This window comes from Ciceribacter sp. L1K23 (assembly GCF_018122705.1).
Taxonomy (GTDB): domain Bacteria; phylum Pseudomonadota; class Alphaproteobacteria; order Rhizobiales; family Rhizobiaceae; genus Allorhizobium.
In genome coordinates this window covers 1826702-1882701 of the sequence record NZ_JAGRRC010000001.1, presented here as the reverse complement: position 1 = coordinate 1882701, position 56000 = coordinate 1826702, and the positions used below count along the sequence as shown (strand labels likewise).

General features: G+C 62.9%; 53 protein-coding genes and 4 tRNA genes (2 of these 57 running past the window's edge). 31 read left to right on the top strand and 26 right to left on the bottom strand.

Going from position 1 to position 56000, the window contains the following annotated elements; all coding sequences use genetic code 11:
- A protein-coding gene (locus tag J5J10_RS08850) for a heavy metal translocating P-type ATPase (RefSeq protein ID WP_211929627.1) crosses the window boundary here: on the top strand, positions 1-1135 show its 3' end. Its footprint begins 1151 nt before the window's first position; 1135 of the gene's 2286 nt are visible here — the last part of the coding sequence; its start codon lies beyond the left edge, outside the window; it ends in the stop codon at positions 1133-1135.
- Between the two features lie 1474 nt (positions 1136-2609).
- On the opposite strand, the gene J5J10_RS08845 is transcribed toward J5J10_RS08850, so the two are convergent.
- Positions 2610-3740 carry a helix-turn-helix transcriptional regulator gene (locus tag J5J10_RS08845; protein ID WP_211929626.1) on the bottom strand — a complete coding sequence of 377 codons (1131 nt, stop codon included), beginning with the start codon at positions 3738-3740 and terminating at the stop codon, positions 2610-2612.
- Between the two features lie 627 nt (positions 3741-4367).
- On the opposite strand from J5J10_RS08845, the gene J5J10_RS08840 reads away from it, so the two are divergent.
- Both J5J10_RS08840 and J5J10_RS08835 read left to right on the top strand, forming a co-directional pair.
- Entirely contained in the window at positions 4368-4640 is a 273-nt protein-coding gene (locus J5J10_RS08840; protein WP_211929625.1) for a DUF4242 domain-containing protein, read from the top strand.
- Between the two features lie 417 nt (positions 4641-5057).
- Positions 5058-5588, top strand: coding sequence for a dihydrofolate reductase family protein (locus tag J5J10_RS08835; RefSeq protein WP_211929624.1), 531 nt, complete (start codon positions 5058-5060; stop codon positions 5586-5588).
- Positions 5589-5635: 47 nt separating this feature from the next.
- Here J5J10_RS08835 and J5J10_RS08830 read toward each other — a convergent pair whose 3' ends face one another.
- Positions 5636-6280, bottom strand: coding sequence for a VOC family protein (locus J5J10_RS08830; protein ID WP_211929623.1), 645 nt, complete (start codon positions 6278-6280; stop codon positions 5636-5638).
- Between the two features lie 71 nt (positions 6281-6351).
- Positions 6352-7755 (bottom strand): Si-specific NAD(P)(+) transhydrogenase, encoded by a 1404-nt coding sequence (gene sthA / locus J5J10_RS08825; RefSeq protein WP_208549757.1) that lies wholly within the window; start codon positions 7753-7755, stop codon positions 6352-6354.
- Positions 7756-8047: 292 nt separating this feature from the next.
- Here sthA and J5J10_RS08820 point away from each other — a divergent pair, with 292 nt between their 5' ends.
- On the top strand, positions 8048-9811 hold the full coding sequence (locus tag J5J10_RS08820) for a type I secretion system permease/ATPase (RefSeq protein WP_211929622.1): 1764 nt from the start codon (positions 8048-8050) through the stop codon (positions 9809-9811).
- A gap of 9 nt (positions 9812-9820) precedes the next feature.
- Entirely contained in the window at positions 9821-11143 is a 1323-nt protein-coding gene (locus J5J10_RS08815; protein WP_211929621.1) for an HlyD family type I secretion periplasmic adaptor subunit, read from the top strand.
- Positions 11144-11217: 74 nt separating this feature from the next.
- On the opposite strand, the gene J5J10_RS08810 is transcribed toward J5J10_RS08815, so the two are convergent.
- Complete coding sequence (locus J5J10_RS08810; protein ID WP_211931187.1) at positions 11218-11850, bottom strand: outer membrane protein; 633 nt, start codon at positions 11848-11850, stop codon at positions 11218-11220.
- 186 nt (positions 11851-12036) lie between these two features.
- Between J5J10_RS08810 and J5J10_RS08805 the strand changes: the two genes are divergently transcribed.
- Together J5J10_RS08805 and recQ are read left to right on the top strand one after the other, a co-directional pair.
- Positions 12037-13020, top strand: coding sequence for a hypothetical protein (locus tag J5J10_RS08805; RefSeq protein WP_211929620.1), 984 nt, complete (start codon positions 12037-12039; stop codon positions 13018-13020).
- Positions 13021-13067: 47 nt separating this feature from the next.
- The gene (recQ, locus tag J5J10_RS08800) at positions 13068-14930 is read left to right on the top strand and encodes a DNA helicase RecQ (protein WP_211929619.1); all 1863 of its coding nucleotides are present in this window, start codon (positions 13068-13070) and stop codon (positions 14928-14930) included.
- Between the two features lie 25 nt (positions 14931-14955).
- On the opposite strand, the gene J5J10_RS08795 is transcribed toward recQ, so the two are convergent.
- Positions 14956-15849, bottom strand: coding sequence for an SMP-30/gluconolactonase/LRE family protein (locus tag J5J10_RS08795; protein ID WP_211929618.1), 894 nt, complete (start codon positions 15847-15849; stop codon positions 14956-14958).
- Positions 15850-15952: 103 nt separating this feature from the next.
- Here J5J10_RS08795 and J5J10_RS22700 point away from each other — a divergent pair, with 103 nt between their 5' ends.
- Complete coding sequence (locus J5J10_RS22700; protein ID WP_211929617.1) at positions 15953-16861, top strand: helix-turn-helix domain-containing protein; 909 nt, start codon at positions 15953-15955, stop codon at positions 16859-16861.
- A gap of 37 nt (positions 16862-16898) precedes the next feature.
- On the opposite strand, the gene phnE is transcribed toward J5J10_RS22700, so the two are convergent.
- From phnE to J5J10_RS08775, 3 genes are all read right to left on the bottom strand, one after another.
- Complete coding sequence (gene phnE, locus J5J10_RS08785; protein ID WP_211929616.1) at positions 16899-17690, bottom strand: phosphonate ABC transporter, permease protein PhnE; 792 nt, start codon at positions 17688-17690, stop codon at positions 16899-16901.
- Positions 17683-18429 (bottom strand): ATP-binding cassette domain-containing protein, encoded by a 747-nt coding sequence (locus J5J10_RS08780; protein WP_211929615.1) that lies wholly within the window; start codon positions 18427-18429, stop codon positions 17683-17685. Before J5J10_RS08780 ends, phnE begins: the two co-directional genes overlap by 8 nt.
- Positions 18430-18507: 78 nt before the next feature.
- Positions 18508-19365, bottom strand: coding sequence for a PhnD/SsuA/transferrin family substrate-binding protein (locus J5J10_RS08775; RefSeq protein WP_211929614.1), 858 nt, complete (start codon positions 19363-19365; stop codon positions 18508-18510).
- A 120-nt stretch (positions 19366-19485) separates the two neighbouring features.
- Here J5J10_RS08775 and J5J10_RS08770 point away from each other — a divergent pair, with 120 nt between their 5' ends.
- Positions 19486-20652: an alpha-D-ribose 1-methylphosphonate 5-triphosphate diphosphatase gene (locus J5J10_RS08770; RefSeq protein ID WP_211929613.1), complete on the top strand. Its 1167-nt coding sequence runs from the start codon at positions 19486-19488 to the stop codon at positions 20650-20652.
- 13 nt (positions 20653-20665) lie between these two features.
- Positions 20666-21439, top strand: coding sequence for a phosphonate metabolism transcriptional regulator PhnF (gene phnF / locus J5J10_RS08765; protein ID WP_211929612.1), 774 nt, complete (start codon positions 20666-20668; stop codon positions 21437-21439).
- Positions 21440-21443: 4 nt separating this feature from the next.
- Here phnF and radC read toward each other — a convergent pair whose 3' ends face one another.
- The 5 genes from radC to J5J10_RS08740 all read right to left on the bottom strand — a co-directional run bounded on the left by radC (position 21444) and on the right by J5J10_RS08740 (position 25170).
- On the bottom strand, positions 21444-22271 hold the full coding sequence (gene radC, locus J5J10_RS08760; RefSeq protein WP_211929611.1) for a DNA repair protein RadC: 828 nt from the start codon (positions 22269-22271) through the stop codon (positions 21444-21446).
- 4 nt (positions 22272-22275) lie between these two features.
- Entirely contained in the window at positions 22276-23112 is an 837-nt protein-coding gene (gene map / locus J5J10_RS08755; protein ID WP_211929610.1) for a type I methionyl aminopeptidase, read from the bottom strand.
- A 20-nt stretch (positions 23113-23132) separates the two neighbouring features.
- Positions 23133-23867 carry a DNA/RNA nuclease SfsA gene (gene sfsA / locus J5J10_RS08750; protein WP_211929609.1) on the bottom strand — a complete coding sequence of 245 codons (735 nt, stop codon included), beginning with the start codon at positions 23865-23867 and terminating at the stop codon, positions 23133-23135.
- A 104-nt stretch (positions 23868-23971) separates the two neighbouring features.
- Positions 23972-24880 (bottom strand): pentapeptide repeat-containing protein, encoded by a 909-nt coding sequence (locus J5J10_RS08745; RefSeq protein WP_211929608.1) that lies wholly within the window; start codon positions 24878-24880, stop codon positions 23972-23974.
- Positions 24881-24954: 74 nt separating this feature from the next.
- Complete coding sequence (locus tag J5J10_RS08740; RefSeq protein WP_211929607.1) at positions 24955-25170, bottom strand: hypothetical protein; 216 nt, start codon at positions 25168-25170, stop codon at positions 24955-24957.
- Between the two features lie 158 nt (positions 25171-25328).
- On the opposite strand from J5J10_RS08740, the gene J5J10_RS08735 reads away from it, so the two are divergent.
- Complete coding sequence (locus J5J10_RS08735; protein ID WP_211929606.1) at positions 25329-26501, top strand: hypothetical protein; 1173 nt, start codon at positions 25329-25331, stop codon at positions 26499-26501.
- Between the two features lie 65 nt (positions 26502-26566).
- Positions 26567-27451 carry a DUF4231 domain-containing protein gene (locus tag J5J10_RS08730; protein ID WP_211929605.1) on the top strand — a complete coding sequence of 295 codons (885 nt, stop codon included), beginning with the start codon at positions 26567-26569 and terminating at the stop codon, positions 27449-27451.
- Between the two features lie 84 nt (positions 27452-27535).
- Here J5J10_RS08730 and phaC read toward each other — a convergent pair whose 3' ends face one another.
- Positions 27536-29329 (bottom strand): class I poly(R)-hydroxyalkanoic acid synthase, encoded by a 1794-nt coding sequence (gene phaC / locus J5J10_RS08725; protein WP_349252088.1) that lies wholly within the window; start codon positions 29327-29329, stop codon positions 27536-27538.
- A 203-nt stretch (positions 29330-29532) separates the two neighbouring features.
- Here phaC and J5J10_RS08720 point away from each other — a divergent pair, with 203 nt between their 5' ends.
- The 7 genes from J5J10_RS08720 to J5J10_RS08690 all read left to right on the top strand — a co-directional run bounded on the left by J5J10_RS08720 (position 29533) and on the right by J5J10_RS08690 (position 37726).
- Positions 29533-29946 carry an SHOCT domain-containing protein gene (locus J5J10_RS08720; protein ID WP_211929603.1) on the top strand — a complete coding sequence of 138 codons (414 nt, stop codon included), beginning with the start codon at positions 29533-29535 and terminating at the stop codon, positions 29944-29946.
- A 212-nt stretch (positions 29947-30158) separates the two neighbouring features.
- A complete protein-coding gene (locus tag J5J10_RS08715) occupies positions 30159-31376 on the top strand; it encodes an LL-diaminopimelate aminotransferase (RefSeq protein ID WP_208549805.1) in 1218 nt (405 codons plus the stop codon).
- Positions 31377-31442: 66 nt separating this feature from the next.
- Positions 31443-32765, top strand: a complete 1323-nt coding sequence (locus J5J10_RS08710) for a homoserine dehydrogenase (protein WP_211929602.1) — start codon at positions 31443-31445, stop codon at positions 32763-32765.
- A 173-nt stretch (positions 32766-32938) separates the two neighbouring features.
- On the top strand, positions 32939-33139 hold the full coding sequence (locus J5J10_RS08705; RefSeq protein ID WP_211929601.1) for a hypothetical protein: 201 nt from the start codon (positions 32939-32941) through the stop codon (positions 33137-33139).
- A gap of 128 nt (positions 33140-33267) precedes the next feature.
- Positions 33268-35070 (top strand): single-stranded-DNA-specific exonuclease RecJ, encoded by a 1803-nt coding sequence (gene recJ, locus J5J10_RS08700; protein ID WP_211929600.1) that lies wholly within the window; start codon positions 33268-33270, stop codon positions 35068-35070.
- A 284-nt stretch (positions 35071-35354) separates the two neighbouring features.
- Positions 35355-36491, top strand: coding sequence for a glycosyltransferase family 29 protein (locus tag J5J10_RS08695; RefSeq protein ID WP_211929599.1), 1137 nt, complete (start codon positions 35355-35357; stop codon positions 36489-36491).
- A complete protein-coding gene (locus tag J5J10_RS08690) occupies positions 36488-37726 on the top strand; it encodes a glycosyltransferase family 4 protein (RefSeq protein ID WP_211929598.1) in 1239 nt (412 codons plus the stop codon). The genes J5J10_RS08695 and J5J10_RS08690 overlap by 4 nt, the downstream gene beginning before the upstream one ends.
- Before the next feature lie 36 nt (positions 37727-37762).
- Here J5J10_RS08690 and J5J10_RS08685 read toward each other — a convergent pair.
- Positions 37763-37837 (bottom strand) — tRNA-Glu (locus J5J10_RS08685).
- Positions 37838-38128: 291 nt separating this feature from the next.
- Here J5J10_RS08685 and J5J10_RS08680 point away from each other — a divergent pair.
- From J5J10_RS08680 to J5J10_RS08665, 4 genes are all read left to right on the top strand, one after another.
- Positions 38129-38866: a GntR family transcriptional regulator gene (locus tag J5J10_RS08680; protein ID WP_211929597.1), complete on the top strand. Its 738-nt coding sequence runs from the start codon at positions 38129-38131 to the stop codon at positions 38864-38866.
- 113 nt (positions 38867-38979) lie between these two features.
- Positions 38980-40389 (top strand): aminomethyltransferase family protein, encoded by a 1410-nt coding sequence (locus J5J10_RS08675; protein WP_211929596.1) that lies wholly within the window; start codon positions 38980-38982, stop codon positions 40387-40389.
- A gap of 222 nt (positions 40390-40611) precedes the next feature.
- Entirely contained in the window at positions 40612-41460 is an 849-nt protein-coding gene (gene purU / locus J5J10_RS08670; RefSeq protein WP_211929595.1) for a formyltetrahydrofolate deformylase, read from the top strand.
- A gap of 55 nt (positions 41461-41515) precedes the next feature.
- The gene (locus J5J10_RS08665) at positions 41516-42436 is read left to right on the top strand and encodes a methylenetetrahydrofolate reductase (RefSeq protein ID WP_349252056.1); all 921 of its coding nucleotides are present in this window, start codon (positions 41516-41518) and stop codon (positions 42434-42436) included.
- A 90-nt stretch (positions 42437-42526) separates the two neighbouring features.
- On the opposite strand, the gene J5J10_RS22695 is transcribed toward J5J10_RS08665, so the two are convergent.
- The 5 genes from J5J10_RS22695 to gloA form a co-directional block, all read right to left on the bottom strand.
- Complete coding sequence (locus J5J10_RS22695; protein ID WP_349252055.1) at positions 42527-43336, bottom strand: hypothetical protein; 810 nt, start codon at positions 43334-43336, stop codon at positions 42527-42529.
- Positions 43337-43459: 123 nt separating this feature from the next.
- Positions 43460-44278, bottom strand: a complete 819-nt coding sequence (locus J5J10_RS08655) for a sugar phosphate isomerase/epimerase family protein (RefSeq protein WP_211929594.1) — start codon at positions 44276-44278, stop codon at positions 43460-43462.
- A gap of 228 nt (positions 44279-44506) precedes the next feature.
- Positions 44507-44581: transfer RNA gene (locus tag J5J10_RS08650), tRNA-Glu, on the bottom strand.
- A 172-nt stretch (positions 44582-44753) separates the two neighbouring features.
- Positions 44754-45287, bottom strand: a complete 534-nt coding sequence (locus J5J10_RS08645) for a hypothetical protein (RefSeq protein WP_211929593.1) — start codon at positions 45285-45287, stop codon at positions 44754-44756.
- 91 nt (positions 45288-45378) lie between these two features.
- Entirely contained in the window at positions 45379-45819 is a 441-nt protein-coding gene (gloA, locus tag J5J10_RS08640; protein WP_211929592.1) for a lactoylglutathione lyase, read from the bottom strand.
- Between the two features lie 187 nt (positions 45820-46006).
- Between gloA and J5J10_RS08635 the strand changes: the two genes are divergently transcribed.
- The 5 genes from J5J10_RS08635 to J5J10_RS08615 all read left to right on the top strand — a co-directional run bounded on the left by J5J10_RS08635 (position 46007) and on the right by J5J10_RS08615 (position 47756).
- A complete protein-coding gene (locus J5J10_RS08635; RefSeq protein WP_208549825.1) occupies positions 46007-46585 on the top strand; it encodes a cold-shock protein in 579 nt (192 codons plus the stop codon).
- A gap of 8 nt (positions 46586-46593) precedes the next feature.
- Entirely contained in the window at positions 46594-47073 is a 480-nt protein-coding gene (locus tag J5J10_RS08630) for a DUF192 domain-containing protein (protein ID WP_246745824.1), read from the top strand.
- Between the two features lie 91 nt (positions 47074-47164).
- Positions 47165-47241 (top strand) — tRNA-Pro (locus J5J10_RS08625).
- A 93-nt stretch (positions 47242-47334) separates the two neighbouring features.
- Complete coding sequence (locus J5J10_RS08620) at positions 47335-47640, top strand: ETC complex I subunit (protein ID WP_211929591.1); 306 nt, start codon at positions 47335-47337, stop codon at positions 47638-47640.
- A 39-nt stretch (positions 47641-47679) separates the two neighbouring features.
- Positions 47680-47756 (top strand) — tRNA-Arg (locus tag J5J10_RS08615).
- A gap of 39 nt (positions 47757-47795) precedes the next feature.
- Here J5J10_RS08615 and J5J10_RS08610 read toward each other — a convergent pair.
- Positions 47796-48008, bottom strand: a complete 213-nt coding sequence (locus J5J10_RS08610) for a hypothetical protein (protein ID WP_211929590.1) — start codon at positions 48006-48008, stop codon at positions 47796-47798.
- Between the two features lie 154 nt (positions 48009-48162).
- Between J5J10_RS08610 and J5J10_RS08605 the strand changes: the two genes are divergently transcribed.
- Both J5J10_RS08605 and J5J10_RS08600 read left to right on the top strand, forming a co-directional pair.
- A complete protein-coding gene (locus tag J5J10_RS08605; RefSeq protein ID WP_211929589.1) occupies positions 48163-48471 on the top strand; it encodes a DUF2934 domain-containing protein in 309 nt (102 codons plus the stop codon).
- 178 nt (positions 48472-48649) lie between these two features.
- Positions 48650-49426: a nuclease gene (locus tag J5J10_RS08600; protein ID WP_211929588.1), complete on the top strand. Its 777-nt coding sequence runs from the start codon at positions 48650-48652 to the stop codon at positions 49424-49426.
- A gap of 73 nt (positions 49427-49499) precedes the next feature.
- Here the strand turns inward: J5J10_RS08600 and J5J10_RS08595 are convergent, their stop codons facing one another.
- The 4 genes from J5J10_RS08595 to J5J10_RS08580 all read right to left on the bottom strand — a co-directional run bounded on the left by J5J10_RS08595 (position 49500) and on the right by J5J10_RS08580 (position 53768).
- Positions 49500-50273, bottom strand: a complete 774-nt coding sequence (locus tag J5J10_RS08595) for an amino acid ABC transporter ATP-binding protein (RefSeq protein WP_211929587.1) — start codon at positions 50271-50273, stop codon at positions 49500-49502.
- 23 nt (positions 50274-50296) lie between these two features.
- Positions 50297-51415 (bottom strand): amino acid ABC transporter permease, encoded by a 1119-nt coding sequence (locus tag J5J10_RS08590; protein WP_249116867.1) that lies wholly within the window; start codon positions 51413-51415, stop codon positions 50297-50299.
- Positions 51416-51451: 36 nt separating this feature from the next.
- Positions 51452-52645 carry an amino acid ABC transporter permease gene (locus J5J10_RS08585; protein ID WP_211929585.1) on the bottom strand — a complete coding sequence of 398 codons (1194 nt, stop codon included), beginning with the start codon at positions 52643-52645 and terminating at the stop codon, positions 51452-51454.
- A 94-nt stretch (positions 52646-52739) separates the two neighbouring features.
- Positions 52740-53768: an amino acid ABC transporter substrate-binding protein gene (locus tag J5J10_RS08580; protein WP_208549892.1), complete on the bottom strand. Its 1029-nt coding sequence runs from the start codon at positions 53766-53768 to the stop codon at positions 52740-52742.
- 356 nt (positions 53769-54124) lie between these two features.
- Between J5J10_RS08580 and J5J10_RS08575 the strand changes: the two genes are divergently transcribed.
- Positions 54125-55315, top strand: a complete 1191-nt coding sequence (locus J5J10_RS08575) for a cystathionine beta-lyase (protein WP_211929584.1) — start codon at positions 54125-54127, stop codon at positions 55313-55315.
- Positions 55316-55317: 2 nt separating this feature from the next.
- Here the strand turns inward: J5J10_RS08575 and J5J10_RS08570 are convergent, their stop codons facing one another.
- Positions 55318-56000, bottom strand: the 3' portion of a protein-coding gene (locus J5J10_RS08570; protein WP_211929583.1) for an FAD-dependent monooxygenase. It continues 481 nt past the right edge of the window; only the last 683 of its 1164 coding nucleotides appear in the window; its start codon lies off the right edge, out of view; it ends in the stop codon at positions 55318-55320.

Here is a 56000-nt window from a genome sequence, read left to right as displayed (position 1 = left end):
CGTCGGCGCATTGGTCGCGGTTCTGCCGCCGCTCGTCTTCGGGGCGGAGTGGGGCGAATGGGTCTACAAGGGCCTCGCCATCCTCTTGATCGGCTGCCCCTGCGCGCTCGTCATCTCGACGCCTGCAGCGATTGCCGCCTCGCTCTCCGCCGGTGCCCGGCGCGGCCTGCTTCTGAAGGGCGGCGCGGTGCTGGAGGGTTTTGGCAAGCTCACGGCGGTCGCCTTCGATAAGACAGGCACGCTGACCGAGGGCCGTCCGAAGGTCACCGATGTCCTGGCGTTCGAGTCGACCGAAGCCGAAACGTTGAGGCTGGCGGCGTCGCTCGAGGTCGGCTCCAGCCATCCGCTGGCGACCGCGATCCTCGCGAAGGCCGCGGCCGACGGCATCGATATCCCGGCGGCGAAGGATGCCCGCGCGATCGGCGGCAAGGGTGTCGAGGGTCTGGTCGACGGTCATGCGCTTTTTCTCGGCTCGCCGACGGCGGCGGGCGAGCGGGCAGCACTTTCGGAAGCGGCGCTGGCCGCGTTCGAGGGGCTGCACGGCGAGGGCAAGACCGTCTCCGTGCTGGTGGTCGACGGCCGTCCGGCGGGCGCGATTGCGATGCGCGACGAACCGCGCACCGATGCCGCGAGCGGCCTGCGCGCGCTGGAGGCGACCGGTATCCGCACGGTGATGCTGACCGGCGACAACGCTGTGACGGCCAAGGCCATCGGCGAAAAACTCGGCATCGAGGTCCGCGCCGGGCTGATGCCCGACGACAAGCAGCGCATCGTCGGCGAGCTGAAGCGGGACGGCTTCATCGTCGGCAAGGTCGGCGACGGCATCAATGACGCGCCGGCGCTCGCCGCCGCCGATATCGGCATTGCGATGGGCGGCGGCACCGATGTGGCGCTGGAGACGGCCGATGCCGCGAGCCTGCATGGTCGGGTCGGGGATATCGCCGCGATGATCGCGCTCTCGCGCCGCACCATGCGCAACATCACCGAGAACATCGCGATCGCGCTGGGGCTGAAGGCTGTCTTCCTGGTGACCACGATCGCCGGCATTACCGGCCTCTGGCCCGCCATCCTGGCCGACACCGGCGCCACGGTTCTGGTGACGCTGAACGCGCTGCGGCTGCTGAAGGCGAGGTGAGGGGACCGCCGGTGTCGTGCCCCGCATGATCCTTCGAGGCCCTCGCGTTCGCGAGGGCGCCTCAGGATGAGGGCGTGCCGGGTGGCGCTCCGCCAGCTTGGTCATCGCCCAGTGCCCCTCATCCGGCTGCCGGCACCCGGCCGGCCTTTCGCTAGGGCTCAAGGCGTTCGTTGCTGCAATCGATTCGCCGGATCGATTGCTCCGCTGCGCGGACCGCGCCTCACCCCCGCTCCCGGGGAGAAGGGACTCGTGGTACCGCCGGCGCTCCATCCTCCTTCTCCCCGCGAGCGGGGAGAAGGTGCCGGCAGGCGGATGAGGGGCAAGTCCCGGCATTTCTTCAGCGGTAACGTCATCCATCTCCTCAATCCATCCTCTCCCAAAAATTCCGCGCACCCGAAAACCCCGCAGAGGCTCTCCCCCTCCGGTTTGGCATCACCTGTAATGTCTTCCCCGCAACTCCAGACAAAGGGGAAGCGGACGGGGTACCGGGGGCACCTCGTTAGTTTAGTATAGTGGTACCTTCCGGTACCCCGTTCGGCGGTTTTTATCCGCGACTTCGGTCTCTCTGCGGGAGCGTCGGGTTTCCGGTGGAGGCAAACCCCCACCCCGCATGCGCCGCCGGGACTTGTCAGGTCCGTTGGCCCGCGCCGCATGCATACCCCGCGCTCCCTTCCGTGCCCCACAGGCACACCCGGCGCCCGGTTAGGGCTGGATGACGGACCTGGCTGCAAACCCGTCCTCCCCCATGTCGCCGGAGGGAGACCATTTTCCGCGGACCCCGGTGGCAGGCTCTTGCGTCCTTCCCCCACCACCAGCGCCGGCCCCGCCTCGCCACAACGCCTTGTGGTGTATCCGCGACGGAACGGGAACAAGGATACGGGCGACGGGAAAAAGGGGGACGCGGCGGGTGTGAGATTTTTTTGAGGGTGGGCGTGTTTTTCTGATAAGCCGCTGATTTTGTTGGGAGATAATTTCGATGTCGCGCCTTGTAGGACCCCCTCACCGGCAATTTCTAGCACTTAGCTGCGCTAAGATCTGAAATTGCTTCCTCTCCCACCAGGGTAGAGGAGGGGTTTTGTTCCGAGCTTTGGGGACAGCGGGCGGTGGACCGTGAATGGATCCTCGGGTCGAGCCCGAGGATGACGGCGTGTGGGGTTGGCGTTGGTGCCAAAAGAGAGGTCATCGGATTTCGGCATTGCTTGGGGCACCGTTGTGCCCCTCCCGGTCGTCATCGTCGGGCTTGACCCGAGGATGACCCGAGGATCCAAAGCCAGGCCAACCAACGTCGCTCAGGGCCAAACCTAAGGTTTCGCAAGAGTAGGCTCGGTGAGGCTGGCACACACAGAACTGTGTCCTTCCGCACTCTCCCGCAGGTGGGGAGGAGGGCGGCGGCGTACCGCGAGGCCGACAAATCGATGTCGCCTTGCGTTGACTTGAGATTGCTCCTCCGCCGACCTTGGATCGTCGACGCGACCTAGCGCCGGACCGGTGGTGTCAGTTCCTTGACCAGTTGCTGGAGCGCGCGCTGGTCGCTGGTATTGGTTTTGTCGTAGATCGCGCCGAGCTGCGATTTTACCGTTCCGTCGGAGACGCCCTGCGCCTCGGATATCTCCGAGCGCGTCAGCCCCTCCGAGACGTAGGCGACGACCCGGCGTTCCGCCGGTGTGAGGCCGAACAGCGCGGCCACGGCCTCGATGGCCGTCTGCACCACGGCACCCGCGGAGGCAACGAAGATCGCAGCCGACGCACGGCTTTCGAAGCGGCCGGCCTTGGTGCGTCTGCGCAAGGGCAGCACATGCGCGACGGCCGGGCGGTCGCTTGAACCGAGGGGCAGATCGATGCCCTCGGCGCCGAGGCCGATTTCGTCTCGCGACCCCAGAAGCACGGCCTTCTTCAAGGCGAGGTTCGCATGGGGAAATTGCGCCACGAGCTTTCCCGACCGCTGCTGCACCACCGTCTGGTCGCGTAGTCTCTCCTCGGCGGCAGCATTGGCGAAGAGGATCTCCATGTCGTCGCCGACAATGAAGACGGCATGATGCAGGACTTCGATGACTTCGCGCAAAACCGCCGATTCGGTCCGCTCCATCTCCAGCATGTCATGGATCGTCACGGCCCGCCGGATATGCGGACCGAGCATCGCGACGAGCTCGAAAAGCCGTCGATCCGTCGGCTGGTATTTGACGGAGATATTGAGCGTTCCCACGCGCGTCGGACGTTTCAGCACGGCCATGTCGATCGAATCCAGCACGCCATAGCGGGCATGGAAATTCTGATAGAGCGCGCCGTTTCTCCACACGCTTTCGCCATCGTGCCCGTAGAGACGGAACATCCGCGCCAGCGTATCGGGTTCGTCGATGTTCATCTGCTGCAGAAGATGGAAGAAGGGCACGTCCTTGGCATGGGCGGCAAGGACCTGAATCGCTTCCTGATCGTCGCAGGCCACCTGCGCGAGACTGGCGGCGCGCGTGCCGGTATCGAAGATCGCGAGCGTCGTCAGGAAGCCGTTGGTCTTGCGATTGATCAACGACAGCGCCTGGCCCCAGGCATGTTCGCGCGCCACGCAATCATAGATGCTGCCGATCAGTTCCGAAAAATCTCTGTCCATGGGACGTCCTACCTTCAGGCCCAATATCACGGCCTCTTGATCGCAATGCGGAAGCACTACAGGGGACGGGACCGCGCCCCATCTCCCGCGCGGGGGATGCCGATCCCCGCCAAATCGATAAAACACCCACGTCGGCCGCAACCAAGACCTGCCGCCGATCACGACAACAACAGAAGGCAGACCAAAACATGACTTCGAGGTGCAAACGGCCGGCAGCCGAGATACCGCCGGCAATACGCAGTTCAGAGCCTCCGGTGACGCTTCTTCACAGTGCCGCGCGCCAAACGACCGCGGCCGCACGATGGCAAAAGGTCACGCTTTTGGCCTGACAGGGCAGCAAGTCCAAACCTGTGACACCCGGCGGTGACATCCGAATGCCGGATGGGCCAGCCAAACGGGCGACGGCCTTCATCAAGCACTGCACGGCCGCGAACCGGCAAGGGCGACCGCAGCCTCTCACCCCGAGATCCGGGACGAGGCGCTTCGCCACACGGTGACAGACGTCCGGCTCTCTATCCGCTCATGTCCGGGTCACAAGGAAGGCCGAACGGCCCCTTTGTTGAAATGAAAACAACTGCCGTGACGCTCACGGCTCGATACTCACACCAAAATCTTATGGAGTTCAAAGTGCCCAAATTTCTGATCGAACGCAATATCCCCAACGCCAGCGCGCTCAGCGCGTCGCAACTTCGCGACATTTCCGTCAAGTCCAATGCCGTCGTTGCAGGGTTGGACGTGCCCTATGTCTGGCACAATTCCTACGTGGCCGGCGACAAGGTCTATTGCGTGCATGAGGCTCCCGATGCCGACACCATCTATCTGCACGCGAAGGAAGGCGGTTTCCCCGCCGATCTGGTGACGGAAATCGTCGCAGAAATCGGCCCCTCCACGGGCGCCTGACGGGGAAAGTGGCAGGAGGCATCCCCCGCGCCTCCTGCCACGAACAGCTCCCATCGACGGATTGGACACACCATGGCACGGTTAGACTGCGACCTCCGGCCGCCAGCGATAGCGACCCAAATAAAGACGCGACGATATCTACCAGGGTGGACAAAGGCCCTGTTCGACCGGATCGTTGCCCACATGGCCGAACGGCGTGAAAGGCGCCAGGCCCTGAATGCCCTCGACAGCCTGCCGCTCGAATTGCGCAAGGATCTCGGCTGGCCGGACATGGAGCGGCCGCGCAGGCGAGAGTGACCGATCCGGACCGGTCTCCCACTAGGAGGTTTCCGGCAGCGCGATGCTGACAGGTTTTGGCATTTGTTGATTGCAGATTGCAACCGGATGCCCGAAGATGTCGCGCGAACGGAGAGGATCATGGCAAGGCTCGTATTCGGAATGAACCAGTCGCTGGACGGCTATGTCGATCACATGAAGTTCCGGCCTGACGCGACGCTGTTTCGTCATTTCGTGAAGGAAACGCAGGAGCAGGCCGGCAGTCTCTATGGCCGGAAGATCTATGACATCATGCGCTACTGGGACGATGAGCAGCCGGACTGGGACGCCGATCACCGGGAATTCGCCGCCGCCTGGTGCCGCCAGACGAAATGGGTGGTGTCGCGCACGCTGACCGAGGTCGGTCCGAACGCGGTTCTCGTCGGCAGCGATCTGGAGGGTGAGGTGCGGCGGCTGAAGGCCGCGGTCGACGGCGAGATCGAGGTCGCCGGGCCCGATCTCGCGAAGACGCTGACGGAACTCGGCCTGATCGACGAATATCGCATCTACCTGCACCCGGTGGTGCTCGGCTCCGGCAGACCCTATTTCGCCGGACCGCGACCGCCGCTGACGCTCATCGGGCATGACCGGATCGGGGAGGATGTTGTGCGGTTAAGATATGTGCCTGGGTGAGGGCAGGCGCGTTTGGGATGTGGTGCCGATATTGCAGGAACACGTTCCTATGAAAAGTCGATGATCATGTCCTCTGCCCTCCCAGGAGCAGCGACCCGCAACCGCATGCCATAGCTCTCGCCCGGACAGAGTGTCAGGCTCGGACTGCCGTGCCGGGCGATTGTGTTCAAGGCCGCGCTTGGCGGTGTGGTGGTGGGCAAGGTCAGCGTGATGTCGAGGATGGTCGTCAAGCCTGCGCCGTGCTGCAGCGCCCCCCGTTTCTCCGGCGGCCATTCTGCCGGTGCCGTTGAACCGGGTGATTCAAACATCATCGGCTGTCGTGGATCGTCGCTGTCGGTCGCGACCGCGATCGACATGCCCTCCGGAAGGTAGGGAGGGCTGAAAGCCCATGTCGCTACATCGATGACGGGGCCGGGCAGGGTGCGCCGCCAGGCAATGCCGAACGGACAGGCATCCGTCTGTCGCCACAACGACCTTTCATAGAGACCAGTGCGTACGATGCGGCTGCTTCTGGCTTCGGCCGCATCCTCGATCCAGAGAAGTTCGAGGAACATGTTGTCGAAGCAGAAGCAGACATTCGCGGTCCCCTGACCCGGATGCCTGCGCCGATAGGTCTCGACAAGACCCATCGCCGTCAGACGGGCAATCTCCGGCCCATCTGGCTCGATAAAGAGAAACACGTGGTCGATCATCCGCGCTCCCGCTACGTCGTCGGGGATGGTAGCCGACTTGGCTCTCGACAGAAAGGCCGGCGGACGCCCCCTCAATCCCGCTTCAATTCCCCCATGCGGTTCCAGGCGTCGAGCCCGGCGATCTTGTAGGCTTCGGCGAGCGTCGGGTAGTTGAAGGTATTTTCGACGAAGTATTCGACGGTACCCTTGAGGTTCAGCACCGCCTGGCCGATGTGGACGAGTTCAGTGGCGCCTTCGCCGACGATGTGGACGCCGAGCAGGCGGCGGGTTTTCAGCGAGAAGATCATCTTCAGCATGCCGCTGTCGAGGCCCATGATGTGGCCGCGCGAGGTCTCGCGGAAATGCGCGATGCCGCATTCATAGGGGATGCCGCGCTGCTGGACTTCTTCTTCCGTCAGGCCGCAGGTGGAAATCTCAGGCACGGCGTAGATGCCGTATGGGAAGAATTGCGGCGGTTCCTGCGCCGGCGCGCCGACGGCATGGCGGGCAGCGATGCGGCCCTGTTCCATCGAGGTCGAGGCGAGCGAGGGAAAGCCGACCACGTCGCCGGCGGCATAGATGCCGGGCACGGATGTCTGAAAGGTGTCGGGATCGACCTTGATGCGGCCGCGATTGTCGGCCTCGAGCCCGATGGCCGGCAGGTTGAGCGTATCGGTGGCGCCGGTGCGGCCGGCGGCGAACAGCACCATTTCGGAATGCAGGATGCGGCCGTTCTTCAGCGTGACCGTGCACTTGCCGGTCTCGTCCTTCTCCACCGTCTCGACCGTCTGGCCGAAGATCAGCTTCATGTTGCGATCGCGCAGCTGGTAGGTGAAGTCCTCGACGATCTCCTTGTCGATGAAGTCGAGCATGGTGTCGCGCGGCTCGACGACGGTGACGGCGGTATCCAGCGCGGAGAAGATGGTGGCGTATTCGATGCCAATGACGCCGGCGCCGATCACCACCATCGAGCGCGGCAGCTCGGTGATCTCGAGGATCTCGTCGCTGTCGATGATCGCCTTGCCGTCGAAGGGGATGTTGGACGGACGGTGCGGGCGGGTGCCGACGGCAAGCAGCACGGCGCTGGCGCCGACATGGACGATCTCGCCGTCCTCCTTGACGATCTCCAGCGTGTCGCGGTCGACGAAGCTCGCCCGGCCGCGCAGCTGGCTGACGCGGTTGCGGGAAAACTGGTGTTCCAAGACGTCGACCTCGTGGTCGAGGGTGATCAGCAGGCGCCGGCGCAGGTCTTCGGCGGAAACGTCCTGCTTGACGCGGTAGGCGCGACCGTAGAAGCCGCGTTCGCGCCAGCCGGTGAGGTTGAGCGCGGTTTCGCGCAGCGTCTTCGACGGGATCGTGCCGGTATGGACGGAGACGCCGCCGACGCGCCGGCCCTGTTCGATCACCAGCACCTTCTTGCCGAGCTTGGCCGCCTGGATTGCCGCGCGGCGTCCGGCCGGTCCGCTGCCGATCACCACGAAATCGTACTGGTTCATGTAAAGCTGTCCTGTCGAAAGGTCGTCTTGAGGGGGCGAGAATCGCCGCACTGCAGCAAGACTAGCGCGGCAATCTAACCGTTTCGTTATCGTTGCATGAAATGCGGCTTGAAAGGTGCGCGTCGGCTGCGGACAGAATCGACAAGTATAACCGTCCAATTCTGATCAGGGTGTGATGCGCGCTATTTCTAAAGATCGCCACTTTTGCTAGAGATGCGCCAAACCGGACGCGCGGGGGCGCCCGTCCTCTCAATTCTCCGGGGTGTGCCCGGTCACCAAGGGAATCGACGCGATGACGTCGCCGCGTGCAAAACAACAATCGCCGGTGTCGCTTGCCGGCATCTTATCCGCCTACAAGGGCCTTCTCTTCACCATCGCCTGGATCAGCGGTGTCGTGAACGTGCTGGCGCTGACCGGCTCCTTCTTCATGTTGCAGGTCTACGACCGGGTGATCCCGAGCGGCAGCCTGCCGACGCTGCTCGGTCTCGTCATCGTCGTGACGGTGCTGTTCGTCTTCTACGGCCTGCTCGAATATCTGCGCTCGGTCATGCTGATCCGCTTCGGCTGGTCGGCCGACCGGCGGCTGAGCGCACCGGTTTACGACGCCGCCATGCGCCTGCCGCTGAAGACCGGCCAGCAGAACGACGGCATGCAGTCGCTGCGCGATCTCGACCAGGTCCGCGCCTTCATGTCCGGCATGGGCCCGTCGGCCTTCTTCGACCTGCCGTGGATGCCGTTCTACATTCTGATCTGCTTCTTCTTCCATGTCTGGATCGGCGTCTTCGCGCTCGTCAGCGCGACGCTGCTGGTCTTTTTGGCCCTCGTCACGGACGTTCGCTCCCGCAAGCCGGTCGAAGAGGCGAACGAGAAGGCCTCGCAGCGCAGCCAGCTCGCCCAGGCGGCCAAGCAGAACTTCGAGGTCCTCTGGGCCATGGGCTTCCACAACCGCATGGCCGAGCGCTGGCTCGCCGCCAACGAGGCCTTCCTCGAAGCGCAGGCTCGCGCCAGCGACACCTCCGGCGGTCTCGGCTCGATTACCAAGATCATCCGCCTCGGCGCCCAGTCGGGCATTCTCGCGGTCGGCGCCATCCTGGTCGTGAACCAGCAGGCGACCGGCGGCATCATCATCGCCAGCTCGATCCTCCTCAGCCGCTCGCTGGCACCCGTGGAACTCGCGATCAGCCAGTGGAAGGGTTTCGTCTCCGCCCGCCAGGGCTGGCACCGGCTGGTGCGGCTGATGGACGTGATGCGCGACGCTCCGCCGACGGTGAAGCTGCCGGCACCCGCAAAAACGCTCTCCGTTTCCGGCCTGACCGTGGCCGCGCCCGGCGGCGCCCGCGCGATCGTCATGGACGCCACCTTTCAGCTGCAGGCGGGCGACGGCCTCGGCATCATCGGACCGAGCGGGTCCGGCAAGTCGACCCTGCTGCGCGCGCTGACCGGCGTGTGGACGCCGGCCCGCGGCGAGGTGCGCCTCGACGGCGCCACGCTCAACCAGTGGGACGCGGCCGAACTCGGACGCCATATCGGCTTCCTGCCTCAGCAGGTCTCGCTGTTTTCCGGCACCATCGCGGAAAACATTGCCCGTTTCGATCCGGATGCGAAGTCCGAAGACATCCTGAAGGCGGCGCAGGCTGCCGGCTGTCACCAGATGATCGTCCAGATGCCCGACGGTTTCGACACGCCGATCGGCGAGCAGGGCGGTATCCTGTCGGCCGGCCAGCGCCAGCGCATCGGCCTTGCCCGGGCGCTCTACGGCGATCCCTTCCTCGTCGTCCTCGACGAACCCAACTCCAACCTCGACGCCGAGGGCGAACTGGCGCTCAACGAGGCCATCCTGAGCGTGCGCCGGCGCGGCGGCATCGCCATCGTCGTCGCCCACCGGCCGAGCGCGCTCGCGCCGCTCGACAAGGTGATGATGGTTGCGGCCGGCCGCATCCAGGCCTTCGGTCCGCGCGACGAGGTGCTGCAGAAGGTGACGGCGCCGCTGCCACCGCAGCCGCAGCCGCCGACATCGCCGCAACGGCCGGTGCGGCTGGTTACGGACAAGGAATAGGAGGCGAACATGGCTGTCATCACCCACGGACCGATCGCCACCCCCGGCAAGAGCGTTCGCCTGCAGATGGGCCTCGCCTACGGCGCGCTCTTCCTCCTCGTCGTCGTCATGGGCGGGCTCGCCGCCATGGTCAATCTCTCCGGTGCCGTCGTCACCGGCGGACATCTGGTGGTCGCCACCTATCCGAAGGCGGTCCAGCACCTGAAGGGCGGCATCGTCGCCGAGATCGAGGTCGCCAATGGCGACCGCGTGCATCAGGGCGACCTGCTGATCCGTCTCGACGATACGCAGACAAGGGCGATGCTCGGCATCGTCAGCAACCGCCTGGACGAGATGCATTCCCGCGAGGCGCGGCTGTCGGCCGAAATCGCCGGTTCGGCTTCGGTCGCCTTTCCGCAGGACTTGCTCGACCGCGCCGAGCGCGAACCCGAGGTGGCGCTGCTGATTAGCGCCGAACGCAACCTGTTCGAGGCGCGCCGGTCCTCGCTGACCCGCAAGCGCGAACAGCTCGGCCAGCGGATCGAGCAGCTGCGCCGCGAGATCGAGGGGCTTAAAGCGCAGAGCGCCGGCAAGGCGACCGAGATGGAGCTGATCCGCAAGGAAGCGTCGGGCGTGCGCGAGCTCGTCGGCAAGGAGCTCCTGTCGGTCACGCGATTGAACGCTCTGGAGCGCGAAGAGGCCCGTCTCGTCGGCGAAACCGGCGTGCTTGTCTCATCGATCGCCCAGACCGAGGGCCGGATCGTCGAAACCGATCTGCAGATCCTGCAGCTCGACGACGACCTGCGCAGCGAGGCGGCCGCCGATATCCGCCAGGTACAGGCCGAGATCGCCGAGTTTTCCGAACGGCGCATCGCGGCGGAAGACGATCTGAAGAAGATGGACATCATGGCCCCGCAGGACGGCGTCGTGCATCAGCTGAGCGTGCATGCCCCAGGCGCCGTCGTGACACCGGGAACGCCGATCCTGACGGTCGTGCCTGTCAGCGACAGCCTGATCGCCGAAGTGCGGATCCTGCCGCAGGACATCGACCAGCTGAGCCCGGGCCAGGAGGCGACGCTGCGCTTCAGCGCCTTCCACCACGCCACGACGCCGGAGATCAAGGGCAGGATCGAGCAGGTCTCCGCCGACCTCACCGTCGACCAGCGCAGCGGCATGGGCTACTACGTCGCCCGTATCGGGCTGGAGCCGGAAGAAGTCGCCAAGCTCGGCGCGGTGACGCTGGTGCCCGGCATGCCGGTCGAGGCCTTCATCAGGACCACCGACCGCACGATCCTGTCCTACCTCCTGAAGCCCGCCAGCGACCAGTTCGCACGGGCGTTCCGGGAGGAATAAGGGAAGCGAAAACAAGTGGATAGACATGAAAAAGGCCCCGAGCGGGGCCTTTTTTATTGCGTGGCGAGTTGGTCCTAGAACTTCACGCCGACGCCGGCATTGATGACGTGCTGGCGGAAGTCGACGTCGACGCCGTCGACCTTGGTCTCAAGGTAATCGTTGTAGCGGTATTCCACCCGTCCGAAAACGCGGTCGGTGAAGGCGTAGTCGACGCCGGCGCCGATCGTCCAGCCGTTCAGCATCTTGGTTTCGTCAACAGCCGCGCCCTCGACGTCGAACCGGGTCGCCGTCCAGCCGCCGGCGGCGTAGATGAGCGCCCGGTCCATGGCATAACCGACGCGCCCGCGCACGCCGCCCGTGATCGACGTGTTGCCGGTGTCGCCGGCATAGGTTTCCTCGTTGGCGTCGTAGCTCAGATCGGCTTCGATGCCGAGGATGGTGGAGGGGGCGACCGTCCAGTTGTAGCCGGCGAAACCGCCGAAGCGGGCGCCGTCGAAGTCGAAGGTCTCAGATGCGCCGCCGGCAGAGATCTTGCCGTCGGCCCAGCCGTAACCGGCGTGCAGGCCGACATAGAAACCGTCCCAGGCGAAGGTCGGCATGCTGGGCGCGGCGGCCGGGGCCTGCGGAACATAGTCTACGGCATCGGCCGACATGGCCGAGGTGGCAGCGAGGAGCCCGACAACGGACGCGAGCAGGATGGACTTGATCATGGAAACCCCCGGAAGAAAATTGCAGTTCAGTAGAATTGACGTTTGTCATAACAAAACGACTGGCGGACACGGAGTCCAAGCTTCGCATGGATCGGCGTCGCCAGGATCTTTGCCGTCGGATTTCCAATACATGCCGACAGCCGGATAGCCGTGGATTTGCGGAAACACGTGTCCAAAAACTGCATGCTTTCCGGGACGCAGCGCGTCGTTGGCGCTGGACAGGTCGATCACGAACCGTCAGCATGCGGCGATTATTTCCTGACGATTTTCAATTCCGGCGTGCCGGAAGAGTGCGGGAGGAGACCGATGGAGGCCGGACGGTTCGGATCGAACGAAGCCGCCTACGAGGCCGCCATCCGCCATTGCGCCGGCAGTATTTTGCCGATGCATCTCGGCGAAAAGCTCGTCAACAAGATCTTCGGTCGCTCTATCCAGTCGCATGCCGCAGGCCTGCTTGCCGCGATGCATTGCGAGGCCCAGATCGGCATGGGCGATCCGCCCACACTTGCCGTCCTGCAGCAGAAGATCGGCAGCCCGAGAACGCTTGCCTCCTTTTTCGCGCTCCTGAAGCTGGCAGGGTATATCCGCGCCGTTCCGGTCGAGGGCGATCGCCGGCAGAAGGTGCTGGAGCCGACCCATCTCTTGCTCGACGGGCTGAAGACCTGGCTCGCCCATCACCTGCGCTGCGCCGAGATCGCCGCTGTCGGACTGCCGGCGCCCGGTCTTGCCGACAGGCTGCTGTCTAACGCGGACTATGGTGTCCGCTACGTCGCGGGAACGCGCATGCTGGTCGCGCGGACGCGGGAAGAAATGGCCCGCGACCATGCCTGGGCCTGGTTCGATCGCTACGACTGCGGCGACCGCATCGCGCTGGCGCTCGCCCGTTCGCATTACGATCCTGTGGCGCGGGACGCGCGCGAGGACTGGTTTCCGTTCGAGGCCCGTTCGCTTGCCTCCGCCCTCGGCATCTCGCATTCCCATATCCGCAATGTGCTGAATGGGGCCGAGGCACGCGGCTATCTCAGCCAGGACCGGGGCAGGGGGCGGCTTAGGCTTGAACAGCCTTTTCTCGACGACATGCGAACCTGGCACCTGACCTTCTGGGGCTGGCTGGCCGAGGTGGCGCACGGCGCGGAGCAAGACCCTGAAGCCGAAGGGTCGCGATAGGGGCTAAAGCTGTGCCATAGTGCGGCCGACCCGACGAAAGCGATTCCATGCCGCAGCTGAATAACCGTATCGATCCCGTGTTCGACCGCGAGGGGGTGAAAAACCCCGTCTCGGTGCTGAAACAGGTCTATGGCTATCCGGCCTTTCGCGGAAGGCAGGCCGAGGTGGTGGAGCAGGTGGTGTCCGGCGGCGATGCCGTCGTGCTGTTTCCGACCGGTGCCGGAAAATCGCTCTGCTACCAGATCCCGGCGCTTTGCCGCCAGGGTGTGGGCATTGTCGTCTCGCCGCTGATCGCCCTGATGCGCGACCAGGTGGAGGCGTTGAAACAGCTCGGGGTGCGTGCCGCCGCGCTCAATTCGACGCTCAGTCGCGATGAAGTCGCCGATATCCGCCGCGACATCGCGGAGGGCACGCTCGACATGCTCTACGTGACGCCGGAACGCATCGTGACGCCGGGTTTCCGCGACCTGATCGGCGGCGCCCGGATCGCGCTCTTCGCCATCGACGAGGCCCATTGCGTCTCCCAATGGGGGCATGACTTCCGGCCGGAATATCGCGAACTCGGCCGGCTCGCCGCCGAATATCCGGGCGTGCCGCGACTGGCGCTGACGGCGACCGCCGATCCGCACACCCGTGACGACATCATCGAACGGCTGAGTCTGGGGCAGGCCAAGGTCTTCACCACCTCCTTCGACCGGCCGAACATCACCTACGAGATCGTCGAGCGTGACCAGCCGCGGCAGCAGCTTCTGCGCTTCCTCTCCCGCCACAAGGGATCGAGCGGCATCGTCTACTGCCTCTCCCGCGCCAAGGTGGAGGAGACGGCCGAATGGCTGAACGGGCAGGGCATCCGCGCGCTCGCCTATCACGCCGGCATGGACCGCGCCGTCAGGGACGCCAATCAGGACGCGTTCCTGAAAGAGGAGGAGCTCTGCCTCGTCGCCACGGTCGCCTTCGGCATGGGCATCGACAAACCCAACGTGCGCTATGTCGCCCATCTCGATCTGCCGGGTTCGGTCGAGGCCTATTATCAGGAGACGGGCAGGGCGGGGCGCGACGGCCTGCCGTCCGAGGTCTGGATGGCCTACGGCATGGCCGACGTGATCCAGCGCGGCCGGATGATCGACGGCGGCAACTCAACGGAAGAGGTGAAGCGCGTCGAGCGCGCCAAGCTCAACGCGCTGCTCGCCATCTGCGAGACGCCGCGCTGCCGTCGCCAGGCGATCCTCGCGCATTTCGGCGAAAGCCATGGGGGCCAATGCGGCAATTGCGATACCTGCCTGAAGCCAGTCGAGACCTGGGACGGCACGGAAGCCGCGATCAAGGCGCTCGCCGCCGTCTACCGCACCGGCGAGCGCTTCGGCGCCGGCCACCTGATCGACGTGCTGACGGGGACGGAGAACGAGCGCACCCAGCGCTTCGGCCATGTCGACCTGCCGGTGTTCGGCGCTGGCAGGGATATTCCCACGAAAACCTGGCAATCGGTCTACCGCCAGCTGCTCGCCGGTGGTTTCGTCTGGGTCGACCACGAGGCCTTCGGCGCGCTGAAGCTCGATGGGGAAAAGGCAAGGCCCGTCTTCCGCAAGGAAGAAACGGTGCTGTTCCGCAAGGACCGTCCGACCAAGGGCAAGACCTCGAAGGCATCTTCGCCGCGCGCCGCGAGCGCCCGCGCCAGCCTCGACCAGGCCGATGGCGAACTGTTCGAGGCACTTCGCGCGAAACGGATGGAGCTCGCCAAGGAACTCGCTGTGCCGCCGTATGTCATCTTCCCCGACACAACGCTGGTCGCCATGGCGACCGAGCGGCCGATGGACGAGGACGAGATGCTGGATATCTCCGGCGTCGGGCAATCCAAGCTCGAACGCTACGGCGAGGACTTCCTCGAGGTGATCCGAGCGCACAGCCGCTGATGACGGCGATCCGCTCTCCGGGACGTCAGCGGGGGAGCGGAGCGATGATGACCGTATTCATCACGGTCGCCGGTATCCACATCTCGCGTCGCTCCGTGTCGAGCGTGAAATCGGCCGGCCCGAAAATTTCGACGTCGTCATGAATGGTCCCGATGAATTTGCCGTCCGGTTCATGAAGGGTCAGTGTTCCGGCAGTCGACGGGCCGAGCCCGCGCCAGTCCGACACGATGATCGAACCGGTATCCGTCAGGACGATTCCGTCGAGAATGCCATGTGGACCGGCGTCGAGCTTGCGCACCGAACCTGTCGCATCGATCTCGTAAAGATCACCGCCCTCGAAGGCCGCGCCGACCGAAACGACGAGAACACGTGCGTTCTTTTCGTCCCAGACGAGACCGTTGGCGCCGGCTATTCCATCAGCGAAGGCGGCGAAGACGCCGGACGCGGGATCGACGCGATAGACGGTCCCGCGGAATGTGTCGCTGACGATGAGCTTCCCGTCTATCGCAGCGACGTCGTTGAGAAGCGACGGTTCGTTGCCGGGGACTGTTGCCGTCAAGACCTGCTTGCCCGTCAACAGATCGAAGCCGACAATCCGATCGATGTCCGCGACATAGAGCCGTCCGTCCAGTACGGCCATGCCTTTGGGCGCATCGAGTTTCGCATCCGCCGGCGGAAAGGCATGAAGGTTGACGATCCGGCCGTCAGCGTCCAGTGCGCTGATGAAGCCGTCGCCGTCATGAGCGACAGGATCGAGGGACAGCCCGATGTTCGACACGAACCGGCGGCCATTGTCGATCAGAATGCTTTCGGGGTTCTTGAACCCTTCGATGATGCGCCCGGAAGCACGGGCATCGACGCTTGTCGCGCCAAGGGTTGAGACGAGGAGGATGAGCAGGCTGCGAATGTGGGTCGACATGATCTATTTGCTCCGTTTCAGGTGAAGCAAGGCTAGATCAGGTGGCCGCTTCGACCGCTCCCGCATCCGTCAGACCTGAACCCGTTCCGGTCAGGATCGCTTTGTGGCCGACAGGCTCTGCTGCTATTTTGCGGCGGTGATGGATCAAGTGTTCTCCAAGGCAAATCTGGCGCGCCGTTTACTGACGGAACTTGAAAGCTTTCGTGTGTCCGGTACGCCGGGCGTGACCCTGCATGCGGCGGGGCTGTTCTCTTATTGTGCGCTCTCGCGGGAACGGTTGATGCCCGTGCGTCTGAGGTTTCCTGTCGTGGGCATCGTGCTGTCGGGTTGCAAGGAGATATGGAGGGGCGAGCATACCGAACGAATGGATGCCGGTTCGGTTTTCGTGCTGCCCGCCAACGTCGAGCTCGACATTGTCAACGAGCCCGATCCGCGCGTGAATGTCTATCAATCTCTCATCATGGAGATTGAGCCGGACAAGATTCCGGACCTGCCGGAGCCGGACGCACCGCCCGGTGCGCTCTGCGATGATTGCGCTATTCCCCTGACCCCTGGCCTGGTGGACGCGGTGCTGCATGCGGCGCGCAAAATCGCGATGGGGCCGGCCGCCGAACCGGTGCGGACGGCGCGGCTTCTGGAGCTTTTCGCCTTGCTGCGCGGGGAAGCAGCCGCCCGGCCGCTGTTTCGCTTGTCTGTTCCCGAACGCGTCGCGAGGACGGTGCGTGCCGCGCTCGATCGGCCCTGGACGGCGGCGGACGTGGCCCGTCGCCTCGCAATGTCGGAATCGACGTTGCGCCGTCGCTTGGCCGACGAGGGGCAATCATTTTCGGTGATATTGCGTCGGGAGAGAATGCAGGCCGCCCGACGGCTGATTGCCAAAGGGGTCGGAAGCGGCGTTGCCGCCGCTTCGGTTGGCTATTCATCGCGTGCGCATTTCGCCGAAGCTTTCCGCGCCACCTTCGGCGACAATCCCAGCGATGTCTGCCCCTCGCTTCATCCGTATCAGCCGTAACTGCGCCAGCCTCGACCTGAAACACCGCCGATCGCTGTCACTGCGCTTTTTGCCGCAGCCGGTCGGTGGCGAGTTCCATCACCAGCACGATCGCGAAGATGACGAGGATGATGGTCGAGGCGTTGCGGTACTGGAAAAGGTCGAAGGCGACTTTCAGTTCCTGGCCGATGCCCCCGGCGCCGACGAGGCCGAGCACGACGGAGGAGCGAACGGCCTTTTCCAGCGCGAACTGCGAGGTGTTGATCAGGGACGGCATGATATCGGGGACGACGGCGCCTGACAGCACCGAGAAGCGGCCGGCGCCGGCGGAAAACAGCGCCTCCTGCGGTTCCTTGTCGGCATCCTCGATCGCTTCGGCGAAGAAGCGGCCGCAGAAGCCGATCGTGTCGACGATGATCGTCATGGTGCCGGCGACGGCGCCGAGGCCGATGGAGGCAACAAAGAGCAGCGCCCAGACCATGTCGGGTACGGTGCGGAACAGCGAGATCATCACCTTGAAGACGTGACGGAAGGGGCCGATCGGCGAGAGCGTGCGCGAGGCGAGCCAGGCGACGGGCAGGCTGAGCAGCACGCCGATGACGGTGCCGACGAAGGCGATCTGCAGCGTCTCGATGGTGCGCCAGGTGACGCGCATCAGGAAACCGGATTCGAGGCTCGGCGGCAGCATGCGCTCTATCAGGTTCGCCATGCGCGGCATGCCGTTCAAAAGCTGGTTCGGCGTCGGAGCAACCTGCGTGGCCGAGACGATCAGCAGGGCGCCGAGCGTGACGAGAAGGGCGAAGGTGAAGGGAGAGGCGCGGAAGAAGCGGGCGGGCACGGCATCACGCATGGAAAACACCGTCCAGGCGTTCGCGGTCGACATCGGCGACCGGAAGGTCGAAATGCACGCGGCCGGCCTTCAGCGCGACGATCCGGTCGGAAAAGCTCAGCGCATGGTCCATGTCGTGGGTTGTATAGACCAGCGTGATGCCCTTTTCGCGAACGAGGTCGGAGAAGAGCGCCATGACGTCGCGGCCCGCCGTCGGGTCGAGGCTCGCGGCCGGTTCGTCGGCGATCATCAGCTTCGGCTTGCGCACCAGCGCGCGGGCGATCGCGACACGCTGCGCCTGGCCGCCGGAGAGTTCGTCGGCGCGCGAGGTCGCCTTGTGCGAGAGCTTGACCTGGTCGAGCGCGTCCATCGCCTCCTCGCGGGCCTCGCGCTCGGCGATCGCCTGGTGCCAGGCGCGCCAGCTGCCGGGCAGGCCGAGCTTGCCGTGCACGACATTGGTCAACACCGATTGCCGGCGCACGAGGCCGTGGTTCTGGAAGACGAAGCCGATCTGCTGGCGCATGCGCTTCAGCTGCGTGCCGTTGGGCGCGCTGCGGAAGGCTTCCCCGAGAGTCGAGATCTCGCCGTCGCAGAACGGCGTGTGGCCGATCAGGCATTTGAGCAGCGTCGACTTGCCGACCCCGTTGGCGCCGACCAGCGCGACGCGCTCGCCGCCGCGAATGCGGATGTCGACACCCGAAAACACCGGTTTGCCATTGGGATAGCCCTTCTTCAGGCCCTGCGTGCTGATGACGTCCATCGTGGTCTTCTTTCTGCTGACATGACGAGAGGCCGGCGCTGATGGCGCCGGCCTTGTGGCTAGATCGGTGCGATCCGCTCAGTTGACGAAGTCGTTGAAGGTGTCGACGCCGATCGTGCGGTACATCGAGCGCACGTAGTCGTAGTCGCTGTCCTTGACCTCGGTCAGGAAGAAGCCGCCCTTGAATTTCTGGTTGTCCTCGCCCTGGAGAACGGCGGCCATCAGGTCGTTGCCTTTTTCGGCGAAAGCGGTGCGGACCTTGGTGACCACCTCTTCCGACAGATCCTTGCGGGCGACGAGAATGTCGTTCGGCAGGTCGCGGCCACGGGCGAGAACGGCGAAGGCGACATCCGGAAAGGCTTCACGGATGGAGTTGAGGTGGCCGAAATTGAGGCCGATAGCGGCGATGTCGCCACGGATCAGCGCTTCGGCCGCGACGTTGCGGGCGAGAATGACGGGCTCGTAGTCCTCATTGTACTTGAGGCCGAAATCGGTGAGCGCCTGGGCGGGGCCAAGATGCTGCGAGGTGGAGCCGACCGAGCCGAAGGAGACCTTCTTGCCCTTCAGGTCTTCCAGCGAGCGGATCGGGCCGTTGGCGAGAACGGCGATCTGGGCGAAATAGTCCGGACGCTGCCAGGCGACGACGATCTCGGGCTGGGCGAGTTCCTTCATGACGACGTATTCGGCGGGGCCGGTGAGCACGAGGTCGACCTGTCCGGAATTCATGGCTTCGACCGCCGAGGTGCGCGAGCTGACCGGAAAGAGCTCGATGTCGAGGCCGGTCGCCGCTTCGAGCGCCTTTTCGAACCCGCCGAATTCCTGCTGCAGGGCTTCGAGGCCTTCGATGTCGGTGACGGCGAACTTGACGCTCTCGGCCGCCGCCGGAGCGATGGAGAGCAATGAGAATGCGCAGGCTGCGAGAAGGGAGCGGATCATGAAATTTTCCTTTGCTGTATAGACAGGAACATCTTCCGCGACTATCCCTAGCGGCGACACGTGACGGGCACGTGACAGTTCGCGGGCCCGCAGCCGAAAAACGGACACAGAGAGACGAGCATGAACTGGATCATCCGCAACGGCGCCGTGCTGGGCGCCGAAAGGCTCGACCGCGCCGACCTTTTCATCAACGAGGGCAGGGTGTCCGGACGGGCGTCCGGCGGCCGCGAGATCGACGCCGAAGGACTGCTCGTCCTTTCGGGAATCGTCGACATCCACGGCGACGGCTTCGAACGGCAGATCATGCCGCGTCCGGGCGTGCGCTTCGACGTCGGGCTGGCGCTGCGCGACACCGATCGGCAGCTGGTGGCGAACGGCATCACCACCGCCTTTCACGGCGTGACTGTTTCCTGGGAGCCGGGGCTGCGGTCGCTAAAGGCGGCGGAGGATTTCGTCACGGCCCTTCTCGCCGCCCGTCCGCATCTTGCCTGCGACACGCGCCTGCACCTGCGCTGGGAAACCTTCGCGCTCGATGCGCTTCCCCAGGTCACCGACTGGCTGGCGCTCGATCCGAAACCGGTCGTGGCCCTCAACGACCACACGACGGGCTCGGTGCTGAAGGGCACGATCGCCCGCAAGATCGGCCAGATGGCGGAACGCTCAGGGCTGTCGCGCGAGGACTACATGACGCTGCTCGACAGCGTCTGGGCGCGGCGGGAAGAGGTGGCGGGCGCCATCGAGCGGCTGGCGACGGCCGCGCGCGACAACGGCAATGTCCTGCTTGCCCATGACGAGGCCTCGCCCGACGAGCGCCGGCATTTCCGGGCGATGGGGGCTGTGTCGTCCGAGTTTCCGCTGACGCTGGAGACGGCGGCTGAGGCGCGCTCCGAAGGCGAACACGTGATCCTCGGCGCGCCGAACGTGGTGCGCGGCGGCAGCCACAACGGCGCGCTCGACGCGACGACGGCGATCCGCGACGGCCTTTGCACCGTGCTCGCCTCCGACTACCACTACCCGTCGCCGCTGCACGCCGCCTTCCGGCTGGCGTCGCCTGAAGACGAGGGGTTCGCGAAGGCCTGGGCGCTGGTCTCCGCCAATGCCGCCGCCGCCGCCGGGCTCAGCGATCGGGGAAGGCTGGAGGAGGGCGCCCGCGCCGATATCGTGCTGGTCGATGCGAAGGATGTGCGCCATCCCAAGGTGGTCGCGACCTTCGTCGGCGGACGGCTCGTCTATTCGGCCGCGACTCTGCTAGCGTCCGAATCCGTGGCCGCCTCGGCCGCCGCCTGACCGGACCGGAACCATGCTCGATACGCCTGAAATCCCGCTCGCCGCCTTTGACGGACTGGTCTTCGGTCCGCGCAGCGACATGCCGATCTGGCAGCAGATCCGCGACCATATCCTTGGCCTCATCGAAGGCGGAATATTGAGGCCCGGCAGTCAGTTGCCGGGAGAAACGCATCTGGCCGCGAGCCTCGGCGTTACCCGTATTACGTTACGTCAGGCGCTGCAGCAATTGCAGAACGAGGGACACCTGACGGCGCGCAAGGGGGTCGGCATCTTCGTGCGCAGCCCCCCGGCGATCTTTTCCGTCCGCGACGGCCATCCGTTCCGGGAAAACATCGAGACCCACAGCGCGCCGATCACGACGGACACGCGGTTCATACGGCGCGAGGCGGCGAGCCACGAACTGGCGGAGCGGCTCCGGATCGGGGAGGGCGCAGAGATCATCCACCTGCGCCGCCTAAGGCTGCTCGGCGACCAGCCGGTCTATGTCAACGACAAGTATTTCCCGGCCGACCGCTTTACCGATTTCGAGGCGGTCTACGCCGAGCGCCAGTCGGTGACGGACGTGTTCCGCGCCCACGGCATCGCCGCCTTCCGGCGCGTCGAGACCCGGATCAGCGGCGGTTTCTCGACGTCGGAGGAGGCGGAAAACCTGCGGCTGACGCCGGGCACACCGGTGTTTCACTTGAACGCCCGCAACGAGGACGGAAATGGACAGACGATCGAATGGACCGCCGGCTGCTGGCCGCTGACCTCGGTCGAATTCGTGTTCGGGGCGAAGTCGGACTAACGCTTCAGATCAGCCTGAGCCCCTTGAGGCTCGCATGGCCGTCCTTGCCGATGATGATGTGGTCGTGGACGGCGATGCCGAGCGGCTTGGCGGTGGCGATGATTTCCTTGGTCATCTCGATATCGGCCCGCGACGGCGTCGGATCGCCGGAGGGATGGTTGTGCACCAGGATCAGCGCGGTGGCCGAAAGCTCCAGCGCCCGCTTGACCACCTCGCGGGTATAGACCGGCGTGTGGTCGACCGTGCCGCGGCCCTGCACCTCGTCGGCGATCAGCGTATTGCGCTTGTCGAGAAAGAGGATGCGGAACTGCTCGCGGTCCTCGTAGGCCATGGCGGTGTGGCAATAATCAATGACGGCGGACCAGGAGGACAGCACCTGCTTGTCGCGCAGCTCGCTTTTGAGCATCCGCTGCGCGATCGCCGCGATGAGCTTGAGGTCGGTCGCGACCGACTCTCCCACCCCCTTCACTTCCTTCAGAAGCGGCACCGGCGCGCCGATGACGCCTGCAAGTGAGCCGAAGCGCGCCAGAAGTGCCTTGGCGGTCGGCTTGGTGTCGCGGCGGGGGATCAGGCGGAAGAGCAGGAGTTCGAGCAGTTCGTAGTCGGCGAGCGCGCCGTCTCCGGCCTCGCGGAAGCGGTCTCTCAGACGGTCGCGGTGGCCGTGGTAGTGCTCGGTTTCGGCTGCCGCAAGAGCGGGCTTTTTCGGGGTGGCGGGCTGGTCGGCGAAGAAGCCGCGCTCGTCCGCCGGGTCGTCCATGATCGACTGGCCCGCGTCCGCGCCGGAGGAAGCGGTGTCACCATCCTGCGGAGCGTCGAGCGGGTCCCGTCCCATGTTGTCATCCCTGGAGTGGCGGAAGGCCCGGCCGGTCGAGGCCGGCGGGCGACAGCGTGAAGATCTCGCAGCCGGTGGCCGTGATGCCGACGGTGTGTTCGTACTGCGCCGTCAGCGACCGGTCGCGGGTGACGGCGGTCCAGCCGTCGGAGAGCACCTTCACATGCGGTTTGCCGAGATTGATCATCGGCTCGATGGTGAAGATCATGCCTTCCTTCATTTCCGGACCTTCGTCGGCGCGCCCGTAATGCAGGATGTTCGGCGCGTCGTGGAACAGGCGGCCGACGCCGTGGCCGCAGAAGTCGCGCACGACGGAGCAGCGCTCGGCCTCCGCATAGGTCTGGATCGCCTCGCCGATGGCGCCGGTGCGGGCACCGGGCCGCACGGCGGCGATGCCGCGCATCAGGCATTCATGGGTGACTTCCAGCAGGCGCTCGGCGGCGCGCTTGATCTGGCCGACCGGATACATGCGGCTCGAATCGCCGTGCCAGCCATCGAGCAGATAGGTGACGTCGATATTGACGATGTCGCCGTCGCGCAGCGGCTTGTCGTCGGGAATGCCGTGACAGACGACGTGGTTGATCGAGGTGCAGACCGAATGCGTGTAGCCGCGATAATTGAGCGTCGCCGGCACGGCGCCGTTGTCCATGCCGAACTCGAAGACGAAGCGGTCGATCGCATTGGTCGTGACGCCGGGCTTGACGATGTCGGCCAGCGCATCGAGGCAGCGGGCGGTGAGCTGGCAGGCCTTGCGCATGCCGTCGAAGTCCTCGCTGCCGTAAAGCCGGATCGCGCCGGTATTCTTGAGCGGCGCGGTTGCCGCGTCGATATAGTTCACCATAGGGGTGCTTTCGCTAAATTTCAGGCTTGTCTCGTACTTAATGCAGCAAGGGCCGGTTCGTCCATGGCGATCGGGCCTTTCGGCGCGATTTCGCTCGGGCTGACGCGGCAATTGACGGCATAGGCCTCGACACCGGCGGCAACCGCGAGCGCGAAGGCCGCCGCATAGGCCGGATCGAGATCGCCCGACAGTTTCAGCCGGTCGCAGTCTTCACGCTGGATCACATAGAGCATCACCGCCCGGTGTCCCGCCGCGACCATCTCCGCGAGATCCGCCAGATGCCGCGCGCCGCGATCGGTCACGGTGTCGGGGAATTCGGCCAGACCCGGAACGCGGGTGAAGTGCACGTTCTTGACCTCGACATAGGCGTCCGGCCGGCCGGGCGAGGAGAGCAGGAAATCGATGCGGGAGTTGCGGGCGTAGCGTTGTTCCCGTCGGATCGTCTCGTAGGTGTGAAGATCGGCGACCATCCCCGCCCGGATCGCCTCCTCGCCGAGCCGGTTGGCGAGTGCTGCGTGAACGCCGACCACCGTCCCCTCCGCCTCGATCAGCTCGAAGGCATAACGATGCTTGCGCGCCGAGCCGAGGTGATCGGAAAGCCAGATGCGCGAACCGGGCGTCGTCAGGCCCAGCATCGAGCCGGTGTTCGGGCAGAACCCGGTGATTTCCGAGCCGTCCTCAAGCACCGCATCGAACAGGAAGCGCTTGTAGCGGCGGATGAGCGTGGCCGGGACCAGCGGCGGGGAGAAGAGCATCGGAGGGGATTAGCGGGTTTTGAGGGAGGCGGCAAATCCTTTGACCGCATCAAACCAGTTGACCCAGGCGACTGATGTTACAGGCTTACATAAGGAAGCGGTCTCTATGCCAAGCGCCGCTTCAGTATTTCTTCCATCAGGCCATCTTCGCGGGGCTGCGCCTTATACTTCACTCCGTCGAGAACGACATCTCCCTTGAAGACCGTATGGCTCAAGTCAACGGATTCATTGAACTCAGCTCCATTCAAGAACAGTTTACGGCCAAAAACAGCTTCCGCGAACGTCACCTTTTCCGCGAACACCGCCGCATCAAAACTTGTCGTGTCCTGAAACGTTGCCCTGACATACGACGCCTCTCCCCTAAAGGTAGAGCGCCCCATGCTGCAGTCGCCCCGGAAGGTCGCACGGTCGAATAAGGCTTCACCATTGAACCTTACATCGCGAAGCCAGAGGTCCCGCTGAAACTCCGCATCGGAAAAGTCAGCGTCCGACAAAAACTGCGCTTGGCGAAATTGACCGCTTCCTGCAAATCGTGCGCTCGTGAATTTCGCCAAGCCGGAGAATTCGGCGCGCTCGAAATAGGCGTCCGAGGAGAAGTTGGCTGCGTCAAACACTCCCTCACCAAAGAACTTGGCGCCATACATGTAGATCTGTCCGGAAAAACGAGTATTGGCGAAATTCGCTAGGGCTGGGAAGATCGCGCCGCTAAAGTCGACGTCCCCGCCAAAGCGTTCTCCTTCGAAATCGGCGCTTGCTACAAGCGCCCATACACCAAACTTATCATCGCTTTCTGCGGGGCGGATCATATTCATCGCGAGCGCCCATGTGTTCCACACATGCATGCCCTGATGCATTCTTCCGAGAGAAGCCTGCCTGCGTTTTCGGAGAAAGTCGCTGTTTACGGCGAGCCTCTCGGACGAAACGTGGTCCCCTAGAAAAGAATCTACCCATGCGTTCGATTCAACAAGCGCCTTTTTCCAATCATTGCGGCTGAAAAAAGTGAGACCAAACATAAGGCAATCCTCCCTTTCCACGGGTTGATTTACCTTACATTAACCTTCCAAGGGTTGCAATTGCTTCGCGCCGTCTACATGTCGCAGAATGGAACGCCGCCCTTCAAGCGCAGGTCACGACGATATGTGTCGATCTCCCGACGAATGGAGGCCCAGGTCGCCAAAAGGTCGGCAAGGTCGGCGCCTTCCTCCATTTGAATTCCGCCTTCCGGCATTCGGTTGGCGGACTGGAGAGGGAGGAGGTTCTTCTTGCTTTTTCGTCTGTCCGTAAAAGATACGATGTCGCCCATACAACCCTCTCGATTCTGCGAACCAGACCGTCTTCGCGTGATTTGCGATGAGGATTGCCGAGTAAGGTTAATAAAAGGCTACTCTGAGTGGTGCGAAACGGTTGCGCTTCTGGGTTGTTGCGGGTTATTTTACCCGTTGAGGAACATGGGGGACACAAATGCAGAAACTGGATTTGTTCATCATCTGTCCGATTGGTAAGCAGCATCATATGAACCGTGGCCATAGCATTCGGGTCAAGGAGATGCTTTTGGATCCAGCGATCAGATGCTTGGAGGAGAAAGAAAACGTTCGCGTTAGTGCCGAGATAGACAACTATGACCTCAGCGCTCGCGATATAGTACAGGGTATAGTTGGAAAGATTATTAGATATGATTTTGTTGTTGCCTTGATTTATGAAAACAATCCAAACGTATATTATGAGCTTGGCGTTGCCCATAGCGCGGGACGCGACGTTGTCATTTTGTTCGAGACTGACAGTGAGCGCGAATCGCTTCCGTTCGATATTACCGGGAGGTCCGTTATTCAATATGAGCGCGGACCGTTCGAGTCGTGGCGCGATGGCCGGCAGCGTTCGGAATTGGATGCAGTCATCGACAAAGTTTATCAGGCTTTAGCCGCAAGCCTTAAGAACAAGACGCAGCCTCGTACCGCATTTAACTCGGAACACTGGGATGCGCTAGGCTCTAGACATTCGAAGTATATCCTGCACGAGCGTTTCACGCAGAGCCTGCCGTATAACGACGTAAAGTCGATGGAATTTTACGATTCCGCGACCAGCTACATGGCGCTTATGGGTATTTCCCTCCATCAACTCACGAGCGCCGGCGAGAACTGGAAGCTTCCTGACGGTAGAAGTGTGAGCTTCTTGAAGTTGCTTGAGCTGCAAGCCCTTAAGAAGGGGCTGACGATAGACATCTTTGTGATGCATCCGGACAATCCGGCGCTGCCGGGAATGTTGAAGGGTTTCATCGAAGACTCGGATGACCCCGATATGCAGCTTCAGATGGTTCAGTCCGAGATCGAGGCGGCGTCAACGCAGTGGCGGTTTCTAATCGACCGGGTGCAGCGAAGGGGAGGCCCGGGACGTGTGCGACTACTTCGTCTGAAACGCGGCATCCCATACAACCGTCTCAGCCTGACCGATCATGCCTTGATCGCGACGCCGTATTTCTATCACAACGTGACGAACGGTACGGGACCTGCCTTGCAGGTTACGCAGGAGACCAGCCTCTATAAGCTCGTTCGAAGTGACCTCGAGTTCCTTCAAAACTCTCCTTCAACGGAGATTTTCGCGTCTCAACCACCGGATGATGTTTTGCCGGGTGCTTAGGAAGGAGCATACCGGATATGATTGAAGCAATCCGAGAGCGTCGCGGGACATGAAGTGGAACTCCAATGCTGACGGACGATTATCCGGCGCTTTACGTCAATGCGGATCGCGCTTCGATCAAATGGCAGCGGACCTATTTGCGTATGCTGCTGGGCCAGTATTTTTTCATCCTGCTCGCGGGATGTCTGACAATATTACCCTCTTCGCCATATCTGCGTGAGCAGACCGCAATTTATCTTATTTGCGTTTTAATTGCCGCTGTCCTTCTTCTCTATATGACCGTCAAGAAACCGCAAAAAGAGTGGTATGAAACCCGAGCTTTGGCGGAATCCATCAAGACGTTGACTTGGCGCTTTATTATGCGTTCCGGCCCGTTTTCCAACGACGGTGCCAAACATCCACCTCGACAGGCGTTCAAGGTGTTTCTCGATGAGTTGGTGCGCTCGGATGGATCGGCCTTGACGGCAGACCTAGCTTTCGGTCCGCAGATTACCGCGGAGATGGAAAAGAAGCGTGCCTTGACGCTGAGTGACCGGAAAGATGTCTATCTCCAGTATCGTATCAGGGACCAGCTATCCTGGTATCGACGAAAATCCCATTTCAACCGCAGGCGATCCAACCTCTTCTCCGCGACTTGCGTTCTCCTCTATATGCTTGGCGTCGGCGTAGCTTTGTACCAACTCGCCATGGGCACGCTTGTCGTTCAATGGGTATCCGAGCCTTTGCTCGTCACTGCGGCGGGAATAATCGGCTGGATGCAGGCGAAACGCTACGAGGAACTGGCCGCGTCGTACGCACTTGCTGCGCATGAAATAGCCCAGATCGAGCACAACCTTGAAACCGTTACGACGGAAGCCGAGTTTGACGCGTTCGTCGCGGAGGCGGAGGTTGCGTTTTCTCGCGAGCATACTCAATGGATCGCGCGACAGACGTCACCTTACGACGGCTAGAGCCTCATCAGCCGCCGAAGTGACGAATGCGTCCTTACGCCTTCACCTAATTAGAAAGCGCAATATCACTAAAAAAATCCTCCCCTAAACCCTTTCCATCACATAACTCCCCGGCGCGTCGGCGATGGCGTTCAGGGCGCCGCCGCCGGGTTTGCGGGCGGGCACCCGTTCGGCGTCGAGCGCCTCGATCCAGGTCTGCCAGTGCGGCCACCAGGAGCCGGCGGTTTCCTTGGCCTTGACCAGCCAGTCCTCGTAGTCGCCAACAGGCGCTCCGCCGGTCCAGTACTGGTATTTCTTCTTGTCCGGCGGATTGACGACGCCGGCGATATGGCCGGAGCCCGAGAGCACGTAGGTGACCGGGCCGCCGAAGAAGCCGGAGCCGACGAAGACCGATTTCGCCGGCGCGATGTGGTCCTCGCGGGTGGCGAGATTGTAGATCGGGATTTTGACGTCCTTCAGCGAGATATTTTTGCCGGCAAGCGTCATCTTGCCCTTGGTCAGATTGTTGTTGAGGTAGCAGTTGCGCAGGTAGAAGGAGTGGTTGGCGGCGGCCATGCGGGTGGAATCGGAATTCCAGTACAAGAGGTCGAAGGGCATGGGGTCCTGGCCCTTCAGATAGTTGTTGACGAAATATGGCCAGATCAGTTCGGAGGCGCGCAGCATGTTGAAGGCCTGCGCCATCTTCGAGCCGTCGAGATAGCCGGCCGCGCGCATGCGCTCTTCCAGATCGTCCAGTTGCTCCTCGTCGACGAACACCTTGAGGTCGCCGGCATGGGTGAAATCGACCTGGGTCGTGAAGAGGGTGGCGCTGGCGATCCGCGTGTTGCCTTCCTTGGCATGAAGGGCGAGCGCCGCCGAGAGCAGCGTGCCGCCGACGCAGTAGCCGATCGCGTTCACCTCACGCTCGCCGGTCACCTTCTCGATCGTGTCCAGCGCGAAGTCGACGCCGTCGCGGATGTAGTCCTCCCAGCCCTTCATCGCGTGCCGCTCGTCCGGATTGACCCAGGAGATCACGAACACGGTGTGGCCCTGGTCGACGCACCACTTGATGAAGCTTTTCTGGGGGTTGAGGTCGAGGATGTAGAACTTGTTGATCCACGGCGGGCAGATGAGGAGAGGGCGCTTCAGCACCGTCTCGGTCGAGGCCTCGTACTGGATGACCTCGCAGATCTCGCTCTGGGCGATCACCTTGCCCGGCGTGACCGCCATGTTGCGGCCGACCTCGAACTTCGAGGCGTCGGTCTGGCGGATCCGGAGATCGCCGTGCCCTGCTGCGATGTCCTCGGCCAGCATCTGCATGCCCTTCACCAGATTGGCGCCGTTGCTGGCGACAGTCTCGCGATAAAGCTGCGGATTGGTGGTGACGAAATTGGCCGGCGACAGCGCCGCCGTCAGCTGCCGCACGTAGAAGGCGGCCTTGTGGCGGGTGTGTTCGTCGAGCCCTTCCGCATCCGTCACGAGCTTGTCGGCCCAGGCGGAAATCGCCAGATAGGCCTGCCGGAGAAAGTCGAAGAACGGGTTCTTCTGCCAGTCCTCGTCGCTGAAGCGCTTGTCGGTGACCGGTGCGGGCGATTCGGCCGGCGCCTCGCCCGAGAGCCGTTGCAGGCTTTTCATCCAGATGCCGAAGAGCTCGTTGAGCAACATCGACTGGGCCTCGACCGTGCGCTTCGGGTCGCTCATCCAGTATTCGGCGACCTTCGACATGGTCTTGATCAGCTGGGTCGCCGGTTCGGCGACCGGATCGACGATTTCGCCGCTTTCCCGCGGACGCAGCCATTCCGACGCCGCCTTGCCGAGGTTTTCAAGCGCCCGCGCGGCATTCATCGCCATCGCCTGCGGATCCTTGACGATGTAGGGCTCGATCAGCGCCGGGTCGATCGCCGGCCGACCGCTTTCGGATGCCTGCCCCGTCTCCTTCTGCTCGCTCACGTGCTCCTCCCCGGCAGTCTTTTCTTCTGTGATTTGTATTTGCACATTCTCGCGCAAAACAGCTAGAAGTTCCAGCATGACCAAAGCATGGTCTTTGGGCGAGGATATGGCCCCGCCGGACGGTTGTTTCCGGGGATTTGGACGGGACAGACATGGTGATACGCGCGCTTTCGATTCTCCGCCGCCAAAACAGGATCGGCTACGGCACCGCCGCCGTTCTGGCGCTCGCCATGGTCGCCGGTGGCTGCGCGTCCGACCGTCCGGCGCGTGACCCGTCGGTACAGATGTCGCCCTCCGCCCAGGTGACGGTGCGGGACGAGGACGAGCCGGCGCGCCAGGCTGCGGTTGATCCGGATGGCTATCCGACCTTTGCCGAGCCTCTGACCGCCGCCAACACGCAGCTCACCGACGAGGACGCGGCCTCGATTTCAGCCCGTCTTTCGGCGTTGTCGCGGGCGCGCAAGGCCGGCACAGTCTCCGAGGCGGATTACCAGCGGCAGCTGCAGATTTTGCGCAAGCTCGCCGCCCAGCATGGGGTCGACGCCGAGGCGGCGATCGCCAATTAACGCTTGCGTTTCACGGCGTTTGGACGCAAAGCACGAGAGTTGCTGTCGCCAGGTTGAATGTTTCGCGGCCGCATGTCCGAATTGCGCCGCACTGCGGTGCGACGGATGGGAGGATCGACCGGGCTCAAGCGGTTCGCGGCAGGCCGATCGCAAAACACGGGAGCGAACCCACCGCACGCGGCCGGTCGCCGCGCCGTTCCACGGGGAAAGAGATGGAAGAGTTTCACAAAGTCAGGCGCCTGCCGCCCTACGTTTTCGAACAGGTCAACCGTTTGAAGGCGAGCGCGCGAGCCGGTGGCGCCGACATCGTCGACCTCGGCATGGGCAACCCCGACCTGCCGACGCCACAGGCGATCGTCGACAAGCTCTGCGAAGTGGTCCAGGACCCCCGCACGCACCGCTATTCGTCCTCCAAGGGCATTCCGGGCCTGCGCCGCGCCCAGGCCGCCTATTATGCCCGCCGATTCGGCGTGAAGCTCAACCCGGATACGCAGGTGGTGGCGACTCTTGGCTCCAAGGAAGGTTTCGCCAACATGGCGCAGGCGATCACGGCGCCCGGCGACGTCATCCTCTGCCCGAACCCGACCTATCCGATCCATGCGTTCGGCTTCCTGATGACCGGTGGCGTGATCCGTTCGATCTCGGTCGAGCCCGACGATAGCTTCTTCCCGCCGCTCGAACGCGCCGTGCGCCACTCGATCCCGAAGCCGCTGGCGCTGATCGTCAACTATCCGTCCAACCCGACCGCCCACGTGGCGAGCCTCGATTTCTACAAGGAAGTCGTGGCCTTTGCCCGCAAACACGACATCATCGTGCTCTCGGATCTCGCCTATTCGGAAATCTACTTCGACGGCCCGCCGCCGCCGTCGATCCTCGAGGTGCCGGGTGCCGTCGATGTCGCCGTCGAGTTCACCTCGATGTCGAAGACCTTCTCCATGCCCGGCTGGCGCATGGGCTTTGCCGTCGGCAACGAACGGCTGATCTCCGCACTCGCCCGCGTGAAATCCTATCTCGACTACGGCGCCTTCACGCCGATCCAGGTGGCGGCCACGCATGCGCTCAACGGCGACGGTTCCGACATCGCCGAGGTTCGCGCCACCTACAAGCGTCGCCGTGACGTCCTGGTCGACGCCTTCGGCAAGGCCGGATTCGAGGTTCCGCCGCCGGCCGCGACCATGTTCGCCTGGGCCAAGATCCCGGAGAAATTCCGCCATCTCGGTTCGCTGGAATTCTCGAAGCTGCTCGTCGAAAAGGCCGACGTCGCCGTAGCGCCGGGCATCGGCTTCGGCGAGATGGGTGACGACTACGTGCGCATCGCGCTGGTCGAGAACGAGCACCGCATCCGCCAGGCCGCAAGGAACATCAAGAAGTTCCTGTCGACGGCCGACGAGACGATGCACAACGTCATCTCGCTCAACGCCCACCGTTGAGCCTTCCCCGGCGGCTCCGTCCGGGGCCGCCTTTCCAAGCAGCATGAAGACATTTCAGGATTGATCATGGCGGATGCCCTTAAAATTGGCATTGCGGGACTAGGGACGGTCGGCGCCTCGCTCGTCCGCATCCTGCAGCAGCGCGGCAACGAACTGGCGGTGGCCTGTGGCCGGGGCATTACGATCACGGCGGTTTCGGCCCGCGACCGCACCCGCGACCGCGGCGTCGATCTCTCCGGCGTCACCTGGTTCGACGATCCCGTCGACATGGCCGCCGGTGCCGACATCGACGTATTCGTCGAGTTGATGGGCGGTGCCGAAGGCGCTGCCGACAAGTCGGTGCGGGCGGCGCTTGCCCGTGGCGTCCATGTCGTGACCGCCAACAAGGCGCTTCTTGCCCGCCACGGCGTGGAACTGGCGAAGACGGCGGAAGAAAAGGGCGCGCTCCTGAACTACGAGGCCGCGGTCGCCGGCGGTATTCCGGTCATCAAGACCATGCGCGAGAGCCTGACCGGCAATACCTTCAGCCGCGTCTACGGCATCATGAACGGCACCTGCAACTACATCCTGACCCGCATGGAGAAGGAGGGCCTCTCCTTCGAGGCCTGCCTGAAGGAGGCCCAGCGACTGGGTTACGCTGAAGCCGATCCGACCTTCGACATCGAGGGCAATGACACGGCCCACAAGCTGGCGATCCTGACGACGCTCGCCTTCGGCAACAAGATAGCCGCCGACGATATCTATCTGGAAGGCATTTCCAACATCTCGATCGACGACATCCACGCCGCTGCCGATCTCGGCTACCGGATCAAGCTCCTGGGTGTCGCCCAGAAGACCGAGACCGGAATCGAGCAGCGTGTGCACCCGACCATGGTGCCTTACGATTCGGTGATCGCGCAGGTCGACGGCGTCACCAATGCGGTGGCGATCGAATCCGATATTCTCGGCGAACTGCTGATGGTCGGCCCCGGCGCCGGTGGCAATGCCACGGCATCCGCCGTGCTTGGCGACATCACCGACATCGCCAAGAGCCGCCCCGGCGCCCAGCGCGTTCCGGCTTTCGGACGTCCGGCCCACCTGCTGGAAACCTATCGCCAGGCGGAAATGCAGAGCCACGAGGGAGGCTATTTCATCCGCCTCGCGGTGCAGGACCGCACGGGTGTCTTTGCCAGCATCGCTTCGAAGATGGCGGAGAACGGAATTTCGCTGGAATCGATCATGCAGCGCTCCAAGAAGCAGCATGCGGAAGGCGAGCCGCAGACCATCATACTGGTCACCCACGCGACGATGGAAGCCTCGGTGCGCAAGGCCGTGGCCTCGATCAAGACCGAGGGTTACCTCGTCGGCGAACCGCAGGTGATTCGCATCGAGCGTCCAAAGACGGTCTAAATCCGCTGGTTGCTCCCGCAATCGCGCCGATATTGTGGCGCGATTGCATCATATCGGGCAGGGCAACGTCCAAATTTGATAAAATTCGACCAAATTTGGGACAGTTCCCTCGCGTCCCTGCATCTTTCCCGATATGATTTCCAGATATTTTCTGGGGTTTGGGAGGAGCCTGGATGAGATCTCAAAGAAAAGAGGACGTGCGCGTCGTCGATTTCAACGACTACCGTACGGCTGACAGGCGCATACCGCAGCCCCTTAGCGACCAGTATTCGGAGGACGACGACTTCGAGGGCAAACGGAACTGGTCGGTCATCGTGATGATGGCGGCCATGCTCTTCGCCCCGCTCGCCGGCTGTCTGGCGTTCGTATCCTGACGACCGTTTCCGGACTTTACTTTTACCTAGGCCTTGGCGATGACAGGATTATGAAGACGGTGCAGGGTTGCCGTCCGTTCGCCGGTTTGTGATATCCAGACCGGCACGTCCTGTGGAGACCAGGTAAGATGACGGAAGCCGTCGATCCGGTGCCGCGCGCCTTTTTGGGTGTCGAACGTTCGGTCACCGGGCGCCGGTGGATGTCGCGTGCCGACCAGGCCGCGCAGAATCGGGCGCTGGCGATGACCCAGGTTCACGGAATTCCGGAACTCGTCGCGCGCGTTCTTGCCGGTCGCGGCGTCGGCGTCGACGAGGCGCCGGGTTTTCTCGATCCCACGCTCCGCTCGCTGATGCCGGACCCGTCGCGCCTGACCGATTGCGAGGCGACGGCCGAACGGCTGGCCGAGGCGGTGGAAAAGGGCGAAAGGATCGCCATCTTCGGCGACTACGATGTCGACGGCGCGGCCTCGTCCGCCTTGATGTTCCGCTTCCTGCGGCACTTCGGCGTGACCGCCGAGATCTACATTCCCGACCGCATCTTCGAAGGCTACGGACCGAACCCGACCGCGATCGGCCAGTTGATCGACCGCGGCGCGCAGCTGATCGTGACGGTCGATTGCGGCTCGACCAGCCACGAGTCGCTGGCGGTTGCCGCCGAACGGGGCGTGCCGGTGCTTGTCATCGACCACCACCAGCTCGGCCACGAACTGCCGCCCTGTCTGGCTCTGGTCAATCCCAATCGCGAGGACGACCTGTCGGGCCAGGGCCATCTCTGTGCTGCCGGTGTCGTCTATCTGGTGCTTGTGGCGACGCTGCGCCGGCTACGACAGAAAGCGCACCAGATGGCGGCGAGCATGGATCTGCTGTCGCTGCTCGATCTCGTGGCGCTCGCGACTGTCTGTGACGTGGTGCCGCTGAAGGGGCTGAACCGCGCCTATGTGGTGAAGGGCCTGATCGCCGCCCGCCACCAGCAAAACGCCGGGCTTGCGGCACTGCTGAAGGTTGCCGGCATCGGCGGCCCGGTCACGCCCTATCATTTCGGCTTCCTTGTCGGCCCGCGCATCAATGCCGGCGGCCGCATCGGCGACGCAGCACTAGGCAGCCGCCTGCTGACGGTCGACGATGCCGCTTCGGCCGAGGAGATCGCCAACCGCCTCGACGAATTGAACCGCGAGCGGCAGGCGATGGAAACGGTGATGCTGCAGGAGGCGGAAGCCGAGGCGCTAGCCGAATACGGCAATGCCGAGGGCGCCGCGATCATCGTGACGGCGCGCGAGAACTGGCACCCTGGAATCGTCGGACTGCTCGCCGCGCGGCTGAAGGAACGCTTTCAACGGCCGGCCTTCGCCATCGCCTTCGATCCCAATGGCAAGGGCACAGGTTCCGGCCGCTCGATCAGCGGTTTCGACCTTGGCCGCGTCGTGCGCGCCGCCGTCGACGAGGGGCTGCTGGTGAAGGGAGGAGGCCACGCCATGGCGGCGGGGCTGACGGTGGAAAAGTCGAAGCTCGGTGCGCTGCGCGCCTTTTTCGAGGAGAAGGCAGAACGCCAGGTGAGCGAGCTCGTGGCAGGCCAGACGCTGAAGATCGACGGCGCGCTCGGCGCGTCCGGCGCGACGCTCAATCTCGTCGACACGCTGGAAACGGCCGGACCCTACGGATCGGGCCATCCGCAACCGGTCTTCGCGCTGCCCGCCCACCGCGTCCGCGATGCAAGGCCCGTCGGGACGACCCATGTGAAGGTGACGCTGGAAGGCCAGGACGGCTCCCGCCTCGACGGCATCGCCTTCCGCGTCGCCGACACCGACCTCGGCACGCTCCTGCTCGCCTCCCGCGGCAACCTCCTGCATGTCGCGGGCTCGCTAAGCGCCGATCTCTGGCAGGGATCAAGACGCGTGCAACTGCGCGTGACGGACGCTGCGCCGGCGGGGTGAAGTGCGACGATCTTGGTCGTCTTTGCGGGCCGGGGTGCCGACACACGTACTTCTCCGGTCGGGCTCGTCTCCATCGTCGAAGAGATCAAATACGCCGAATGTCAAAGTGGCATCGACGCAAGGTCAGCGACTTATCTTTTTGAGCTTGAGAGTTATGCGCTGTGATCAAAGACGTAGGCGGTTTGCCTGGAAAGATGTAAGGAGCAACGCCGCCGGGGGGCGTTCTTCACTTAACTATCGTCTCTCCATGCGAATTTTCGCCCCACCTTCGACTGGACGCAGCAATGTCATTATGGATTTTCAGGAAGAAAAATAAAACTACTAGCCCGGTCGCACCAGTCGATAGACGTGTTGAGAGGCAGAAGGCTAATGTAAAGCCGGTGCCGATAAAAGGCGATGGTGACAGGCTCTGGACGGCGGAAAACAAGCCCGAGCTTTCCTTTGAGCAGAAGATCGATCTTGGGAGGCAATCGGTATTCCAGGTAGAGCATCCTTCCTTGAATGCTGCCAACGAACTGGTGCGGCGTGTCTGGGATTACTACGGTCCCGCGGCGCAGACCCGCGAGGTTGCGCGCGACGCATTGCACAAGTTTGCCGGCATGCGTTCCGACAGGATCGAGCGACTTCACGTCCTGAAGGCATCCATCGAGATTGACACGTTGAACGTCGAAGCGGCCGTTAAAGCGTCGAGAGCGATTTTGAAACGCGACGAGTCGGCATCGACAAGAATGCCAGCCGTTCTTGTCGCGCATCTTTACCGGGCCGGACTCGTGCCCGGCATCTGGGGCGAAACCACGGACGCCGTCGTCAATGCAATGGGCCGGGATGAGAGCGAGTTCATCAACCTTCTCTCTGACCGGTCCAAGCGGATCTGCGTGGTGGGAAGCTCTCCCTGTGAGATCGGTCGGGGCAGGGGGAAGGAGATCGATGACCATGACGTGGTCATCCGTTTCAACAATTTCGACGTTTCATCGGATTTCGCAGTCGACTATGGGACGAAATGCAACATCTGGATGAGAGCACGTGGCAATACGGACATCTGGCGCCGTCCGTATTCCAGCTTCGAATGGGTTTTATACAGTGGCTCCGACATTCGCCTTCATGCATTCAATTCGGCGGACGTTGTTGAGTGCTATCTGCATGGCGGTCGCCCCGCTCACGTCCCTGCAAGTCTCTATTCTGAACTGGCGCAGTCGCTGAAATATGGACCGAGCGCCGGTCTGACAATGTGTTACTGGCTACGCAAGCTTCGGGGCAGTCCTGAAGAAGGTAATTACTCGATTTTCGGAATATCCCTCGACGATCAGGAGCCCAGTAGAAACAACCAGTATTTCCACAATACGCTGAAGAAGCCTTCGTATGCGCATAATTGGGAGGCCGAGGCTGCGTTTTTCAAGACGCATATTCTGGCGCCCAGATGAAGAGAATTCTCTTCGTGACCCGGACCAATCCAATCAGGGTGACGGCCGGTAACCAGCAGAGAACAGATCAGTCGATCAAGGCGCTTGTCTCGCTTGGATACAAGGTGCAGGTCATGATGCTGGTCGGTCCGAACGCGTCCAAGGATAAGCTGCAAAAAGCGTTTCTCCGTAAATACCCGCAGTGCAAGCTGCGTCTCGTCCAGCAACGATCGGGTCGCGATCTGGTGGCGCTTGGCAAATGGCGGGCCGGTCTTCGCCAGTATCTGCTCGAAACGCTCGACCGCCTCACGCTGCGCACCTGGATGATCACGAACGAGCACGAGTGCCCGAGAGCCCTGCGAGTGGCCATCGACAAGGAGCTGCGGAGCGGTCGCTACGCCGCCTATTTCAGCAACTATCTGAAGGTAACGCCGCTGAACGGCGTGCGCTTCGCCGGGCCAAAACTCTGCGATACGCACGATGTCCAGTCGGAGAGGATCTGGAACAATCTGCGACGTGACGAACCCAGTGCTCTGATGCGCCGGCTGAAATACCAGGTGCACCGCTGGTCCGAGAGACGGTGCCTCAGGAATTTCGATGCGCTCCTCGCCATATCATCGCAGGACGTCGAGCGGCTGGCGTCGATTGGCGGAGCGGCCTGTCCCGAGCTCGTCTGCGCGCCGGCATCGTTTCCGGATCCCGGAGTGGATATTCATACGCACAAGGACGCCGACATCGGCTTCGTAGGGACGAGCAGTAGGCCGAATGTCGACGGCCTTTTGTGGTTCATGTCCGAAGTTTTGCCTGTCGTTCTGGAGCGCCATCCGGATCTGCGTTTCAGGATCATCGGCAAATCCGGCCTCGATCCCGCCGTCGTTGACGCGGCAGCCGCGTTTACCGGGAACATAGAGCTCAAGGGGCTCGTCGACGATCTCGCCGCCGAATATCCCAAGGTGAAGATCTGGATCGCACCGATGCGGTTCGGCACCGGCATGAAGATCAAGGTGGTGGAGGCGCTTTCCATGAAGGCGGCGATTGTCGGCACCTCGCTTGCTTTCACGGGGATCGATGTTGCCGACGGAACCAGCGCCATGGTTGCCGATGACGCTATGGAATTTGCTGACAAGATTGGCCGTTTGCTCGATCACGAGGCGCTGCGCGCTCGCATGTCCGCCGCCGCCTTCGACGTTTTTAAGGCCGGGCACAGCTTCGAGGCTTACCGCGACACGCTCTCACGCGTTCTCAGCCAAGCATGATGCTGTGGTCTTGCGCTTCATGTGGAGAAAGAGAAGTGGCACGCCCTAGGGGAGTCGAACCCCTCTTCCCAGAATGAAAATCTGGTGTCCTAACCGATAGACGAAGGGCGCGTGCGCTTCGTGGTGGCGCCCTTATAGTCAGGGCTTGACGTTCCCGCAAGCGCAAAAAACGCGTTTTTTCATCTTCTTGGCATCTTCTTCATAGGCCTTGCCGGAGCGGCCGAGAGGCCTGGGTCATCGGCTATCGACAGGAGCAGTCTCTGTATACATCCTGTATCCTGGAGGCTTGACCTGGTGGGTAGGGCGGCGCGTGGACAAATTCTTCGAATTGGCTATGTATACAGAGACGACTGTCGGCGCGGCCGCGTAAACAGTCGGCGACGGACCGGTGGGAGGGTCGGAATGGCGAAGGAAGAGGGCGGCAATACGCACGCGACGCGCACGGTGATCGAGTTGCGCAAGAAGATCCTGTCCGGCGAACTGCCGGGCGGCACGCGGCTTCTGGAGGTGCCGCTGGCCGAGGAACTGGAAATCTCGCGCACACCGCTCAGGGATGCCATGTCGCGGCTGGCGGAGGAGGGGTTGCTGGAGCGCGGCCGCAGCGGCGGTTTCGTTGTCCGCCGCTTCACGATCGCGGACGTGGTCGACGCGATCGAGCTCAGGGGTGTGCTGGAAGGCACGGCCGCGCGCCTTGCCGCCGAGCGTGGCGTGCGCGCCACCGCGCTGGCGAGCCTGCAGGACATCGTCAACAAGCTCGACGCCTGCGTCGGCCAATGGCCGAATGAGGTCGATTTCGAAGGCTATGCTGCCCTGAACGCCAAGTTTCACAAGGCCCTGGCCGAACTGCCCGGCAGCGACGTGCTGGCGCGTGAAATCGAGCGCGCGTCGCGGCTGCCGTTTGCCTCGCCGTCCGCCTTCGTGCCCGACCGGGCCGACAATGCTGCCTTCAGCCGGTCGCTGCATGTGGGCCAGTCCGAGCACCGTGCGATTGTCGCGGCCATCGCAGCGCGGGAAGGATCGCGAGCCGAAGCAATCGCCCGCGAACACGCTCGCGCCACACGACAGAACCTCGAGCATGCGCTCGGCGGCGATGCGAGCCTCTTCTACCGCGTGCCGAGCCTTGCGCTCGTGGTCAACTGAGGGCGCCTTGACCTTGCGGCTTGACTCAAGGTGAGGTGAAAACCCTCTTGCGCATGGTCGCGTCTTGATGCAGTAATGTATACATTCAACGAAGGCCTTTGGGAGGAGAAACCATGGCAACGTCCAGTCTGGAAGCGGTAATTAAGGATTTCGGCAATGCGGTACGCATGCTGCGTAATTCAAGAATCGGCATGTATGTATACCCGGTGGTGGCGCCGGAATTTTCCAACTGGCGCGTGGAGCAGCAGGCATGGCGCGACGGCGCCGTGCTGTTCGACCAGTCGCACCACATGGACGAACTGATCGTCGAAGGTCCGCAGGCCGAGGAATTCCTCAGCCACCACGGCATCAACTCGTTTGCCAACTTCGATCTCAACCGGGCCAAGCACTTCGTTCCGGTGACCCCGGCCGGCCATGTGATCGGCGACCACATCATCTTCCGCGAGCGCCAGGACAAGTTCATCCTCGTCGGACGCGCGCCGACCTCCAACTGGCTTCTGTTCTGCGCCGCCTATGGCAAGTGGAACGTCCGCATCAAGCATGACCCGCGTTCGCCGTCGCGCCCCGAAGGCGAACGCGTCCTGCGCACCCACTACCGCTACCAGATCCAGGGTCCGGAAGCCCCGAAGATCTTCGAGAAGATGAATGGCGGACCGATCCCCGACATCAAGTTCTTCCATGTCGACTGGATCAACATCGGCTCGAAGAAGGTGCAGGCGCTGCGCCATGGCATGTCGGGTGCTCCGGGCCTCGAAATCTGGGGTCCGTATGAGGACAAGAACTACATCCTCTCCTGCATCCTGCAGGCAGCCAGGGACGCGGGCGTCGATCTCGTTCGCTGCGGCAGCCGCGCCTATTCAACCAACACGCTGGAATCCGGCTGGATTCCGTCGCCGCTGCCGGGCATCTATACCGGTGACGGCATGCTGGCCGAATACCGCCAGTGGCTCGGTGCCGACTCCTACGAGGCGGCTGGCTCCATTGGCGGCTCGTATGTCTCCGACAATATCGAGGACTACTACGTCAACCCGTTCGAACTCGGCTACGACTTCTACATCGGCTGGAAGAAGTCCGACTTCATCGGCAAGGCAGCGCTCGAGAAGATGAAGGGTGCAAACAACCGCAAGAAGGTCACCTTCGAGTGGAACCGCGAAGACGTGCTGAAGGTCATCGCCTCCGGCTTCGAGGACGGCATTCCCTACAAGTGGATCGACTTCCCGCAGCCGAACTATGCCTCCACCAGCGCCGACATGGTCATGCGCGACGGCAAGATGGTCGGCATGTCGATGTTCAACGGCTATTCCTACAACGAGCGCTGCGTGCTGTCGCTCGGCGTGGTCGATCAGTCGGTGCAGGAAGGCGACGTTCTCACCATGCTGTGGGGCGAGCCGGAAACGACAGGCAAGACGTCTACGGAGAAGCACCGGCAGACGGAAATCCGCGTTCGCGTCTCTCCCACGCCCTATGCGCGCCAGGCCCGCGAGAGCTACGCCGAAAGCTGGCGCACGAAGAAGAACGCCTGATCCTGACGATCTTGCATTGATGTGATCGATCCGGGCCGCCCGATGCGGCCCGGACCAGCCCTCCCGCGCGGCGCCGGGCGGCGATGGTGTCCGCCCGAACTGAGCGGTCGCGCCGACAGTTGAGATGAGACGGGACGGACCGCGGCAGCGGATGTGCGACCGGCCGCGCTTGTTCGGCGGGGTCTGGAGCTCTTTGCCTGCGCGACAATTTTCGAGGACATGATGAGCAAGCATGTGCTGACCCTGCATTGCGTCAACCGGCCGGGGATCGTTTCGGCCGTGACCACCAGCCTCTTCAACGCCGGCGGCGACATTCACGAGGCGCAGCAGTTCGACGACCAGGAGACCGGCCGCTTTTTCATGCGTGTCGCATTTTCGCTCGGCGGGACGGTGGAGCCGTTGCGCCAGGCGCTCGACGGCGAGTTGTGGCGCTTCAACCTGACCTGGACGCTGCGCGCCGCCGACGAGAAGCGGAAGGTTTTAATCCTAGTCTCCAAATTCGATCACTGCATGGGCGATCTGCTCTACCGCATGCGCATCGGCGAACTGAACATGGAGTGCGTCGGGATCGTGTCCAACCATCCGAGTTCGGCGCTGAACCTGACGCTGCACAATGGTCTGCCCTATCATTATCTGCCGATCACGCCGGCGACCAAGACCGAGCAGGAGGCGCAGATCAGGACGGTGATAGAAGAGAGCGGCGCCGAACTCGTCGTGCTCGCCCGCTACATGCAGATCCTCTCCGACGAGATGTCGGCTTATCTTGCCGGTCGCTGCATCAACATCCATCACAGCTTCCTGCCAGGCTTCAAGGGCGCCAAGCCCTATCACCAGGCGCACGAGCGGGGCGTGAAGATGATCGGCGCGACGGCGCATTATGTCACCGGCGATCTCGATGAAGGGCCGATTATCGCCCAGGACGTGGAGACCGTGACGCATCAGGACACGCCGGATGACCTTGTCCGTAAAGGCCGCGACATCGAACGCCGCGTTCTGGCACGCGCTGTTTCCTATCATCTGGAAGATCGTGTGTTGTTGAACGGTCGTAAAACGGTGGTTTTCGGACGGTGAGACGGGAGGTCTACCCCATGCAGACATCGGCACATTTTGAACGAGGAGGCCGGACGTGCGCAGCTTGTTGAAACGTTTTACCGAGGGCAGCAAGGCCGCGGCGCCGGAACAGCCGTCGCTCGGCGACATCGTGTCAGGCTATTCCATCGAGGTGATGCCGAGAACGGCGGCGAAGGTCGAGGATTTCCGGGCGCTGCTGCCGAAGGGCACGCGCGTCTACATCGCCCACATCGAGGGCACGCCGATCGAGGACATGGTCGCGACCGCAAAGCGCATCTCCGGTGAAGGCTACCCGGTCATGCCGCATTTCCCGGCCCGCATCATCGACAGCGCTGCTGTTCTTGAGGACTGGATCAAGCGATACCAGGGCGAGGCGGGTGTCGACCAGGCGCTGCTGCTCGGCGGCGGTGTGTCGGTTCCGGCCGGCAGCTTCGACAATTCCATGCAGATGCTGGAAACCGGCCTGTTCGACCGCTATGGCTTCAAGCGTATGCATGTCGCCGGTCACCCGGAAGGCAACAAGGACATCGACAAGGACGGATCGTCGAAGGTGGTCGACGAAGCCTTGCAGTGGAAGCAGAAATATTCCGAGCGCACCGACGCCGAGATGGCGATCGTCACCCAGTTCGCCTTCGATGCCGAACCGATCATCGCCTGGGACCGTCGCCTGAGGGCCGCTGGCATCACACTGCCGATCCATCTCGGCATCGCTGGTCCGGCCAAGCTTCAGACCATGCTGAAATTCGCCGTCGCCTGCGGCGTCGGTCCTTCCTTGAAGGTGTTGCAGAAGCGCGCGATGGATCTCACCAAGCTGATGCTGCCCTATGAGCCGACCGAGGTGTTGACCGACATGTCTGCCTATCTCGCGACAGAGAAGGACAGCCTGATCGAACAGCTGCATTTCTTCCCGCTGGGCGGCATTTCCGCTTCGACCGACTGGGCCAATGCGCAGGTGGACGGGAAGCCGGCCGAATAACGTCGGACCAGGCTGAAAAACACAAGAAGGCGGCGGGTGATGAACCTGCCGCCTTTTCGTTTGTCAAATCTCCGGTCCGATCCCGAAAGATCAGAGGATGAAATCGCTCTTATAGAGCGTCACGGCGTCATCGAGATGAATGGCGAAGTCGGCGACCTTGTCGCCGTTGACGTCGCCATAGATATAGGTGTCGGACGCCTTCTTCTCGTAGCGAAGGTCGCCGGACCTGCCGGTGAAGGCCTTGGTGCCGATGAAGCTGAAGCCCTGGTTGCCGGAAATGTTGGTGTTCGCGTCGATCCCGGCCAGGTCGATGGTGTCTGCGCTGGTGAAATCGTAGATCGTGTCGCGTCCCGAAGAGGAAACAGTGCTGTCGGCACGCGACTTGAAGATGAACGTGTCGCTGCCGCTTTCGCCGTAGAGCTTGTCGCGGCCGGCCCCGCCGGTGATCTTGTCGTTACCGCTGCCGCCATAGAGGCTGTCATTGCCGCCATTCCCGAGAATGGTGTCGTTGCCGGCGTACATGCGTATGAAGTCAGTCGCGTTGCCGCCCTTGAAGGTATCGTTGCCGCTCAGCACGCTCGCCATCAGCTTCACGTCGTCTGCGGTCGATGTGGTGCGTGCGGCGGCGACGATCTTCGTGGCGGCGAGGGAAAAGCTTTCCAGCGCGAACACCTTGGTGCTGCCGCTGAGGCCGGCATAGCTGGTGATCGTTCCGGCGATCGGCTCGCCCTGCGAATTGTAGCGGAAACCGGTGCCCCGGAACTCGTCCGCGGCACCGCCACCGTAATTGGCGCGGAAAAGAGTGCTGGTCGAGGTGAACGAATTCGCGTCGTAGAGATAGCTGAAATTGATGTCCCTGATATCGAGACCAAAGCGGGAACTGACGGTTATCTTGGCCACGGGTGCCTCCCTGAATGCGTATAGAAACGCGCCATCGCTATAGCGCAACAAGCGCTTTTTCAACCGGAGATTAGAGGGGCAAACGCCACCCGCTGGCCCATTGTTGGGGATACCGGTGGGCGCTCAGATCGCCAGTCCCAGCCCGGCGAGATAGGCGGCGGAGGCGGGGATCTTGCTGTGGTCGCGCAGCTCGATGATCAGGCGCGGGCAACTGTCGGTCTCGGTAAGCGCCGTAAACACGCTGTGCCAGAGAATGCTGCCTTCCCCCAGGCTCCAGTGCCGGTCGCCATAACCATCCGCATCTTGCAGATGCACGTGCTTCAGCCGCGCCCCGGCGATGCGGATGTAGTGGTCGACGGGCGGTGCGCCGGTGGAGCCGTGGGCGTAATGCGCATGACCCGTGTCGACCGAGACGGAGACGGCGGGAGAGTTGAAGCTGTCGGCGAGCGCGATGCGCTGAGCCGGGTCCTTGTCCTCGATGTTCTCGATCACGAGTTCGCAGCCGATGTCCTCGGCCCGCTTCACCGCCGCGCCGATGGTCTGGTGGCACCGTTCGATGATGGCGTAGAACTCTTTTTTCTCGTTCATGATGTGGTTGTAGGACCACGTCGTGAACGGGCTGTGGATCACCATGTGCGTGGCACCGAGCGCCTCGCAGACGGCAAGCCCCTGGTCGATCCGCCGGCTGGCGACGGCCCGGACGTCCGGGTCCTCCGAATCGATTGTGAAGCCCCAGAACGGGCCGTGGATGCCGACCCTGCCGGTATGTCCGTCGAGCAGCCTTTTCGCCTGCTCGACCCGCGGCATCCAGTCGCCGTTCAGCACATCGGCCATAACGAAGTCCTGCAGTTCCAGATCGCGCTGATGTGCGATCAGCCAGTCGCGGTGAAGCTCGAGGCTTTTCAGCGTCATGGCGGCGCCGACGACGGGCAGGGTGGTCATGCTGGGCTCCGATCGTATCTGGATGGCCGTCGCGAAGGCGCCGGCGAAGAGGATACATGCGGACCGGTGGAACAAGAGGGAGACCGGCGCGCGCACGCTGCCGGACGGATTACATTACCTGTATGACATCAGGATTTCGCCACCGTGAAACCGGTGTGAAAACAAATTGTCCCGCCAGCGCCGTGTGCCGCCGGTAGTCGATACGTGGAGAATGTACGGAAGAAGAAGTGGCACGCCCTAGGGGAGTCGAACCCCTCTTCCCAGAATGAAAATCTGGTGTCCTAACCGATAGACGAAGGGCGCGTGCGCTTCGTGGTGGCGCCCTTATAGTCAGGGCTTGACGTTCCCGCAAGCGCAAAATTGCGCTTTCTTGCAAAAAATATGACAGGCGTGAGGACGTCTGGCGCTCTCAGTATTGTCTAACAATAACAAACGGCTAGCTGTTCTGTTGGGCGGCAGGTCGCCGCAGCTTTCGCTATTCTTCCACCACCGTCGCGGTCTCCGGGTAAATCGGCGGCTGGGCGGGTGCCGGCGCACTGAACAGGCTTGCCACGGCGGCGTTGTAGCCGTGTTGCGGCACGCCGGTCGGAACAAGGCTGGCAGGCGTTTCCGGTGCGCGCGGCGCAGCCTCTGCAACGGCGGCGCCTTGGGCGGAGAAGATGCTGGACTGGCCGGCCGCGACCTGTGTCGGCTGCATGACCACCTCGCCGACCTGCGACGGATCGCCAGGAACGGGCTGGGTCATGGCGGCGGCGTCGGTGGTCTCGTCGATCGGCTCTGCCTCGCCGGACGCATTCACCACCATCGGATCGACATAGCCCTTCTTGCCGGGTTTCGTATCCTTGGCGGCGTCGGTGGAGGTCTCGTTCGCCGCGATGTCGCCGCCCTGCTCAAGACCGAGCAGGTCCTTGGCCGTCGTCGTGCAGCCGCAGGTGATGAGGCCAAGAGCGAGCGTGGCGGCGAGCCTCGTTCCGGTAGAGATGATCCGCATGTTGAGAACCCCGTTCAAGCAGGCATCCGGACGGTCGCCCGAGGGTATCGACGATCCGGATGCATTTCGCCCATTGTCGGGCGCGAAGCTTGCGCGAGGCGGGGTAGGCTTACCAGGCGCCGGTGTTCGGCATGGAGGCCCAGGGCTCCTGCGGCGGCAGGTCGGCGCCCTTCTGCAGGATTTCGATCGAAATGCCGTCCGGCGAACGCACGAAGGCCATGTGGCCGTCGCGCGGCGGGCGGTTGATCGTTACGCCATTATCCATCAGCTTCTGGCAGATCGCGTAGATATCGTCGACCTGATAGGCGAGATGGCCGAAATTGCGCCCGCCGGTATAGTCTTCCGTGTCCCAGTTGTAGGTGAGTTCCAGGCACGGGGCGAGGCCGGTCCTGACAGCATCCATGTCGTCTTCGGCAGCGAGAAAGACGAGGGTGAAACGGCCCTTCTCGTTTTCGAAACGTCTGACCTCCTGAAGACCGAAAAGGTCGCAGTAGAAGTGCAGGGAAGCATCGAGGTCCTTAACACGGACCATGGTGTGCAGATAACGCATGTCGTCCTCCGGTTTGCTGTTACGATATGGAGCACGCGACAGCCTGGAGCAAGGCAGGGCGCGCACAAAAGCACTTGGGTATATTTCAAACTAGGGCTTGCGCCCGACCGTTCTCGGAATGTTAATCTGTCTGTCAAGAATCAGTTAACTGTTGCCTGAGTGACGCGTTACCGAGGGGCTGAAGGACATGGCGAACAGGATGTCAGAGAAGGGGCTCGCTGATATCGAGGATCTCTCCAGCGAGCCGGTCGATCTGATCGAAATCACCGGTGTCGTCAAGTGGTTCGACGTCGCCAAGGGCTTCGGTTTCATCGTTCCGGACAATGGAATGCAGGATGTGCTGCTGCACGTGACCTGCCTCAGGCGCGACGGTTACCAGACCATTCTCGAGGGAACCCGCATCGTCGCCCTGATCCAGAAGCGCGAACGCGGCTACCAGGCCTTCCGCATTCTCTCCATGGACCAGTCAACCGCGATCCATCCATCCCAGATGCCGCCGATGCGCACCCACGTGCAGGTGGTGCCGACCAGCGGGCTGGAACGCGTCATCGTCAAGTGGTTCAATCGCACCAAGGGCTTCGGCTTCCTGACACGCGGCGAGGGCACCGAGGACATTTTCGTTCACATGGAAACGCTGCGCCGCTTCGGCTTGACCGAACTGCGTCCCGGCCAGACGGTGCTGGTGCGTTTCGGACCCGGCGAAAAGGGCCTGATGGCCGCTGAAATCCATCCTGATAATCCCGGCCCGGCAGCACGGGCGCATTGATGGCGATCATGCGCAGGATTTACGTTGGAAGCGCACTCGTTGCGCTTTTTTCGTTGGTAGTTTTCACCGTCCTCATCGGCAGCGGTGCGTCCTCGGCCGCCACGAGCACGATCACGATCAGCACGGCGGCCGGCGCCAGCCATGATTTTTCCGTGGAGCTGGCCGTTACGCCGTCCGAGAGGGCGCAGGGACTGATGAACCGCACCGAGCTCGATCCCGATTCCGGCATGCTGTTCGACTTCGGCGAAGCGCGGCCAGTCACGATGTGGATGCGCGACACGCCGCTGTCGCTGGACATGCTCTTCGTCGGCGACGACGGAACGATCCTCAAGATCGCGGAGAACACCAAGCCCCAGTCGGACGACCTGATTTATTCCGGCGACGATGTTCGTTACGTGCTCGAAATCAATGGCGGCCGCAGCGCGGCGCTCGGAATCGCCAAGGGCGACAGGCTGAGCGGCGAGGCGATCCGGCCGGCGTCCGAATAGAAAAATTTCGCCACATCTTTCGTGTCGGCAACCGGATTTTAGCGGTTGCGACGGCACCATGAACCGTGTATTCCGGCACGGACCCGAGAGACGGAGTGTAGCGCAGTCTGGTAGCGCATCTGGTTTGGGACCAGAGGGTCGGGAGTTCGAATCTCTCCACTCCGACCACTCGCATCGCGGCTGAGGCCGCGGTCGGGCGGGATGTCCTTGGCGTCCGGCATGGGATACCGTGACCCTGAAGTGTGTTTGGAGCCCACGCGAATGTCCGCCAAGATCTACCGCCCCGCAAAGACCGCCATGCAGTCCGGCAAGGCCAAGACCCATCTCTGGGTTCTCGAATTCGACCAGTCGGTGCCGCGCAAGATCGACCCGATCATGGGCTACACGACAACGGCGGACACGCTGCAGCAGGTCAAGCTGACCTTCGAGACGCAGGAACAGGCAGAAGCCTACGCCAAGCGCAACGGCATCGACTACCGCGTCATCCCGCCGAAGGAAGCCAACCGCCAGGTCGTCTCCTACACAGACAATTTCCGCTACAGTCGCCTCCAGCCGTGGACGCACTGAGCGTCGATAGGCTTCGCCGTCCGCTCGGGCGGCCAATGCGGTCCCTTAGCTCAGCTGGATAGAGCAAGTGCCTTCTAAGCACTAGGTCGTAGGTTCGAGCCCTACAGGGATCGCCATTTCACTGATTTCTCATGCGACCTTCGACGGGTTCGCTCTCACGCCGCCCCCGCCGGATCGCCGCCCGGCATCAGTGCCGGGTCAACCGCCGTCTTGCGTTTCACGTCATCCTCGACGCCTGCGCCGTCATCACGGACGCGCTTGCTCTCGTCGGCTTCCGGATGCGTGCCGTCGGAGACGCTGCCGGGATGCGGGTCTTCGACATTGGGATCGGGCGTGGCGGACGGCTGGTTCTTCGGATCCTGCGACATGATCTTGCTCCTGTTTCACGGCCAATGCGCGCGCCTTGTGAAAGTTCCAAGGGGACAACCGGTCACGTTCGATCACGGTTGAGAAATCGGGGCTTCCCGCTGGAACTTCGCCGTGTCAGCATGGTTGTTGATGCATGTCCCCATGGAGGCGTTGATGACCGACAGAGAACAGCAGATTCGTGAACGGGCTTATGCCCTCTGGCAGGAGCAGGGCGAGGCTGAAGGCTTGCACGAAAGCCATTGGCACCAGGCCGAGCAAGAGATCGACCGGGAGTACGGCGAAGGCACGATCTCCGGCGATACGCCCCCGGGTCTTTCTCCGGAAGCGCCCCAGGCCGGCATGGAAAACGCCCCGGTGGCCGCGCCGGCCAAGAGCAAGGCAAAGGCCAAGTCATCCAAGCCGGCCGTGCCGACCGACGGCGTACACATGGGCGCGATCCCGGGTGATCCCGTGGTCCGCTAGCGGGCGGTGTAACAGGCGACGAAGCGCTTTCCTGCGGGAGAGCGTTTTGTCCATCCGATATGCGCGATCACGCTTGTCGCAGCAGGCGAGGTGGCCCGATGGCTTTTCACCTTCACGCTCCCTTAACCAATCTGCCGCACACCCTTAGGGACCCGTTGATCACCGAACGAGTCCCGCAATGGCCCGCTCCGCGCAGTCAAGACGTTCAAAGCCCCGCAGCCGCCGCAAGACGGCGCCGGTCCGTTCGGGCGGAGGCCTGTGGTCCTGGATCCTGATTTTGGGCGTCGTCGCCGGTGGCATCGCCGCCTACGAGCGGCGCGACCAGCTGCCGCGCGAAATCGCCTCTCTCCTGCCGGCGCCGGAGCGAACAGATCGCGTCGGCGAGAAGCCGAAGCGGCAGGCGGCGGAGCGGACGACGCCGAAACCTGCGAAACCCGTTCAGAAGTCCACCGACGTCGCGCGGCGGTCGGAACGCCCGATTCCGAAGCCGCTCGCCCGTCCTGACGACATCACCACGGCGGCGGTAACGCCGCGCGCGCCAATTCCGGCTGTTCCCGTCGGCAAGCCGGGCGCAACGGTTGAGAAGGCCTCGCTGCCGCAGGCTGGCCTGACCGGCAAAGGCCATTCCGGCCGCTTCTACTTCTGCGGCACCTCTGGCCTCGACAGCTGTGTCGCGCGGGGAGATACCTTCTGGTACCACAAGAGCCGCGTCACGCTGGCCGATATCGTCGCGCCGGCGACGGAAGGTGCGAGATGCCAGCAGGAGCGAGACCTGGGTTTCGCCGCGCAGGTGCGGCTCAGGGAACTGCTGAACGCCGGGAGCTTCGAACTGGCGGCCGCGGGCGAGGGCAGTCATCGGATCGTCAGCCGCAACGGAAGGTCGTTGGGCGCCGTTCTCGTCGCGGAGGGCTTGGCACGTCCGCGCGGTTCGGCGGCAAGGTCGTGGTGCCCCTGATCCTGTTCACACGGGCCAAAGAAAAAGGCCCGCGCGAGGCGAGCCTTCCTGATTCTCAACGCTCGTGTTCCACTCAGTGCAGGATCTGGCTCAGGAACAGTTTCGTGCGCTCGTGCTGCGGATTGTCGAAGAACTCGGCCGGCGCGTTCTGCTCGACGATCTGGCCCTGGTCCATGAAGATCACGCGGTTGGCGACCTGACGGGCAAAGCCCATTTCGTGGGTCACGCAGAGCATGGTCATACCTTCCTCGGCAAGTCCCACCATGGTGTCGAGCACTTCCTTCACCATCTCAGGGTCGAGCGCCGAGGTCGGCTCGTCGAACAGCATGATCTTCGGGCGCATGCAGAGTGCGCGCGCGATCGCCACGCGCTGCTGCTGGCCGCCCGAGAGCTGGCCCGGATACTTGTGAGCCTGTTCCGGGATCTTGACGCGGGTGAGGAAGTGCATCGCCACTTCCTCGGCCTCCTTCTTCGGCATCTTGCGCACCCAGATCGGCGCCAGGGTGCAGTTTTCCAGAATCGTCAGGTGCGGGAACAGGTTGAAGTGCTGGAACACCATGCCGACCTCGCGGCGCACCTCGTCGATCTTCTTGAGGTCGTTGGTCAGTTCCATGCCGTCGACGATGATGTTGCCCGACTGGTGTTCCTCAAGGCGGTTGATGCAGCGGATCATCGTCGACTTGCCCGAGCCGGACGGCCCGGCGATGACGATGCGCTCGCCCTTCATCACCTTCAGATTGATGTCGCGCAGCACGTGAAAATCGCCGTACCACTTGTTCATCTTGATGATTTCGACGGCGACGTCTGTGTCCGAGACGGCCATGGGAGCGGAATTGGCATTGGCCATGGTGATTCCCCTTGAACGAGTTCTTATCGTTTGTGTCCGGTGTCGAGGTGCCGCTCCATGAAGGCGGAGTAGCGCGACATGCCGAAGCAGAACAGCCAGAAAATGAAGCCGGCGAAGATCAGGCCGGTGATCGGCGTGACCGGCGTAATCCAGTTCGCATCCCGGAAATTGAGCTGCACGATGCCGAGCAGGTCGAACATGCCGATGATCGAGACCAGCGAGGTATCCTTAAACAGCCCGATGAACGTGTTGACGATACCGGGAATGACGAGCTTGATCGCCTGCGGCAGGATGATCAGCTGCGTCGTCTGCCAGTAGCTGAGGCCGAGCGAATCGGCACCTTCATACTGACCCTTCGGGATCGCCTGTAGCCCGCCGCGGATGACTTCGGCCATGTAGGCGGAGGCGAACAGGGCGACCCCCACCAGCGCGCGGAGGAAGTTGTCGATCGTCCAGCCGGTGGGCAGGAAGAGCGGCAGCATGACGTTCGCCATGAACAGCACCGTAATCAGCGGCACCCCGCGCACCACCTCGATGAAGGTGACGCAGAGGAACTTGATCACCGGTAGGTTCGATCGTCGGCCGAGCGCCAGAAGGATGCCGAGCGGCAAGGATACGGCGATGCCGACGAAGGACAGGATCAGCGTCACCATCAGTCCGCCCCACAGCGTCGTCTCGACCCGCTCGAGGCCGAGGCCACCGTGCAACAGCCAGAAGGCGACGAAGGGGAAGATCACGAACAGCAGAAGCGCGTTGAGACCCTTGCGCGGCAGCTTCGGGATCAGCAGCGGGACGAGAAGCGCGACGAACAGGACGGCGACCAGGATCGGCCGCCAGCGTTCATCGAGTGGATAGCGCCCGAACATGAACTGTCCGAAACGCTCCTCGACGAAGGCCCAGCATGCGCCGCTCCAGCCTTCCGGCTGAATGCCGCCCTGAGGGATGGTGGCGCAGACAGAACGGTCCGAGCCGACCCAGCTTGCCTGGATGAACAGCCAGTTGAGGATGCCGGGGATGGTCCACAGTAGAAGCGCGAGCGCCACGATGGTGAGCACCGTGTCCTTGGGCGTCGCGAGCAGATTGGCTCTTATCCAGCCGCTGACTGTGCCCTGACTGATCGGGGCGGGGCGTGGATCGAGCATTTCCTGACGGACAAAGGCTTTTTGTGTTGCCATCGGTTAGCGCTCCACCAGGGCCATTCTGGCATTGAACCAGTTCATGAAAACGGACGTCGCCAGGCTGATCGAGAGGTAGACGACCATCCAGATCGACACGACCTCGACAGCCTGTCCGGTCTGGTTGAGCGTCGTTCCGCCTGTCGCCACTAGATCGGGAAAGCCGATCGCCGCGGCGAGGGAGGAATTCTTCGTCAGATTGAGATACTGGCTGGTGAGCGGCGGAATGATGATCCGCATCGCCTGCGGCACGACCACGAGACGTGTCGCCTGGCTGGGTTGAAGGCCGAGCGCGGCGGACGCCTCGCTCTGGCCCTTCGCCACGCCACGAATGCCGGCGCGGATCGTTTCGGCGATGAACGAGGCGGTGTAGAAGGACAGCGCCAGATACAGCGCCACGAATTCCGGCCCGAGGACAGCACCACCCGTAAGGTTGAAGCGTCCGAGTTCCGGAAAGCTGAAGCTGAGCGGCCAACCGACCGCGGCAAACGCCAGCACGGGAAGGCCGACGATCAGGCCGAGCGACGCCCAGCCCACGGGAAACTGCTGTCCCGTCGCGGCCTGACGGGCCTTGGCCCAACGCGCCATGACGATGGCGGCGACGATAGCGACCCCGAATGCGATCGGCAGCACGATGGAGCCGTCACCCCACGAGGGCTTGGGGATGGCGAGGCCGCGATTGTTGAGGAACATGCCGAAGGGCAATTCGAGAGATTCGCGAACCTGGGGCAGGGTGCTCAAGACACCGGAATACCAGAAGAAGATGACCAGCAGCACCGGGATGTTACGGAATACCTCGACGTAAACGGTGCACAGCCTTGCAATCAGCCAATTGCCCGAGAGACGGCCGATGCCGATGATGAAACCGACGATCGTGGCGGTGATGATGCCGGTGACCGCAACCAGTATCGTGTTGAGAAAACCGACCAGAAGGGCGCGGCCGTAAGTCGAGTCGCTGGAATATTCGATCATCGACTGGCCGATGTCGAAACCGGCGCGGCTGTCGAGGAAGTCGAAGCCCGAGGCGGTGCCGGATCGAGCGAGGTTTTCGGCCGTATTCCCGGTCACCCAGATCACGAAGATGACGGTCAGCAGCGCAGTCAGGATCTGGAAGAATATCGCGCGGACCGTCGGATTGTAGATATAGCTGCTAAGCGTTCCCCGTTCCGCCGGCGCGCTCAAGGCGTGGTCAGTCATTGGCCAGTCCCCTGTGGTTCTTTTCGAACCTTATTGTGTCGTCGTCAGGCAAAAAGGCCGGGGCGCGTCAGACGCCCCGGCCGATATCAGCGGATCAGCGGATCGGCGGAGCGTACTGCAGGCCGCCCTTGGTCCACAGAGCGTTGAGGCCACGTTCGATCTTCAGCGGCGTGGACGCGCCGATGTTGCGCTCGAACACTTCGCCATAGTTACCGACGGCCTTGATGATGTTGTAGGCCCAGTCGTTGGTCAGACCAAGGTCGGTACCGATCTTCGAGTCGGCTTCGGTGCCGAGGAAGCGCTTGATGTCGGGGTTGGTGGTGGACGACTTGATTTCGTCGACATTGGCCTGGGTGATGCCGAATTCTTCAGCCTGCACCAGAGCGTAGTGCGTCCACGAAACAATATCGAACCACTGGTCGTCACCCTGGCGAACGGCCGGGCCAAGCGGCTCCTTGGAGATGATTTCCGGCAGGATGACGTGGTCGTCCGGGTTGGTCAGGTTGAGACGCACGGCATAGAGACCCGACTGGTCGGTCGTGTAGACGTCGCAACGGCCGGCGGCGTAGGCAGCGTTCACTTCCTCGAACTTTTCGAAGACGACCGGCTTGTATTCCAGGTTGTTGGCGCGGAAATAGTCGGCGAGGTTCAGTTCGGTCGTGGTGCCGGCCTGGACGCAGACGGCAGCGCCGGAGAGTTCGAGCGCCGACGAAACGTTGAGGCTCTTCGGGACCATGAAGCCCTGGCCGTCATAGTAGTTGACGGTGCGGAAGTTGAAGCCGAGCGCGGTGTCGCGGCTGATCGTCCACGTGGTGTTGCGGAACAGCACGTCGCCTTCGCCGGACTGCAGCGCGGGGAAGCGCGTGGTGCCCGTGGTTGGCGTGTACTTGACCTTGGTTCCGTCGGCGAAAATTGCCGCTGCGACAGCCTTGCAATAATCAACGTCGAAACCGGACCAGTTGCCGGAGGCGTCAGGTGAAGCAAAGCCGGCGAGACCGGTGTTGACGACGCACTGAACAAAACCCTTGGCCTTCACGTCGTCGAGCGTAGCGGCGGAGGCGGCGGACGCGCCCATTCCGAGAACCGCAGCGCCGAGTGCGACTGACAGGAACTTGATGTTCATTTTTCCCAACCTTTATCTGTTGTCTTTTTGCTGACGGTGGGTTGCGCCTGTGAAAACGCGCATGCCACCGGCCCGCCGCCCTCCCGGCGCGGACCGACCTATCACAGTCGTAAATGGGTGTGTGGTCAAGTGTTGATGGCAAGAATCGGACACAAAAGTGGCAATTCGCCTAAATGGCTTGAAAAATGGGCATATTTTGCTGTTCTAAGGCAGCTGTTGAACAAAAAAGTGACTGCTGAAAACGCTTTGAATCGCGTTTTTACCGTTTTGGAGACGTGTGCAGGCCCTCTTGACCGACCCCGCCGGGGAGGCCACAAATGCCGCCGATACGACGCTGACAAAAGGTGCCTTTACACATGAAAGACCGCAAGAAGATGCTGGCCGAAGCCGGCACGGATACCAGGCTCTGCCATATCGGAAACGACCCGTCCGACTTCTTCGGTTTCGTCAATCCGCCGGTCGTTCACGCGTCAACGGTCCTGTTTCCCGACGTGAAGACGATGGAAACCCGGGCCCAGAAATACACCTACGGAACGCGCGGTACGCCGACGACAGATGCGCTCTGCGCGGCGATCGACGAGCTGGAGGGCTCCGCCGGAACGATTCTGGTGCCTTCGGGGCTGGCCGCGATCACCGTGCCATTCCTCGCCTACCTGTCGGCGGGCGACCATGCGCTGATCGTCGATTCGGTCTATTCGCCCTGCCGCCATTTCTGCGACACGATGCTCACGCGTCTGGGCGTCGAGATCGAGTATTACGATCCTGCCGTCGGCGCCGGCATCGAAACGCTGATCCGCCCCAACACGAAGCTCGTGCACACCGAGGCACCCGGTTCGAACACCTTCGAAATGCAGGACATCCGCGCCATCGCCGACGCCGCCCACAAGCATGGCTGCGTCGTCACCATGGACAATACCTGGGCGACGCCGCTCTATTTCCGGCCACTCGATTTCGGCGTCGACGTCTCGATCCACGCCGCCACCAAATATCCGTCCGGCCATTCCGATATCCTGATGGGAACGGTTTCGGCCAACGAGGCCCACTGGAAAGCGCTTCACGAGGCTCAGATTACGCTCGGCACCTGCCCGTCGCCGGATGATTCCTACATGATCCTGCGCGGCCTGCGCACTATGGGCCTTAGGCTCGATGCGCACCAGAAGGCAGCCCTTGCCGTGGCTGAATGGCTGGAGGGCAGGGACGGTGTGGCCAGGGTCCTGCATCCGGCGCTGCCGAGCTTTCCCGGCCACGACATCTGGAAGCGCGACTTCAAGGGCGCCAGCGGAATCTTCTCCTTCGTGCTTGCCGCCGACGGTCAGGCACAGTTCAAGCCAAAGGCCCGCGCCTTCCTCGACGAACTCTCCCTCTTCGGCCTCGGCTATTCGTGGGGCGGCTACGAGAGCCTAGCGGTCATGGTCAATCTCGACGACCGCCGGATCTGCAAGGCACCGGCGGAAGGCCCGGTCATCCGTCTGCAGATCGGCCTGGAGAATGTCGAGGACATCATCGCCGATCTCGAACGCGGTTTTGCGGCGGCTGCGAAGGTCTGAGATCAGCCCTTGGCGCGGTAGCCGTAGAGCCAGTCGAGATCGGAAATCAGAGCCTTCGGCGATCTGAGCGACAGCACAAGGTCGCGCGCGACCCGCATCGGGCCGCTTGCGTGATAGGCCATCCGGTTGAAATCGGCCCGATCCTTGACCTTGGCGGCACGGCGTTTCCGGCCGGTCTCGAAGGATGACAGTGCCTGTGGCAGGGGCTGGCGGGACACCGTGCCGGCCAGTTCGAACCCATCCTCGATCGCCATGGCCGCGCCCTGGGCCGCGAACGGCATCATGGCATGCGCGGCGTCGCCGATCAGGACCGTGTCGCGGCCGTTCTGCCAGCTGCCGGCACTCGCCTGGTAAAGCGGCCAGAACGTCGGCTCGCCAGCCTCCAGCAACAGCGCGACGACCTTGCGGCTCCAGCCGGAAAACCGTTCCATGAGGACCGCCCGTTGCGCGGCGCTGCCCTGCGCCGCCCAGGTCTCGCCCGGACTGGCGCCGGCCGTGATCGCGACGATGTTGAAGCCGTCGATCTCCTTGAGCGGATAGCAGACCATATGGCTGTCGCGGCCGAGATAGGCGGTGAGGTTCGACGGATCCAGAATGTCAGTGCGGCCCGTGTCCTTCAGGGTAAACCGCCAGGCGACATTGCCGGAAAAAGTGACGCCGGGACTGTTGGGCACCCGCTCGCGAA

Bases quoted from the DNA above. Each gene is read 5' to 3' on its own strand.
- J5J10_RS08675 (WP_211929596.1), top strand. From the start codon at position 38,980: ATGGCAACGTCCAGTCTGGAAGCGGTAATTAAGGATTTCGGCAATGCG.
- J5J10_RS08830 (WP_211929623.1), bottom strand. From the start codon at position 6,280: ATGATCGACCACGTGTTTCTCTTTATCGAGCCAGATGGGCCGGAGATT.
- phnE (WP_211929616.1), bottom strand. From the start codon at position 17,690: ATGCGTGATGCCGTGCCCGCCCGCTTCTTCCGCGCCTCTCCCTTCACC.
- J5J10_RS08775 (WP_211929614.1), bottom strand. From the start codon at position 19,365: ATGATCCGCTCCCTTCTCGCAGCCTGCGCATTCTCATTGCTCTCCATC.
- sthA (WP_208549757.1), bottom strand. From the start codon at position 7,755: ATGAACCAGTACGATTTCGTGGTGATCGGCAGCGGACCGGCCGGACGC.
- J5J10_RS08835 (WP_211929624.1), top strand. From the start codon at position 5,058: ATGGCAAGGCTCGTATTCGGAATGAACCAGTCGCTGGACGGCTATGTC.
- J5J10_RS08715 (WP_208549805.1), top strand. From the start codon at position 30,159: ATGGAAGAGTTTCACAAAGTCAGGCGCCTGCCGCCCTACGTTTTCGAA.
- J5J10_RS08720 (WP_211929603.1), top strand. From the start codon at position 29,533: ATGGTGATACGCGCGCTTTCGATTCTCCGCCGCCAAAACAGGATCGGC.
- J5J10_RS08815 (WP_211929621.1), top strand. From the start codon at position 9,821: ATGGCTGTCATCACCCACGGACCGATCGCCACCCCCGGCAAGAGCGTT.
- map (WP_211929610.1), bottom strand. From the start codon at position 23,112: ATGGTGAACTATATCGACGCGGCAACCGCGCCGCTCAAGAATACCGGC.
- J5J10_RS08820 (WP_211929622.1), top strand. From the start codon at position 8,048: ATGACGTCGCCGCGTGCAAAACAACAATCGCCGGTGTCGCTTGCCGGC.
- J5J10_RS08730 (WP_211929605.1), top strand. From the start codon at position 26,567: ATGCTGACGGACGATTATCCGGCGCTTTACGTCAATGCGGATCGCGCT.
- J5J10_RS08845 (WP_211929626.1), bottom strand. From the start codon at position 3,740: ATGGACAGAGATTTTTCGGAACTGATCGGCAGCATCTATGATTGCGTG.
- radC (WP_211929611.1), bottom strand. From the start codon at position 22,271: ATGGGACGGGACCCGCTCGACGCTCCGCAGGATGGTGACACCGCTTCC.
- recQ (WP_211929619.1), top strand. From the start codon at position 13,068: ATGCCGCAGCTGAATAACCGTATCGATCCCGTGTTCGACCGCGAGGGG.
- J5J10_RS08580 (WP_208549892.1), bottom strand. From the start codon at position 53,768: ATGAACATCAAGTTCCTGTCAGTCGCACTCGGCGCTGCGGTTCTCGGA.
- J5J10_RS08620 (WP_211929591.1), top strand. From the start codon at position 47,335: ATGTCCGCCAAGATCTACCGCCCCGCAAAGACCGCCATGCAGTCCGGC.
- J5J10_RS08770 (WP_211929613.1), top strand. From the start codon at position 19,486: ATGAACTGGATCATCCGCAACGGCGCCGTGCTGGGCGCCGAAAGGCTC.
- gloA (WP_211929592.1), bottom strand. From the start codon at position 45,819: ATGCGTTATCTGCACACCATGGTCCGTGTTAAGGACCTCGATGCTTCC.
- J5J10_RS08655 (WP_211929594.1), bottom strand. From the start codon at position 44,278: ATGACCACCCTGCCCGTCGTCGGCGCCGCCATGACGCTGAAAAGCCTC.
- phnF (WP_211929612.1), top strand. From the start codon at position 20,666: ATGCTCGATACGCCTGAAATCCCGCTCGCCGCCTTTGACGGACTGGTC.
- J5J10_RS08740 (WP_211929607.1), bottom strand. From the start codon at position 25,170: ATGGGCGACATCGTATCTTTTACGGACAGACGAAAAAGCAAGAAGAAC.
- J5J10_RS08600 (WP_211929588.1), top strand. From the start codon at position 48,650: ATGGCCCGCTCCGCGCAGTCAAGACGTTCAAAGCCCCGCAGCCGCCGC.
- J5J10_RS08695 (WP_211929599.1), top strand. From the start codon at position 35,355: ATGTCATTATGGATTTTCAGGAAGAAAAATAAAACTACTAGCCCGGTC.
- J5J10_RS08575 (WP_211929584.1), top strand. From the start codon at position 54,125: ATGAAAGACCGCAAGAAGATGCTGGCCGAAGCCGGCACGGATACCAGG.
- J5J10_RS08745 (WP_211929608.1), bottom strand. From the start codon at position 24,880: ATGTTTGGTCTCACTTTTTTCAGCCGCAATGATTGGAAAAAGGCGCTT.
- recJ (WP_211929600.1), top strand. From the start codon at position 33,268: ATGACGGAAGCCGTCGATCCGGTGCCGCGCGCCTTTTTGGGTGTCGAA.
- J5J10_RS08780 (WP_211929615.1), bottom strand. From the start codon at position 18,429: ATGGACGTCATCAGCACGCAGGGCCTGAAGAAGGGCTATCCCAATGGC.
- J5J10_RS08705 (WP_211929601.1), top strand. From the start codon at position 32,939: ATGAGATCTCAAAGAAAAGAGGACGTGCGCGTCGTCGATTTCAACGAC.
- J5J10_RS08595 (WP_211929587.1), bottom strand. From the start codon at position 50,273: ATGGCCAATGCCAATTCCGCTCCCATGGCCGTCTCGGACACAGACGTC.
- J5J10_RS08590 (WP_249116867.1), bottom strand. From the start codon at position 51,415: ATGCTCGATCCACGCCCCGCCCCGATCAGTCAGGGCACAGTCAGCGGC.
- J5J10_RS08610 (WP_211929590.1), bottom strand. From the start codon at position 48,008: ATGTCGCAGGATCCGAAGAACCAGCCGTCCGCCACGCCCGATCCCAAT.
- J5J10_RS08805 (WP_211929620.1), top strand. From the start codon at position 12,037: ATGCTTTCCGGGACGCAGCGCGTCGTTGGCGCTGGACAGGTCGATCAC.
- J5J10_RS08635 (WP_208549825.1), top strand. From the start codon at position 46,007: ATGGCGAACAGGATGTCAGAGAAGGGGCTCGCTGATATCGAGGATCTC.
- J5J10_RS08680 (WP_211929597.1), top strand. From the start codon at position 38,129: ATGGCGAAGGAAGAGGGCGGCAATACGCACGCGACGCGCACGGTGATC.
- J5J10_RS08630 (WP_246745824.1), top strand. From the start codon at position 46,594: ATGCGCAGGATTTACGTTGGAAGCGCACTCGTTGCGCTTTTTTCGTTG.
- J5J10_RS08690 (WP_211929598.1), top strand. From the start codon at position 36,488: ATGAAGAGAATTCTCTTCGTGACCCGGACCAATCCAATCAGGGTGACG.
- sfsA (WP_211929609.1), bottom strand. From the start codon at position 23,867: ATGCTCTTCTCCCCGCCGCTGGTCCCGGCCACGCTCATCCGCCGCTAC.
- J5J10_RS08585 (WP_211929585.1), bottom strand. From the start codon at position 52,645: ATGACTGACCACGCCTTGAGCGCGCCGGCGGAACGGGGAACGCTTAGC.
- J5J10_RS08710 (WP_211929602.1), top strand. From the start codon at position 31,443: ATGGCGGATGCCCTTAAAATTGGCATTGCGGGACTAGGGACGGTCGGC.
- J5J10_RS08795 (WP_211929618.1), bottom strand. From the start codon at position 15,849: ATGTCGACCCACATTCGCAGCCTGCTCATCCTCCTCGTCTCAACCCTT.
- J5J10_RS08735 (WP_211929606.1), top strand. From the start codon at position 25,329: ATGCAGAAACTGGATTTGTTCATCATCTGTCCGATTGGTAAGCAGCAT.
- J5J10_RS08605 (WP_211929589.1), top strand. From the start codon at position 48,163: ATGACCGACAGAGAACAGCAGATTCGTGAACGGGCTTATGCCCTCTGG.
- purU (WP_211929595.1), top strand. From the start codon at position 40,612: ATGAGCAAGCATGTGCTGACCCTGCATTGCGTCAACCGGCCGGGGATC.